The following is a 57671-nucleotide window of genomic DNA, read 5'->3' as shown; positions in this document are numbered from 1 at the left end:
CGTTAAGTTCTAACTGACCGGCTGATCGGATAAAGGGGCAAGTTGGGGAGACTTGCCCCTGTTTTCGTTTATATCGGGACTTGTCGGCGCAATAGCGTCGCCAGCCCCGAACCCAAATAAAATAAGAAGCTCTTCAGAGAAGTTTCCCCAAGGCGACGTAGATCGCCCCCGCAGAGCAAGAAAGGGGAACTGAAGGGAATACATAAAGATGGACTGTTCATGAAACACATTGCCCAAGTTTTTTTGTTGCTCACCCTAATGCCGGGTGTCGCCACCGCTGAAGACCCCGCGCAGGCGCCCGCCCCCGAAACTGAAATCTCCAATTTATCCATGCAGGTCGCCAGTCGCCTGCTTACTGAAGCGCAAGAGCTGGAGCAAAACTCGGTCAACGTTCTTCGCAACGCCAGCCACATCCGCAAACAGGTGAATGAAATGCGGGTGGTGGAAAGGTCTTTGAAAGACAAGAAACAGAAAGACTCCTTTGGCCAGTCAATCGATATGCTGAACAGCCAGTTGGAGCTTTGGCAGAAACAGGGCGCAGACCTGCGTGAAAGCAGCTCCAAATTGAAGAATTACGCCCTGGCGCTGATTGAAGAAGGCTTCATTCGGCAGTGGAGCGATTGGGTGAAACTGACCGGCCCCATGCGTTTGCAGACGTCTCACAATCAGATGCTCGCCCATAACACGCAGATTCGTAGCGTTCATCCTTCCATGTTGAATCGCATGACCGCTACGCCGGAAACCGTGAAGCCGGACTCCATGAGCCTGGAAATCCCGGCGATGACTGGACAGCAAGCCCCGGCGGACCTGGATATTCGCACTTTCCAGGCGTCCCGCGACCTCAATTTCTTTGCGCATATTGAGCCTCTAACAGAAGGCTCTCCCGAACCGCTAACGCCACTGAACGAGATTCACAAGTGGAACTTCCTGTTGTCGGACATGAACGGCGAACCCATCACCGACGCCAAGATTGAATTCTCCGGCCATATGCCAGGCCACGTTCACGGTCTGCCGACGCAACCCCGCATCACCGCGGAGTCCGCTCCCGGCGTGTATAAAGTGGACGGCGTCAAGTTCCAGATGGCGGGTTGGTGGGTCATTCAGTTTGACGTTACCGCCCAAGGCAAATCCGACACTATCGTGTTCAATCTCGTACTCTAGAGGGCTGTATGTTGAGGATCAAACATATCGCAGCAGGCGTGCTGGCGGCGATATCCAGCATTGCTGTCGCCGCCTCGGACGTCTACCAGTTTACTGATGCGGACCGGGACTTTATCGCCAGATTCTCCCTGTCCGCTCTTCCCGAGCTGCCCGCCGCGCCCAGCAATAAATACGCGGATAATGAAGAAGCCGCCGAGCTGGGCCGCATGCTTTTCTTTGACCGCAGCCTGAGCGGCAACGGACAAGTCTCCTGTGCGCAGTGCCATAACCCGCAGCTATATTTCACGGATGGCCTGCCGCAGTCTCAAGCCATCGGAACCACCCGTCGCAGCGCACCTTCTATTCCCGGCGCCATCTATGGCCCCTGGCAATTTTGGGACGGCCGCACGGACAGCCTGTGGGCGCAGGCGCTGTCGCCAATGGAGGATCAGAACGAACACGGCCTTGATCGCACCAGCGCGGCCAAAGCCATGGCGACGGACTACCGTGAGGAATACGTCAAACTGTTCGGCGACGCCAATGATCTCGACGCCGTCTCCGGCCTGACTCTCCCCGCCAGCCCTAAAGTCGCCGGTGACGCGGAGAAGAACTGGTCGCAACTCAGCGCCGCTCAACAGGAAGCGGTCAACCGGGTGTTCGCCAATATGGGCAAAGCCATCATGGCCTACGAGCGCAAGCTCAAGCTGCCCCCTGCCCGCTTCGACCAGTTTATTGATCTGTTGGAGAAAAAAGCCGGCGAGGACAAACTCAAGACCGTCATGAGCGCAGATGAAATTCAGGGCATGCGTCTGTTCATGGGCAAGGCGAACTGCGCCAGTTGCCATAACGGCCCATTGTTCACCAACTTTGAATTCCACAATATCGGCGCGCCGGAACCGGACGTAAAACAGGTCGACCTGGGTCGCTTCCAAGGCGTCAACGACCTCACCAAGAATGAGTTCACCTGCCTGTCTCCCGTCAGCGACGCTGAGCTGGAACAGTGCGAGGAAATGGCGTTTCTGAAGAAACAGGGACCAGAGCTGGTCGGCGCCTTCAAGACGCCCAGTCTGCGTAATGTGGCGGCGACCGCGCCTTACATGCAGGCGGGACAGTTCGCAACGCTGCAGGATGTGGTGCAGCACTATAACAAACCCAAACCGCCCTACTACGACCGCGAGCAACACCCCAGCCGCCCGCACTTCGACATCATTCCCTTAGGCTTGACGGAAGAAGAGCTAGCGCAATTGGTGGCGTTTCTGGGATCGTTGACGTCGCCCTTACCCAAGGACGACAAGTGGTGGCAAGACCCGTACCTGGAAGCCAACGGCGACTCCAGCGGACTGGCCTCTACGACTAAATAGCCTGACCAGAGTCAGGCCATTACGGCTCAGGCCTGAGCCGGATTCACCGAGCGCGCCATACGGTAATCCGGCTTTTTTAGGGCGTTCCTACGTCTCCATTAATGACAAATAACGCTGCCTTCCGCTCCCTACGGGCAACGACCTACAACAGTAGCTTTAATCTCCCCCGCGCAAGCGATCGCGGATCATCGCTTCCAGCTTCAACTGGTCCTGATAAAACCCACGAATGCCCTCCGCCAGCTTTTCCGTCGCCATGGCGTCTTCACTCATCAGCCAACGGAATTCTTTTTCCGTCAGAGGCTCAGGAGGCGCGGCGCGCACGCCATCGTCGCACAACGCTGGCAGCAACGTCCCTTGCGTGTCCGCCAACGCTTCCAGCAGGGATGGGCTGATCGTGAGACGATCACATCCCGCCAGCGCGATAATTTCTCCGATATTGCGAAAGCTGGCGCCCATTACAACCGTGGCGTAACCATAGCGTCGGTAATAACGATAAATGTCTTTTACCGACAACACTCCCGGCTCTTGCTCAGGGACATAATCCATGTCGGGGTTCGCTCGCTTGTACCAGTCCAGAATACGCCCTACGAAGGGAGACACCAGAAACGCCCCCGCCTCGGCACAGGCGCGCGCCTGCGCCAGATTGAAAATCAGCGTCAGGTTACAGTTGACGCCTTCGCGCTCGAGAATACGCGCGGCTTGTGCGCCTTCCCAGGTTGCGGCGATTTTTATCAGCACCCGCTCCACCGGCGCGCCCGCCTGACTCAAAAGACGCCGCAACTCCCGCGCCTTGGTGACGGTGGCGTCGATGTCGTAGGAATAGCGGGCGCTGACCTCAATGGAGACCTTGCCCGGCGTCGCGTCCAGTATGCGCTGCGCCATCGCTACAACCAGATTGTCCTGGGCGGTTTCAATAGCTCTTTCCTCATCCTGAGGATTCAATCTGCGCGCCAGCGCCACGCTTTGCCGCACTGAGGCGTCATAATCGCCGGACTGCACCGCTTTCAACACCAGTGAAGGGTTGGTGGTGGCGTCTTCCGGCGCGAAGCGACGAATCGCCTCCAGATCGCCAGTGTCGGCCACAACCTTAGTGTAATCGCGTAATTGGTTTAACAGGCTTTTCATCGCTCTATTCTTTCTCCTGGGCTACCGCTCTCAAGTCATGCATGGCGTTGCGCAGCTTTGGATAAAGCCCGCAGTATTGCTGAAACATACGCTCGTAGACCGCTGCATTGGCCGCAATAGGTTTGGCTCTGGGCGTAAGGCTGATCCAGTTGCGAATAGCCGCGACGTCCTCGACTAATCCACCCGCCAACGCCGCCAGCAGCGCTGCGCCAATCGGCGCTTCTACATCCTGCTCGATCGTGAGCACCGGATACCCAGTAACGTCGGCGATGATCTGCATCCATAAATCCGAGCGCGCCGCGCCGCCGACGACAATCAGCTCAGGGTCCAGCCGCGCCGCGCCTTGCCGGCCGCACTCAATGTTGTGTCGCAACGCAAACGCCAGGCCTTCCAGAATGGAGCGATATAAATGCGCACGGGTGTGATACAAGGTCAGCCCGACGAAGGAGCCGGAAGCGTTAGGGTCCCAGATTGGACTGCGCTCGCCCATCAGATACGGCAGAAATACCAGACCATTGGCGCCGGGAGGCGTCTTCGCCGCGTCTCTTTCCATCAACTGATGAACGTCCGCTTCCCCCTGAGCCTGGGCGGCCTGCCGGTCTTGCTCACAAAACTGCTCCCGAAACCAACTGATGGAGGCGCCCGCGGTGATGGCGCCGCCGAAGATATAGATGTCCTGCTCGCTGTTGGCCACATAAGGCATGCTGATCAAGCCGTTGCGCGCATCGGTCTCCCGATTGACGAATCCCCAGCACATGCTGGTGCCGATCATGGCGACATGGTTGCCCGGCTCCACCACTCCCGCCGCCAGGGTCGCCATGGCCGCGTCGACGCCGCCCGCCACTACCGGAATATCGGCGGGCAAGCCCAGCCGCGCTCCCGCTTCCGTCGTGAGGCGACCGACTATCTCGCCGGACGCCGCCAGTCGCTCAGGCATCTTATTCGCCTCAATGCCCAGCATATCCATCGCTTCTTGCGACCATTGGCGACGCTGCAGGTCGTACACGCCGCCAATATTGCCGGCGGAACTATGGTCCACCGCCAGCTCGCCAGTAAGATGGTAATTGACGTAGCTATTGGGCGGCAGCAGATAGCGAGATTGACGCCAGACCTCCGGCTTGTTGGCCTTCAGCCACAGTATTTTGGTGTAGCCGTAATAGCTGTCCACGCCATTGCCGGTAATCTCCTGCAACCGCGCCACATCCACATGCTCCCGAACCCATTCCGTCTCGGCGGTGGCCCGACGATCCATCCAGATCAGACAGGGGTGCAGCGGTTTAATATCCGCATCCACAGGAATGCCGGAACCGCCATAAAGACTGCTGACGCAGATGCCGCGAACGCTGGCGGGGTCGACTCCAGAGGTCGCCACGCATTCAGCTGCGGTTTTGTACACCGCCTGCAACCAGACATCCGGCCACTGCTCCGCCCACAGGGGACGCGGCGTGTCCACTTGATAGCTCTGCGAGGCTTTCGCAACGATGGCGCCGTCCGCCGCCACCAACAGCGCCTTGGCGCTTTGCGTGCCGATATCGACGCCGATGACGTAATTCATGACAGGGCTCCTCAGGGTATCAACAGCACTTTGATGGAGTCGGCGGTGGACGCCAGTTGGAAGGCGTTCTCCCAATCATCCAGCTTGCGTTGATGAGTGACGATGCCTCGGGAGGTCACCAGTCCACGTTCAAACAGATCAATGGCCACTGGATAGGTGTACGGCCCCAGGTGCGCGCCGCGGATATCCAGTTCCTTGCGGTCGCCGATGACGGACCAGTCGGTGGTGGTTTCCGCGCCGAAGACGCTGAACTCAACGAAACGCCCCAGCTTACGGATGATGCGCAAGCCCTGAGTGACCGCCGCCGGCGCGCCGGTAGCCTCGATATAGACATCGCAGCCATAGCCATCCGTCATGCCTTTGATCGCTGCGTCGATATCGTCGCGAGCAGGATTCAACACCACATCGGCGCCAAAGTCTTTCGCCAGCTCCAGACGCTCATCCACCATGTCGATGACCACCAGTTTTTTCGGCGTTTTCAATCGCGCGACCTGGATCATGCACAGCCCCAACGGACCCGCGCCCGCCAGCACTACTACGTCGTCCAGCTGAATGTCCGCCCGGTTGACGGTGTGAATGGCGCAGGCCATGGGCTCGATCAGCGCTGCATCCTCCAGAGACACAGACTCAGGAATACTGTGCACGATGGCGTTGGCGGGCACGCGCATGTATTCCGCCATGCCGCCCTCGGCGACATCTTTCTGGAAGCCGAAGATATTGTGCACTTCGCACATCCAGTACTTGCCGGAACGGCAGAAGCGGCAACGTTCACAGGGCGCGATCTGCTCGGCGATCACTTTCTCCCCGAGCTTGACGTTAAAACGCTCCGCCGCGCCCGGTCCCATCTCGACCACGCAACCGTAGAATTCATGACCGGGAATGACCGGCGCTTTTAACCAGGGGTTATCTCCGCACCAGAACATATCCGCGCCGGAGCTGGCCTTGCAGTCGCTACCGCAAATACCGCAGGCCTCGATTTTGATCACCAGCTCACCATGACCCGCTATCGGGCGGGCGCGTTGTTCCAGGCGGTAATCGTTGGGAGCGTGACAGACCACCGCGGTCATCATTTCAGGTAAAGCAGACATGCGGAATTCTCCATATTATTAATCTGGCAGAAAAATGGCTTCCTTCCATTTGTCTGAAACGACAGTCCCTGCACGTGTCAGGCCCTGTCTCCCGCGGCTTGCCGCCGCGCAGGCGCATCCATGCCCCTGATTATCAGCATGCCCCTATCATCGCCATGCTGATAATGGCTGTTGTTGGTGTTATATGATTTCGAGTTTTGAGAGCGGGCCGGGGCTACTTGTCCCGGCTTCTGCTGATAAATATGGCGAGCAGGATAATGCCGCCCTTGATGATGTTTTGAATGTACGGCGAGACGCCCATCAGATTGAGTCCGTTATTGAGCACGCCCAGCATCATGGCGCCAATCAAAGTGCCCACAATCGCTCCGCGACCGCCGGCGATGGCTGCGCCGCCAAGCACCACAGCGGCGATGGCGTCCAGTTCAAAGCCGATGCCCGCGTTGGGCTGTCCGCTCATCAGACGGGAAGTCAGCACGATGCCCGCCAGCGCCGCAGTAAAGCCGCTGATGGTGTAGACCGCCAGTTTATAGCGCTGCACTCTCACCCCGCTCAGACGCGCGGCTTCTTCATTGCCGCCTATCGCGTAAACATAGCGGCCAAAGGGCATGTGATTAAGCAGAACATAGGCGACCAGATACACCGCCGCCATCACCAGAATCGGCGCCTGAATGCCGAAGACCTCGCCGCGCCCCAGCACCGCGAAAGAATCAGGCAAGCCGGAAATCGGATATCCGCCGGTATAGATCAGCGCCAATCCGCGGGCGATGCCCATGGTGGCCAGCGTCACAATAATCGGCGGCATCTTGGCGTAGGCGACGAATGCGCCGTTGCCCGCGCCGAACAACGCGCCCACCAGCAAGCCGCCCACCATGGCGACTTCCGGCGGAAAGCCCGCCAGGATCAAACCGGCGGTAATGGTGCCGGACAGCGCCATCACCGGTCCCACAGACAGGTCGATGCCGCCGGTCAGAATCGCGCAGGTCATGCCCACGGCGATAATCGCATTGATGGATACCTGCCGCGCCACATTGCTCAGGTTGGCGGTAGTCAGAAAGTTCTCGTTCGCCAACGCCATCGCGACGAATATCACGATAAAGCCGAGCAAAGGATAAAATGCGGGGGACTTCCTCCACTTTTTCAACCAGCCTTGCATCAGGTTCACCTCTACATTCGCCGCGGCGCTACCCGTCATTTTATTCATCTTTTACGCCTCCGGTTGCATAGCGCATAATTTCATTGGAGTTCACCGCATCCCCTTCCAGAATCTTGACGATGCTTCCCTGCCGAAAAACCGCGACGCGATCGCTCACGCCCACCACTTCCGGCAGTTCGGAAGAAATCATGATGATCGACACGCCCTGGGCGGTCAGTTGCTTCATCAGACGGTAGATTTCCGCTTTCGCGCCGACATCGATGCCCCGCGTCGGCTCATCGAAGATAAGCACCTTGCAGTCGTTGTTCAGCCAGCGTGCGATCACCACTTTCTGCTGATTGCCGCCGCTCAGGTTGCCCACCGGCGTTTCGCAGTCCGGCGCCTTCACCCGCACTTTCGCGGACAATGTCTCCGCCACTTCGCTCTCCCGCTTGCGGTCGATCAAAGAGCCAGCCCCGGCGACTTTGGCGAGATTGTTCAACGTGATGTTTTCGCGAATGGAAAACGGCAGTATCAGCCCTTCTTTTTTACGGCTTTCCGGCAACAGACCAATGCCGCGACGCAGGGCCTCCGCCGGCGTTTTCATGGCGACGGATTCGCCATCCACACTTACATCTTTACGACAAGTTGGCAGTGCGCCGATCATGGCCAGCGCCGTCTCCGTGCGTCCTGAGCCTACCAGTCCGGCGAAGCCCAGAATCTCGCCCTTGCGCAATTGAAAACGGTTCACCGGCGCGCCTTTGTGTAATTGAATTGCGCGGGCGTCGATGACAATGTCGCCGTCATCCCGCAACGGCGTTTTCTCTGGAAAGCTATTGCTGATTTTGCGTCCCACCATCATTTCCAGCAGATCATCCACCGCCACTTCGCTGACATTGCGATCGCCGATCTTTTCGCCATCGCGCAGCACAGTGATGCGGTCGCAAATCTCGTAGATCTCTTCCATGTGATGGGAAATAAACACCATCCCCACCCCTTGCGCCTTCAACTCCCGCATCACCCGAAACAGATGCTCCGCCTCGTTGGGCGTCAGGGTGGCGGTGGGCTCGTCCAGCACCAGAATGCGGGCGTCCAGGGACAACGCTTTGGCGATTTCTACAAACTGTTGTTCCGCCACGCTCAAGTGATCCACTGGCGCGTCCAGATCAATGTTCACATCCAGGCGCTGACAGATTTTTTCCGCCTGCGCGCGCATCGCCTTTTTGCGCAACATGCCCAAGGGACTGCGCAATTCGCGACCAAGAAAAATATTTTCAACGGCATTGAGATAAGGAATCAGACTGAATTCCTGAAAGATAACGCCCACGCCAGCGTTCGTGGCGTCGTGGTAATGACGAAAGTCCACTGGCGCGCCGTCGATCAGGATTCGCCCGGCGTCCTGTTTATAGACGCCGCACAGGATTTTCATCAGCGTGGACTTTCCTGCGCCGTTTTCGCCCAATAAGGCGTGGATCTCCCCTGCCTGCAGCTCAAAGCTGATATCGTTGAGCGCGCGTACGCCGGGAAATCCTTTGCTGATATGTTCAAGGGAAAGAAGACTGTTCATGACTCTTACACCCAGTATTACGACCCAACTTCCAACCGCATCATCCAAAGCGTCGGCATGGCGTTACGACAATGACTGCGCTATTTCTGAGAACTTTGTGGCGACACACAAAGCCCTCAACGCCGAACGCCTGTGCAAGGAAGACGCGAAAAAGACCCTACTCCGTTCACCCTGAGCCTGTCGAAGGGCCCTACCCGCCTTTGAGTCGGCGGGAGGCCAGAGCGACGGACTCCCAGATACAGAAAACGGATTAACGCCTACCAGCTGAAATTAGCGGCGGCGGCTTTATCGATCAGCTTCACATCCACTGGCATGGAGGCGGGTATTTCCGACCCCCAATGCTTGACCAGCGCGATAGCCAGGCCCAAACGAATCTGGTCGCGAGGAAACTGCGCCGAGGTGGCGATAAATTTGGAGTTAGGTTTCAGCATGGCCTTGATGGCTTCCGGGTGACCGTCCACGCTAACCAGCTTGACGTCCATACCGCTGGCTTCGATGGCGGTCAACGCGCCCAAAGCGCCGGTGTCATTGACGCTGAATACGCCGTCCAGACCGGGATTGGCCTGCAGCATGTTCTCCGTCACATTCATGGCGACGTCGCGCTCCTGCTTGCCGTTTTGCTTGCCAACCACTTTGATGTCGGGGAATTCCAGCATGGCGTCGCTGAATCCGCGCACCCGCTCAAGAATAGGCACGACGGGAATGCCGTCGAGGATAGCCACCTCGCCCTTGCCGCCCAATTGTTCGCCAAGGTATTTGCCGGCCATGTAACCGGCGGTATAGTTCTTGGAGCCGACGAAAGAATCGATAGGACCTTCCGCTTCAGCGTCAATAGCGACAGTAATAACGCCCGCTTTCTTGGCGGACACCACGGCGGATTGCACGCCGACGGAGTCAGTGGGGTTGAGCAATAGAATGTCCACGCCTTTCTGCAGCATGTCTTCTACGTCATTGATTTGTTTGGAAACGTCGTGATGGGCGTCGGTGATGTAGACTTCTGCGCCAATATCCTTGGCCGCTTCTTCCAACGCACTCTTCATGGTGACGAAGTAAGCGTTGTTCAGTTCCTGAAAGGACATGCCGATCTTCAACTGTTCAGCTCCGGCTGGCGATGCCAGGCCCAAACTGCATGCGATACCGGCGACTAGGGTCTTAAGGGTTTTACTTATTTTCAACATGACTCAACCTTTAGTTATTTTTAGTGGTTCGAAGCGGCTTCTACGCCAATGTTAACGTTAACATTTCCACATCGAACAAACCCGTAGATAGGAGGCGGAGCCAGCCTCCGTCTACGGGAAAGCTAACGTTGACATCTATATAGAATAAATATCAACTTCTGCAACAATCCCTCGCATTGAGAGAATGTTAACGTTAACATTAAGCTATCATAGCGAATTTTCCATTGCAACAAGCAAGTCGCGACACGCATTCCGGGATCGCCGCATCCCTTACCGACACAGCGTTTGAGAGGCATCATGCCCAAAAAGAGTAAAGTAACGATTACCGATATCGCCCGCCGGGTGAACATGACCACCATCACCGTATCCCGGGCGCTGAACAAGCCGGAACTGGTGAAAAAAGAGACTCTGGACCGGATTCTGGAAGTCGCGCGGGAGCTGAACTACGTCCCCAACGCCTTCGCCCGCAACCTGAAAGGCAGTAAAAGCCGGCTGATCGGCATCATCACCGCCAGCATGGACAACCCCTTCTACAGCGAGATGATCAAGGCGATCTCCCGCGCGGCCAAAAAGCGCAACTACTCCATCATGCTGTTCGACACAGACGGATCGCCGGAGCTGGAGAACAAAGCCATGGAGACCATGCTCAGCTATCAGGTGGACGGCATCATTCTGTCTGTGGTGTCCGACTATGACGAATACCATCCGCAATACCTGGAGCAATTGATTCACGCCAATATCCCCGTGGTGCAGGTGGACCGTCGTCTACCGGCGGCGCCCTTCCCTGGCGTATATCTGGACAATCTGGCGAGCGGCTACAAAGGCGGCCGTTATGTGCTGGAGCAAGGTCATCGCCATATCCTGGCGCTGGCGGGTCCAGAGCAGTCCAACATATCCAAACTGCGTCTCGAAGGCCTGAAAAAAGCCCTGGCTGAATGTAAAGAACCTACCCGGCTGGAAGTGCTTTACGGCGACTACACCATGCAGCCGGCGTTTGAAAACGCCACCGCCTACTTTAAACAGCATAAACAGGCGCCCGATGCGGTGTTCGGCCTCAACATCCTGATTACCCTGGGCGCGCTTAAAGCGCTGCGAAGATTGGACAACAAAAATCACAATCCTGCAGTGTTCAGCATCGATGAGGCGCCTTATGCAGATATCTTCGACTTCAACATCCCCTGCGTGCATCACGACACCTATCAGATGGGCCATTCCGCTATCAATATGCTGTTGGATCGAATTGAGAATCCCGGCTGCGAGGGAAGCGATATTATTATCGAAGGTGATTTGCGAGCGCCGGTCTGAGGACGAATTCGCTCTCTACGCCAAACCGTAGAACGCGAAATGGAAGAAAAAATGAAAGAAAAAAGAGGGGACGTTACCGTCCCCAAAAGGGCTATCAACACCTAATGGTCAGTCGACGCGATAGGCGTAATAGGTCGCTCTAATGAACCTTGCACGCGCTCAGTTTATTCGGCGCATTTGATCGGCGCGTGATCGCCGCCATGGGTTCCCTGGAAGCCGATGCTGGTGGTGGCGCCCGGTTGCAATGTCCCGTTCCAACTCATGTTGGAGGCCTTCAGCACCGAACCGTTAACGCTGTATTGCGCACTCCAGCCATTGGTGTATTGATCCGTCGCCCCCAGCGGGATGTTCACGGTCCAACCGTCAATCACCGCATTGGTGTTATTGGTCAGTGTGATGTGCGCGACAAATCCGCTGTTCCAGATATCTTCACGTACAGTACAGGTCAGACCATCGCCGGAAGGCGCTTGCTTGGTCTTCACGCTAACGCTATTGGAAGTGGCGATGACGGAGCCGTCTTCATCCAGCAGTTTCGCCAACAGACTGTGCGCGCCTTCGCTGGTCGGCAAAGTCACAGGAGCGGAATCGCTGTCGCCGGCGATAGTCGCCGCGACTTCTCCGTTAAGTATGACTTGCGCCTGCAAGCCTGCTTCTTTGTTGACTTTGACCGTAACGGTCGCGCCGGTCTCGAACTCAGAACCGTCTGCGGGAGACGTCAGACTGATGCTAGCTTCCGCGATATCGATGCTGACTTTGGCTGGCGTGGACACTTCGCCGCTGTTGTCGGTCACAGTGTATTCGAATGCATCGCTGCCGCTGAAACCCGCCTCGGGCTGATAGGTCAAGTTGGCGCCCGAGCCGGACAGGGTCCCATGCTGAGGCGGCTTGCTGACGGTGTAACCGACGACAGTTCCGTCGCTATCCGTTCCTTTAAGCGTGATGGAAACCGCCTTGTTAATGCGGGTGGAGACAGACAGTGGTTGCGCCGTCGGCGCGCAGCCTTCGTCACAGGGATTGTCCGCTTCGAACAGCGACGCGTAATTGGCGTAGGCGGTCGCCGCTTCCGTTTGCGCCCAGAACCGGTGATAGGTGAACACGGGATCTTCACCGGAGTTCAAAGCGTCTTCGACCTGCTTGAACATAGGATCGTTCAGATAGAACGAGCGCATGCTCAGGAAGGTGGACTCACTGTTGATGGCGTCGCCGTTAGCCATGGAGCCGTTGAACTCGCCCGGCACGTAGACTTTGTCAAAGAAGCGCGCGTAATCGCCGCGTTTTTCCGGCGCCGCCAGCCCTTTCGAGGTCTGGAAGTGCGTCCACATGGCGTCCAGCAACTTCTTGGATGCGTCCTTGGCTTCATTCTTGGGCGAGTCATATTTCTCCGCCGCCGCGGCGTAGAACATCAGGGCCTTGGCCACGCCAGCCGCAACACCAAGATCCTGACCATGATCCACCACGTTCACGTGCAGATTAGCGTTGGCTTTCGGGTTGGCCGCATCCCATTTTTCCGGTTTACCGGTCCACTCCAACGTGGCGGGAATTTCAAAGGAGCCGTCTTCCAGCCAGTTGATGTTGTTCAGCACCCAGGGAACCCATTTATCCATCAACTGCTTGGCCTGAGCGTCGCCTTTCAGGTAGTAGTATTCCGCCACGCGCTGCATGGACCACGCCTGCCAGCCAAACCATGTGCCGCTGCCTGGATCGTGATACACCGGGTTTTCGTCGTACACCATGCCGTAGAACGTAGCGTCGGCGCGGTCCTGAGGATGGGGATTATAGGAACCATCCCAGCTGTTGGTGGCGCCGCCGGCGATGCCGCCCTCTGCGGACTGCAGCCAGGTATAGAATTCCATGGAGCGCTTCAGGCCAGTGGCCCAGTCTTCCGTGGCGCCCGGGGTTTTCGGTTTCATCGGGTCGAATTCCGACAACGCCATGGCGGCGATGGGGTTCTGATAACCAAAGTGCACATGGCTGCTGCCGATACGGAACGCCCAACCGGCGTTGGGGTCCGCCGCTCCGCCCCAGGCGTAATACCAGGACATCAGATAGTGAGCGCTCTCGTAGCCGCGACCGCCCTGGGCGTTCTTGTCCTGGGTTCCCATTTTCTTGAAGTACTTATCGAACATGGCGAGACGCAGGTAATCCCCCATTTTGGCCGCTTTCGCCACCAGACCGGGAATTTCCTGCTCTGGATCTTTGCCCTGCTCCTTGATCCACTGATACGCCCAGTACATGACCTGCACCGCGCGGGCGTCGGCGTCCGGAGCGTTGGTGTAACGCCATTGTTTAGAGTAGTTGTTGTCCTTGGTGAACAACGGCAGGAAACCGTTAGGACCGCCCCACTTGAAGCTCTCCCAGGAAGGATGGGTGACGGTTTCCCACACGGATTCCTGCTCACCACGCTGGAAGGTGTTGATGTAGGAAGGCGTGCTGACGCCATCGCCCAGGTTGCCGTAGCCGTAGATATTGTCCATATCCAACAGCCAGTGCATGCCGTAAACGTCCCAGGTGCCGTAGGTCTGCGCCAGTTTAGCCGAGATCGGGTCTTCGCCGACGGGAACGCCGAACTCTAACTGGCTCGGATAACCGGAGGGCAGCGGATGTTCCGCCGCATAGGCCGCGGGCTTGGATGGATTATAGAAATTGTTGGTCGGCTGCATGTCATGGGTGGGAATGATCTGCTCTTCCATTTTTTCCCAGGCGTTGCGCAGCTTGCTCCAGTCGCCAGTCACTTTACCGTAGTAGGCTTCCAGCAACAGAAAGTAAGAATAGGCTTCACTGGTGGACTCATGACCATGGTCCGGCGCTTCGACGATAAGCGTCTCTACAGAATGGTAGGGTCCGCCGTCGGCGCTGAAGTATCCGTTGGACGGATCGTGGATTTTGTTCCACATTTCCATAAAGCGCTCGTTATATTCTTCCGCGCTGGCCTGGGCGTGAGAACAGAAAGTGGCGAAGCTGACCGCTGCGGCGATAGGCAGCAGCATCCCCTTCAATGGTCTTTTCTTGAACGTTAAGTCCATGTTTTGACTCCATAGATTTTATTAATTCACACATCGCTCAGATGACGCCGCCCACCGACTGGAATCCAGCGCGCTGGAACCGCTTCCTGTCGGAGTTTGGCGAATTTGCTGAGTTATCTGGCGGTGCAGGTTGGCGGTGAGAAACTTCCGTCGTGAACGCCCTGCAGACCAAAGCTGGTCGCTGCGCCGGGCCCTAATGAACCGTTGTAAGGCATATTTTTCACGGTGAGGGTTTTACCGTCCGCAGACAGCGTGTAGGCCCCGTTCCACAGGTTCACGATGGAAGTGGGTTCATCAAAGGTGAGAACGACTTCCCACCCGTTGATAGAAGACGATCCGTTATTGACGACTTTGACGTCGCCCAGCACATAGCCGGTATTCCAGACATCCAGCCCGCCGACGCTACAGGAAATATCCCCGCCTGCGTCCGGCTCGGCGACCTTGATCATGATTGCGTCAGAAGCGTCGTCGATTTCCTGGCCATCGGTGGACAGCGCAATCAGCTTCAGGGTGTAATCTCCTTCCGTTGTTGGGGCTGCGACCTCAATCGCACCCGACGCGCCGCCTTCGCCAGCGACTACGTCATTGAGATACAGGCGCATGCTGGCGGCGTTATCCAGGCGATAGCGCACAGTGAAGGATTGCCCCGGACTCACTTCGAATCCGTCAGCAGGATCAGTGATTTCCAACGCCGGCAGATCCGGCGCTTCCACATTGATGTCGACCTGCGCCTGCGGCGAGCGTCCGCCATCGTTGTCCACCACGGTGTAGGAGAATGAATCCAGGCCATGGTACCCGGCATGAGGCATATAGGTGACCGCCGGGCCTGTTCCAGTCAGGGCGCCATGGGCGGGTTGCGCGTATTCATAGCTCACGATGGAGCCGTCGCTGTCTTCGCCATGCAAGACGATGTTGACCGCCTCGTCCATATTGGTAGTCACATTTAATGATTGCGCCTGGGGCAGACAATTGACGCCTGAGTCGCCGCCGCAACCTGCGCCGGGTTCTTCGCCCCAGACCAGGTCAGCGCCGTCATAAAGAGCGATTTTGCTCGCTTTTTTGTAGACGCCGTCATAACTGTCCCAGGACGGATCGCCTTCGTTACCCCACTCGCTGGCGTTGCTATTGGTCGGCAGCGAAATTCTGAATTGCACTTCCCTGCGGGACTCGGACTGTCCACCAGGATAGATATTCACTCCCTGGAAAGAAGCGTCCACATAGTAGATATGGTCATCAGGATCGCCCCAGGGCTGCAGCCCGCTCACCTCCGTCGCCTGACTGTATGCAGTAGTGACTTTGATATCCTGCAGGCCATAACCGGCGGCGAATTCGTCAGAAAGATCGACCCAGTAGCGGAAGCGCAGATGCTCGCTGCCGCGCGCCGGCCAGGCGCTGTGGTTATGCACCTGCGCTGCAATTTCCACATAACGGGGACCGCTGGAATTCAGCTTGGCTTCGACATAAAACTCTTCGTCTTTTGCTTCCGCCTGCGGGAAAGCGTTATCGGGAATCGGGTCGCCGCCAAAATCCAGATAGAGACGCGCCAGGGCGGACGTAAAGCCAGCGTTGTAGTCCGTGGCCACCTCATTCTTCACATAATCGCCACGGTCATCCGCATAGTTATCGTTACTATCAGGCCCGCCAACCAATGCTCCCACCAGCAAATGTCGCGACTGCTCCGGCGTGCGAAGGTTGTTGGTCCAGGTTCCGTGGGCCGTACGATGATGGGGGTTAGTGGGATAGTTGGCGCCATAACCGATTTGATAACTGACGCCCGCCGGATTGTTGCCAAGCAGGTATTCGATCTGACTGCGGCCGAAGTCGTAATAGGCTTGCGCTTTCTCCGCCTTGATGCCGGCGTTATTCAAAAAGTCGGCGTAAACCAGCGCAATAAAAGCGGTGTTGGCGGCGTAGCGGTTGGCGCCCCACACATCCAGGTAGGCCAGGCCGCCGGGGGTATAGTTCACCCGCTCGCCGTTATAGCCGGTCGTCCAGTAATCCAGCCAACGCTCCGCATCCGCCTGATAGCCGGCCTCCCCTGTGATCTGCGCCATCAGGACATAAGAGCCGTAGGCTTTGTTATCCCAGGCATGCCCCCATTTGTAGGCTTTGACATCTTGTTGCCCTTCTCCGCCCAGCTTCTGGTAATCCTGTTTCGCCTGCTGCAGATAGCTGGCTTCGCCGGTGGCGCGATATAGCCAGAGCGCGGACCAGACCAGTTCATCCTGATAACCACTCCAGGATTTGTAGTAACTACCCGCGTCAGTGATGCAATCGGAATATTTGCCGCGATAGGTATTGGCGAACTCGTACAACTGGCGGGCGTGGGTCAGCAGTGTATTGGCGTATGCGCTATCCACCGGTTTGAAAACCATTGCGATCGCCGCCAGCGCCGCGGCGGTTTCTCCCGCCAGATCCGAGCCCGGACAACTGGCGTCTATTTTATAAGACGGGCGCGCCATCGGCATGACTTCGGCGGAGCCCCACCAGGCGTGGTCCGCGCCGCCATTGCCAACCTGCCCCCACAACTCATTGGGCGCGGTATGGGCTTTTACGAAATAATCGGCGACAAAACGCAGATTATTGAGGATGTGTTGTAACTGCCCTGATTGCTTGTATGCATCCCGGTACTCCACCGCGCCCCAGGCCAGCAGTGTCGCCGACGCCGCCATGGGAAAGCCAAATTTGACGTGATCGCCAGCGTCATACCAACCGCCGCTGAGGTCATGCCCGACATCGGCGCCGTCCTGTAGCGCCGAATTGTCCCGCCACTCAACGCGATTCCAGTCCGGCAATACGCCAGACTGCTGGGCTTCATAGAAGTAGATGGATTTCTGCAGGGCTTCGCCATAGTTTTCCTGCGCCATCCCCTGAGCGGACATCAGTGCGCATCCGCTTAACAGGGTCCATACCGATAGTTTATTCATATTCTTTCTCCTTACTTCGCCATTCCGATTCACGTCTGTCGCATCCTCACCGTAGGCAGGACGTAGGTCGCGTTTTATTTTTATGACCCCCCTGATAGCGCCAGGGTTATTTTTTGATCATTTTTGAAAACGTTTTCAATCTTTCGTAAAATTTTTTTACGCTTTGATTCGACTCTTTCACCTGCGCCGGCAAGCTATACGTTCGCGTGGGCTTATACGATAAAAGCAGTCTAGTTTGCGAAGTCCGGTTTGTAAAAAACGATCTGAAATACGCTCTGTTTTGAGGTATTCAGAACCAGCGTCGCGGCGCAAAAATAGCGATATTTGTCTCCATTTCCGGGAATCATGATATGAAATCACTTAAAAAAGTATCGGTTTTTGGGTCTAGACCCGAATCGCCACTTTTTCTATACAAACGTCCCTATCACTGTCGCCGCCCAAGCGCATTCCGGGCCCACCCGGTGACGCCCATCGTCAAGTTATCCAAAGCATTCACATGACTTGGCGATGCTTTCGGATTTATGAAATCGTTTTCCAGTTAATTGCATTATGCAAACCTATACCGGAAAAAACATAGGCAAGTCAGACTATGCCCTTTGAGTGAAAGCCCCCGCCCGCTACACTGACGCTTATTGAGCTTTTACACTTGGGACTATATCCTCCTGCGGTTTTTCGCACTCTTACTGAACAACGAGACCCATTTCATTGACCGCCACCAAGCCGCGTATTCTTGTTATCGACGATGAACCGCAAATACTGCGCTTCCTGCGCATCAGTCTGCGCTCGGAGGGCTATGAGGTATTGCAGGCGGGCAGCGCTACGGAAGGTCTAATGCTGGCGTCCTCAGAAGCGCCGGATGCGATTGTGCTCGATCTGGGATTGCCTGACATGGACGGCCTGGAGGCGCTGAAGCAGCTGCGACGCAGCAGTCGCATACCGGTGCTGGTGCTGTCCGTACGCTCCTCGGAGGCGGAAAAAGTAGAGGCGCTGGATAACGGCGCCAACGACTACGTCACCAAGCCATTCGGCATTCGCGAGTTCGTCGCCCGCATCAGAGTGCTGCTGCGCGATCGCGAACCCGCTGCGTTGCGTCCTGCCGCCAACGTCTACCGTTCCGCCGGCCTGATCATCGACTTTGTGAAGCGTTCAGTGATTCTGGACGACGAAGACATTCATCTGTCCAAGAAGGAATACGCATTACTGGCGCGACTGGCGACCACGCCCGACCATGTGGTGACGCAACAGCAACTGCTGGCGGAAATCTGGGGGCCGACGCACAAAGAAGATACGCATTACCTGCGCATTGTGGTGGCCAAACTGAGAAATAAGCTCGGCGACGCCCCTTCCTCTCCCCGTTTTCTGGTGACGGAACAGGGCGTCGGCTATCGGCTGATCACCTACGAGGCGGAATAAGCCGCCGCAACCTCAGCGGATGATGATTGAAAGCTGAGTGATTACAGCGTGGTCCTCGCCCAACCGCCGATCTCACCTGCGCGACGTCCGGCGATCTGGCGGCGGTCCGGATTCCCTGGTTCAAAACGAACGCTGTTGCGTCGATCGGCGTTAGTGCGCCGAGGTCCAGACCGGCGATCTATGCCGTTATAGTGTAAATCTCTTGAGGTAAAGTTAGCTGGCATAAGCAGTCCTATATTTTCTAATTTATATTAACAGCTTGTTTAATCGGCAATTTCCTGATTATGCCTCAACCCCGCTTCCCAGCAATAAATTTACGATATTACTATTTATTAATAAGTTAAACCTTCCCGATAAAACAATATTTCATAAAAATCATATTTTTCATGCAGTTGAATGGAAGTAAAGCGAAATAATCAACAGATTTTTCATGAATTTATTCCGGTAATTACCTAATTAATGAGAGGATTAATCCTTACTTATATATTTCAAGTAAACTGCAATCTAAATATTACAAATAGCAAACTGATGCAGATGAAAAACCATCGCAATCAAGTCATCAATATAATCTAAAGAATTGATATCGATTTCAGGTCTCATTACCGAAAATCTAAAAATAAGCCGATTTCTCCCCAAACGACGCTCTACCCGGCCTTCTGCGCCTCCCGCATCATAAACCCTGTTTTTGTTGATTCATCTTTCAGAGAAGTATTGGGGGACGCGAAGTCATGGATTTGTCAGCCGCATTGGTGGGATTAGGTATTTATTTGCTGATATGGGAAAAACTGCCGGAATGGGGAACTTGGTTTAATCGCGTGATTGCGAGCCTGCCCGGCCCTCTGGCGAAACTCTACGAAGATTGGCGTTGCCCTTACTGTTCAGGCTTCTGGATCGCCCTGGCGCTGCATGGTTTGGTGGGAATGACGACGTTGAGCGAGACTTTCAGGCCCGCATTCGACGCAGCATGGCTGACAACGCCCATGATATGGTTTCTCGACGCCCTGGCCACGGCGACGCTCATTCTTGTTGGCAAACTGGCGTTGAGCGCGCTGTCGGGCCCTGCGCTCAAAGGGCATCAGATGGTAGCGGAGTTCAAGAAGGCGAAGACAGCCGAGGCGGAGAGCGCCTGAACGCATTGCGGCTCAGTCGTCGTACTCGGCGAGCCGCAACCCTTTCTTCACGTAATTTTCCAGGCGCACGCCAAAGGTTCCGTTAGGATGAATTTCCTTGATGCGCAGTGGTTTGCCAGCATCGGTCAGGCAGTTGATGGACAGATCGAGAATGGTTTCTTTACGCAGTTGTTTTTTCTCATCCAGCACCAGCAATATTTTGGGCTTAAGACGATATTCATTGTTGGAGCGCACGATGATTCCCACTTCGCCGCTGTTGAGCTCCGCGATATGGCCCGCCGGATACACTCCCATGGTTTTGATGAAGAATTCCGCCACTTCCAGGTCAAAGTGCTTGCCTCTAACGTCATAGATGATGCGCAGAGACTCCAGCGCCGACATGGGGTCTTTATAGACCCGGGCGGAAGTCATGGCGTCATAGGCGTCCACCACGCCGACTATTTTCGCCTTGAGTGGAATCTGATGCGCCGCCAGACCACGCGGGTAGCCAGTCCCATCCACTTTCTCATGATGACTGTAGGCGACATCCACGGCGCTCTTCGGCGCTGACGACAGCGAGATAAGAATATCCCGGCCGTACTGGGAGTGCTGCTTCATGATCTCAAACTCATCCTTGTCCAGACTGCCCGGCTTATTGAGGATCTCATCCGGCACCTTGACCTTGCCTACATCGTGCAGCATGCCGCAAACGCCAATGTCCACCATTTCTGATTCGTTGAACCCCATCTCCCGTCCGATGATGATGGATAACACGCAGACCCGCAGGCAATGCTCTGCGGTGTAATCATCCTTATCCTTGATCAGGGACAGCCATTGCAGCGCGTTAGGATTACGCATGATGCTGTCGACGATATCCGTCACGGCAACGGTCACCGCCGCCATATCGATATCCCGCCCCAGCTTCACGGCGCGGAACACATCATGAATTGTCTGCCTGGCCTGCCCCATGGAATTAGTCGCTTTGGTCAGCTCCCGATAGGCGGGCACTTTGTGCACCAAACGGGTCTTTTCTTTCTTCACCCGGGTGCGGATTTTCTTGCCGCTGGGCGCGGTGACGGTTTTCTCTTCCTCCACCACCTCCGTCTCCGATTGCACGTAGACGAATTCGCACTGCGTCTGCAGTTCCTGAATATCGCGCCAGTCGTAAATGAAGAACCCCTGATAAACGAACCGGGTTTCCTCCCAGGGACGGTCCAGTTGGGCCACATACATGCCGACCTGTAGTTCGGACACAGGAATTTTGACGAGGGATCGGCGACTTTGCGGCATCAATGACACGGTGTTCTCATAGGCTTGGTTACAGGCTGATTCGCGACGCTGTCATCTATTTTCAGTCTAGCAAAGGATGGCCTAGGGCTCCCAAACGCCAGCACGCGAAGAGCCGGCCATTTTAGCGCAGGAGCGGTGTACGGGAATAAGAAAAAGCCGCGCCTAAGCTACCCACCCTCGTTAGCAGACTTTGCAGCGCCATTAACATCTCCAGCCGCCGAGGACGCCGCTTGCGTAATAGAGCGCCCTATAGAAGTTGACTTATTTTCATTACCGCTAACAGAAGCTTCACCTTCAATAATATTGCTAAGTCTACGTACGCCGTATGCATCTTCAAAAAAGTATAGAGACTGGCCCCCTGAAACTTGTGAAACACTTGTAGAGCCGTTTTCATTGTAAGAAAAAGTGTATTTAACAGCATCCGCTTCTCTTTCTGCTGACTTGACTCTACCTAGAGAGTCATATGACCAGCTCAACTCAACTCTTCCTTTGGCGTCGCTCACACCTGTAAGGTGGTGTATGAAATCTTCATCGTTATAAAGATAGCGCTTTTTCAATATGAGCTCACTTTCACTGCTTGCTTTGTGATAAGCCCTAACTAAATTAACAGCACTATCGAATACATACCAAAATTCCTGACCATCGGGAGTGACAAGCGCCTTCAACAGGCTCCCTTCATAATAAAACTTCAGCTTTGCTCCTTTATTGTCGACCACTTCCTTCGGCAATTCGCTTCCCGGATAGTACGACAACTCTACAAATTGACCTTTACTGTTCTTTATAGACAATAACTTACCCGTAGCGCCATAACGCTCAATAACTTCTCCTTTTTCAACTTCCCACCAGCTTTCGCCTTGAGGACCTTCTACGTGACTAAGCTTGTAGGTGATATCTGGGTCCGCACGCCAATGCACTCCATCGCCCGAAACAAACGAGAACGTTACACCATCATCAGAAACTAGTTCTGCTACGCTGATACCCTCAATTCTTCGAAAGTTAATTCTCCTGGAATATGTCCACCTCCAACCTGAGACAGTATTCAGGCCTGAGTATGAACGGCTTGCATAGCGCCTGGAAAAATATAAGTAAGGGCTACCTTCCGCAATATAATCAGTTTCTTTTAAAAATGTGTTGCCAACACCCAGACTGACAGACTGTGCAACAATGGGGTGATTATCTACTGGATTTTTATCGGTGTTAACTCCATGCGCCTTGCATAGCGATCCTTCTTTCTCATATCCTGTAGGACAGGAAGGTGTTCCATATACATCAACCCCTCCATAACAACCATTGGCCAATTTTACATTGGCGACCACATCATCCTTGTCTTTCGGCCTTAATATATACGTACACCTTTTTCCATCTTTAGGCTTTAAATTATAATACTCCCTATAAATCTCCCACCATCGTTGCACGGCTTCTACAATGGTATCTCCCTTCGTTATACCTATGGAAGTCGACGTATAATAAGGAGAAGCTATCTTAGGAGGCAAGTCGATAGATTGGTTTTGCGCAGTCACTCGACCAGAAAAAAGTAAACATATAAAGCCCACCGAAAACAAAATACTTTTAAAACATGAGCAACAATCAATATTTATAACATCCCTATCACATGCACTCCTTGAACATCTCATTCTTCAACTCCTAAAAAACACCAAATAAAATCCATCTAATTTGCATAAAAATCAGACAACCAAAATCATCCTTAAGCTTAAAAAATAATAGCTATTAAAATGCGAGGAGAATCCTACCAGACATGCTGACCTATTAGCCATCTATCACTACGATTTTCAGTAATGCATAGGCTTAGAAAATAAACCTTATGGATATTTCAGCAGCAAAAGCAACCATGCCGTAGAAGTCAAGAGAAACTGTATGCCTTTCACTTAATACAACCAAAGTGGCCAAGTTATCTCCACTGCCAGCGATACAATATATACCCTCCAATATTCCTCTAGAAGGGTGCGAATTGATAAATGCAAGCTAAAATAACTATATGCTAAGTCGATAAATGACAAGACTGTGCAGCCATACTTTCTAGATTAACTACCTTCCGCTCTGTGCGAAAAGAGGTCTTAGCAGGTAATTTTTAGAGAGGCTACTTACAGCAAAAACAATCTCATGCCCCTCAATGGCCGCACCAAAATCAAGGCGCTGCCGCTGAAAGCAAGCTTGACGCTGGCTTTTGGCTTCCTGATGTTCGCGCTTACCGCCCTGCTCACTGGCGTCATAGGCAGTCTGGCGCGGGAGACTCTGGTGCGCGAACAATCTGCGGCGATTGAAGCCATCGCCTCTCAAGTGGCGGACAAGCTTGATCGCGCCTTTCTTCGGCGATGTGCACAAGGCGGTGCTGCTCGCCGATATGATGCCCGCCCGGGAAGAACCCTGGCGGTTTGTAGATGTGTCTATTCCTATCCAGTCCACTGACGGTCAGGTACAGGGCGTCCTGGGGGCCCATTTGAGTTGGGACTGGGCGGAGCAGCTCAGTTCCGAAGTATTACGACCTCAGTTAAAGCGACATCCCGTAGAAGCCTTTATTATTGATGACGAAGGCGCCGTTTTGATGGGGCCCTCCTCCCTGCCGCACGCCACGCTTCCCATAAAACCACCGATCATCGCCAGCACAGAGCCCACCTCCTTTGTCATAAAATGGCCCGATGAGGGCGAGTTTCTCTGCGCCCAGATCGTCAGCAGCGGATTTGAGCGCTTGAAAGGCTTCCAGTGGCGTATTTTGATCCGCCAGAGCGTCGGCGATGCTTTCGGTGAAATTCAGCGCCTGCAGGGGAAGATACTACTGTGGGGGCTGCTGTTCGGGTTACTGTTTATCGCCTTGGTCTGGTCCGCTTCGACATGGATCACCAAACCTCTCTCCCTGCTTTCCCATTCCGCCGTGCGGTTCACCAAAGAACGTTCCTTGACGCCGCCGCCTCAGGCGCTCTACCGAGAGGGCGTCAATCTGGCTGAATCTTTCAGCGCCATGATGGAGGACATCACGTCTCATGAGCGGGAGCTGACTCGCTTGAACCAGTCGCTGGAGCAACGGGTTCAACAACGAACGGAAGAACTCAGCGGGACACTGAAGGTTTTAGGCGCCAGCGAACGCAAGTTGAAAACGATAACCGACAGCCTGCCTGTATTAGTCGCCTATGCCGACAGTCAGGAGCGCTACCAGTTTAACAACGCCGTCTATAAAAGATGGTTCAATCTGGAGCCCCAGGATTTGCATGGGCGCACCATCGCTGAAATCCTGGGTGAAGACAAATACGCAGAAGCCCGGCCTCACATTCAAAAAGCTCTCGCCGGCCAGCAGGTGTGTTTCGAGAACTATCAGACCCTGGGCGATCATCAACAGTATTACGAAATCAACTACATCCCGGACAGGAACAGTCATGGCGAGGTCTGCGGCTTCTTCATCATGATTTCCGATATCACAGAACGTAAAGAACACGAAAAAGGACTGCGCTGGCAACTGCAGCATGATCACCTGACCGGCGCCCTCAATCGACAGGGGCTCAAGACCTTGCTGGAGCTGGCGGTGGAGCGCGCAGGTCGCAGTCACACCGGCATTGCGATCATGTTTCTGGATCTGGACCATTTTAAAGCAATCAACGACACCTATGGCCACGAAGCGGGAGACATCCTGCTCCGGGTCACAGCCGACCGGCTCATGATGGCGGTGCGCAAGACTGACAGCATCGCCCGAATTGCCGGCGATGAGTTTGTGATAGTGCGGGAAGCGGTGGCGCATCCGATGCAGGACGCCGCCTACATCGCTGGCAAAATTCACACCGCCCTGCAAGAGCCTGTCGCCTTGGGAGACGGCCGACGCATCAAGATCACCGCCAGCATTGGCGTCGCAGTGGCGATGGGTGAGCGCAACCTGACGCCGGACACACTGGTCGCACGCGCGGACGAGGCGATGTATCAGGCCAAACGTCAGGGCCGTAATGCATTTGTGGTACTGGAGATGGACTCCCTCAAGGCAACTTGAAAACCTGAATCTTATCCTGCAGGCCATGGGTCATCTGACTTAAGGACTCCGCTTTTTTCTCCAATGCACGCAGATCCTCGGAGGTTTCTTCCGCCAGATCCCTCACTGCGCCGACGCTTTGGTCAATGGAGCCGATGGTTGCTGACTGTTCTTCCGTCGCAGAAGCGATTTGCAGACTCAGGTTGCTGATGGCCTCAATGCTGGAGGCAATCTGCTCCAGCGACGTCATAGTCTGCGCTACAGATTCACTACTGCGGGCCACTTCGCCAATCCCCGCGTCCATAGAGTTGACTGTATTGTCCATGCCCTCCCTGAGTTTGGCGATATTGGATTCTATTTCTCCCGTTGATTCCTGCGTGCGCTTGGCGAGCGTCCTCACCTCGTCCGCCACCACTGCAAAGCCCCGGCCTTGTTCGCCAGCACGCGCCGCCTCTATTGCCGCGTTGAGCGCCAGCAGGTTGGTCTGTTCCGCGATACTTTTTATGACTTGCAGTACGTTTTCGATCTGGGAGAACTCCTGCGATAACTCATTGACCTGTCCTGAAGCGTCGTCAAAGCACGCCTTTAAACGCGTCATGTTGTTGATGGACTGCCGCCCCACCCCGTTTGCGGTTGATGTGTATTCCGTCGCTTCCGCTACGGAAGTCTTGGCTTCATTAGTCGACGCCGCTATTTCCTCCATCGCGGCGGTCATTTCCGTGATCGCCGTGGCCACCATATCCGTCTCGCTCGCCTGCCTCTCCGTCCTGGCGTTGGAGTCCGCAGTGAGACGGGCCACCGTTGAGGAGTCATCCGCCACGTGACGAATGAGAGTCCGAGCGTCACCGAGAATGTCCCTGAAGCGCCCAACCAGACTGTTGAACCCTTTCGCCATCATGCCAATTTCATCCTGGCTGCCATAATCTGAACGCAGCGTTAAATCAGCGTTCTTTTCTACATCACCAATCAGCCGGTAAAGGTTCAGCACCGGTCTTTCGATCTTCCTGAGCACGACCAGATAACCCGCCGCCGCCGCGAGCGTCAGCAGTATCAGGAAGCAAATCAACGCCAGGATAATGTTCGACACCGCATTCTGAATCCCGGAGAGTTGTTGACTGGTGCGCGCTTCCAGCGCTTTGAAGAACTCATCGATGGGCTGCATGATCTTGGCTTTTTCACGATGATAGTCCTGGCCATGCATCAATTCTCTGGCGCGCTCCAAACTACCGTCTTCCACCGCTTTCATCGCTTCAACTTCCAGGTTCACCAGGCCGTCCGAGTTTTTCTGCGCCTGTTTGAGCAGGTCAAATTCCTTTTGCGAAAAACCAAGATTCTCCATCATCTTTTGCAGAGAAATTGTTTCGCCATCTGGCTTGGGCTTATCCCCCGCATTTAATACCAGATCCCAATATATGCGGTGATAATCCTGAGGGCGGGGTTTGACGCCATTACGAATATCCAGAACAGACTGATACATCTGCTTATATTTTGGATCGCCGGTCACCACATAGGTGCGGGCCAGCCGGGTCAGATCATCCGAACTCTGCCGCAACTCATCCGCCCGCTGGTAGGACGCGTACCGGGTTTCCGTCGTCTGCTTCAACGAAGTCACTTCCGAACGCAAATAGAACGCCAGTAAAAAGTTGGCCAGGGTGCTGGCGATAATCACACCAAAAATGGTTAGGAATAGCGGACGAATCTTCACAATGTGTTCTCCCTCTCTTTTAAAGGCCTCGCCCCGGGGAACACATACAGTTCGTATGACCAACGCACTGCGATACCACGCATACCGCAGGAGAGAGTGATTGCCCCCTTTGGGGCTGCTTCATGTTGAAGAAGTATAGAACAGTTAAGAGAGAGGCGAAGGCGGGAGTGCGTCCGACCGCCCTGTCGGAACGGCGGCGCCCGCATTGCGAGCGCCTTGAGATAAGCGGAGGAATGACGCCTTACAGGTCGTCTTCGTCCGCTTTATTGTTTTTGCGTTGGGCCTTGAGCTGATTGAAGTAGAACTCGTAGCTGTTGGCGAAGTCTTCGGAGAATTTACCTTGAAACGCCTGTTCTTCGTCTTTGCGCAGCTTGTTATAGGCTTTCAGGTATTCATCCCAGTATTTGCGATGATTACCGCCAATCCAGGGCTGCCCATGCTTGTTGTCAATATGCTTGACGATCTGCTCCGGATCGAGAGATTTGATGATCCGGGTGTACAGCCCGCGCACGGATTTGTACAACGCGCGCTGGTGATCGCGAATATCGGCGAACGCTTCTTTCATCGCTTCGTCGGCGGAAAGGTATGTCGTCCCCTGCTTCAGCAAGAGATTTTCCAACGCCACCTCAGGAGTCGGTGAAAACTTCAGGGGATTGTTTTCCGCCACGCGAATCTGGGTCTGGTTGATGCGCAACTCATTCTTCAACGACTGCTTTTCGCGCAAAGTGGAAAGCACTCCTTCCACCGCTTCTCTCAGCAGGTCCATGGATTTATCCACTACCTGCTTATGGGCTTCCTCCGTCAGCGTCATCATGCCCAGGGCCTGAGTCAGCCAGTCCGGGGTCATATCCTTTTTGCTGAATTGCGTGGTTTGCTCATCCTGTTCGGGAGCAGTGGCCGCTTCTTCAGCAGCTGGCTCCGCAGCGGGTTCAAATTCATCTTCAAGCGCCGCCTCCGCATCTCGCGGCGCAGCGTGATTCACCAGCGTCGGCGCTTCCACATCTTCGATGATTTCCGCGTCCAGGATGCCGTCATCCATGTCCGCCCCGCTCTGCGGCTCCAGATCATCCTGCATCTCCGCCTCCACCTGTTCTGGCGGCACGGCGGTGGTGTTCGCCGCATGCTGGTAGACCGGCCAGGGTTCCTCGCCGGAACCGATCCAGTCATCCAAATCTGACATAGCGGTTTGAGAAGCAATATCGGATGAAATTCGGGTCGCCTCGATATCCGAGTCAGGCGCAAACATTTGCGTTCGATCGTCACTGGGTTCAGCCAGCTCCACCTTCAGCTCATACTGCCCCAGCATCAGGCGGTCGCCGTTCTTAAGAGGCTCCGGGTGGCCTTTGATAAGCGGATGCCCCAGATGATTCAGATAGCTGCCGTTAGTGCTGATATCGATAAAGCTGTATCGACTTCCGTCGAACTCGATCCGTCCGTGGTCCGAGGATACATACCGATTGGTGTCCGGCAGCACCAGGGAGTTTGTGGTCGCCCTCCCGATGGTTGCGCCGTCTTTGCCGACGGTAACAGTCACCCCAGACATGTCGCTTCCGGGGGGACATTTAGTCACTTTGAGGATGAGTTCCATTTACTTTTTCACTGTTCTTAAATTTTAGACAAAACATCAGGCGTATAAGCGCCAAACGAAGGTGAAATCAGTCATTCTTTTTTCACAAAGTTTACGGCGTCGTCAAAGGGTCATGCAATGTTTATCCTCCCCGCTATGCCGCGCCGCCGCTTACATGACAGTTGATCGCATCACCGTTATATAGAATACTATATAACGCTTTTTTGAGAGCAGGATCGCCTGCTTTCCACCAACGCCAGCAGTTATGACCAGGCACCAGAAAGCATCTGCTCTGTGGCGGGCGACGAGAGGAAGTCTCAGCGCCTGTTGCGATCGATAACAGGATAAAGTTTGTCCAACGGATGAAAAACCATGAGCGAAAGATGAAAAATCATGAGTGAAAACAGCGACAGCGCCAAAGTTCTGGAGCTGGCCGGCGAGTTCTGGCTCAACCAGAATGTGCGCGGCGTACAAGGGGGCTCCCGCATCGCCTTGCTGGAACACATCGACAGCGCTGGCTCCATCACCAAAGCAGCCAAGCTGACCGGAATCAGCTACAAAACCGCCTGGGACGCCGTGGACGCCATGAATAATCTGTCGCCGCACCCCGTGGTGGAGCGCGCCACCGGCGGCAAGCAAGGCGGCGGAGCGCGCCTGACACACCAGGGCCGCAAACTGGTCTCCGCCTATCGGGCGATGGAGGCGCACTACTCCGCTTTATTAAGCCGATTACAGCGGGACATTGACGATTTTGACGATATTCACGGGGTGCTTCAGGCCATGGCGATAAAAACCAGCGCACGCAATCTGTTTCGGGGAGTGGTCAGTCGCGTGCAATCCGGCGCGGTGAATGCGGAAGTCGCCCTGGACCTGGGAGACGGCCTGGAACTGGTGGCGGTGGTGACCCAGGATTCGGTTCAGGATCTGGGACTGACGCCGGGACGCACGGCAAGCGCAATCATCAAGTCCAGCTTTGTCATTCTGGCGACGGACGAGACCCTGAGGCTCAGCGCACGCAATCGTCTATGTGGCGTCGTCAGCGACATTCGGCACGGTCAGGTGAACGCGGAGGTGCGCGTGCGCTTGAGCGGTGACCGTACGCTGACCGCCGTCATCACGGAACAAAGTCTGGAGGAACTGGGTCTTACTGAAGGCGCGCCCTGTCAGGCTTACGTTAAAGCGTCCCATATCATTCTGGCGGTCAATCAATGACCCACGGCATCGTAAAGCGTAACTAACGTTCTACGACGCCGCCATAAACGCCGCCCTGTAATGCAGGGCTTATCAACACGAAAAGGATCTGTACATGTTGACACGCTTTACTCTCGCTCGCGCAATCGCGGCGACGTTCATCGCCTTGTTTCTGGCGCCGCTGGCCAATGCAGGCGAGGTTTTGGCGGCGGTATCCGCCAATTTCACGTCCACCATTCAGGCGCTGGCCCCAGACTTCGAGGCGCAGACCGGACACCGTCTCAAACCCAGCTTCGGCTCCACCGGTAAGCTTTACGCACAAATTACTAATGGCGCGCCCTTTGAAGTATTTCTGGCGGCGGACGACGTACGCAGCAAAAAAGCCATAGACGCCGGCGTAGCTGTTGAAGGGAGCGCCTTCGTCTACGCCAGCGGACGTCTGGCGTTATGGAGCAAAGATCCCGTTCCAGGCGAAGACGGCCGCCAGTGGCTGGAAATCAACAAAGGCAAACTGGCTGTCGCCAATCCCAAGACCGCTCCTTACGGCGCCGCAGCCGTCAAAACCATGCAATCGCTAAAGCTATATGATCAGCTGCGCCCTCAGTTGGTTTTTGGAGAAAACATTTCGCAGACCTATCAGTTCGTTTACAGCGGCGCAGCGACGCTGGGATTCGTCGCGCTATCGCAGGTGATCGCCATGGATGAAGCCGAACGCGGCGCCTACTGGCTGGTTCCTCAATCGCTGTATGCGCCGATCCGGCAGGAAGGCGTCCTGTTGATTAAAGGTCAGGATAACCCGGCTGCGGGGGCGTTTATCGACTATCTGAAGTCCCCCCGCGCCCGCTCGATCATCGAATCCTTTGGTTACAATGTTGAAGAATAAGGAGAAATGCCGATAATGACGCCCTATTTCATCCCGATATCCGGCATAAGGAACTTGATTAGATGAATGCAGTGGGCGTCCAGGGGCTAGTCGACTGGCAGGCGGTGTGGATCACGCTGAAACTGGCGGGGCTGACCACCCTGATTCTGATGGCGCTGGGCACGGCTATCGCCTGGGGACTGGCGCAGAGCCGGCACTGGAGCAAACGTCCGCTGGAGGCGATTATCTCGCTGCCTTTGGTGCTGCCGCCCACTGTGCTGGGCTTCTATCTGTTGCTGCTGTTAGGTCCTAAAGGTCCCATTGGCGAGATCACCCAGGCTCTGGGATTGGGCGTGCTGCCCTTCACTTTTCCCGGCTTGGTGGTCGCTTCCGTCATTTATTCGCTGCCCTTCGCCGTACAGCCTATTCAGAACGCCTTCGAGACCCTCGGCGCCCGCCCGCTGGAGGTCGCCGCCACCTTGCGCGCCTCCCCCTGGGATCGCTTCATGACCGTCGCATTGCCGCTTTCCCGCTCAGGCCTGATCACCGCCGCCGTGCTGGTGTTCGCCCACACGATTGGCGAATTTGGCATCGTGCTCATGATCGGCGGCGCTATCGCTGGAGAAACCAAAGTTCTGTCAGTGGCCATTTATGATCATGTGGAGGCCATCGAGTACACCCAGGCCAACATTCTCTCCGCCGGCATGCTGATTTTTTCCTTCACGGTGTTGCTGGCGTTGCAGATTATCCGCAAGCCAGCGAAGGTGATCGCATGAACGACGACATCTCCGCCTCCTTTTTCTCGCACAAAGGCGACTTTACTCTGGACATCGCGTTCACTACGCCGGGCCAGGGAGTCACCGCCCTGTTCGGTCGCTCCGGCTCAGGCAAAACCACGCTGCTACGCTTTATCGCCGGTCTGGAGCGAGCGGAGAAAGGCGCCCTGCAAATCAAAGACGAAGTCTGGCAAAGCGCAGACCTGTTCGTACCGCCGCATCGCCGCGCCCTGGGTTATGTGTTTCAGGAACCCAGCCTGTTTGCGCACCTCTCGGTCATGGACAATTTGCTTTACGGCTATCACCGCATTCCACAATGGGAGCGCAGAGTGGCGCCGGAAGAGGTCATTCGCTGGCTTGAACTGGAGCCCCTGATCGGACGCAACACCCATTCCCTGTCTGGAGGGCAAAGACAACGAGTGGCCATTGGCCGCGCCCTGCTCACCAGCCCCAAACTGCTGTTGATGGACGAGCCTCTGGCCAGCCTGGATTTGCAGAGTAAGGAAGAAATCCTGCCCTACCTGGATGAGCTGTTTCAGCAGTTGGACATTCCCGTTTTCTACGTGAGTCATTCGCCTGATGAAGTCATGCGCCTGGCTTCGCATCTGGTGCTGCTGGACCATGGCGGTGTCCGCGCCGGCGGCCCCATCAACGATCTGCTCACCCGCCCCGACCTGCCTCTGGCGCACCTGGAGGAGGCCAGCGCCGTCGTGCACGCCAACATTCAGGCCCATGACCTGGAGTACCATCAAACCCTTCTGGGCGTTCCTGGAGGCGTTTTGGCGGTACATCACAAACAGGGACCGATTGGCCAGCAAGTCAGACTGCGCATCCACGCCAAGGACGTCAGCCTGGCGCTGAAACCACCCGAATTGAGCAGTATCTCCAACTGCATTCCGGTGAAGGTGATCGATATCAACGTAGACAGGGAGCCGTCACAGGTAGTGGTGCGTCTGGCTCTTGGGGAAGAAACCATTCTCGCCCGCGTCACCCGCCGCTCCATCGATCAATTGCATATAGAGAGAGGCATGCAGCTGTTCGCCCAAGTAAAAAGCGTAGCCTTAATTGACTGATTCCCTTGGAGAGAGAAAGTCTAATGGAAACCAGTGAACTGGAGCGTTTCATGCGGCTGGCCATCATCGAAGGCCGTAAAGCCATCTCGTATTGCCGCCCCAACCCGCCTGTCGGCTGCGTACTGGCGCGCAACGGCCAGGTTGTCGCATCAGGCCATACCAACGCGCCTGGACAACCTCACGCCGAAGCTATGGCGCTGCAGAATCTGCATGGCCCAACCGCCGACGTCATCGCGTTCGTCACCCTGGAGCCCTGCTCGTTCCACGGCCGCACGCCGTCCTGCGCTCAGGCGCTGGTCAAGCGAGGCATACGCACTCTGTATGTAGGCATGATCGACCCTCATCCGAAAAATTGCGGGGCTGGCATTGATATCCTCAAGCAAGCAGGGGCTGAAGTGGTGGTAGGTTTACTGGAAGATGAGTTACGAAAGGAGCTTGAGGCGTATTTATGGCGCCCGGATAACAGGGAAAGCCTCTGAGCGCTTACATTAGCATTGGAACTAACAAGAGTTGTATTGGCCCCGCCCATGAGAGCGAAGCCTGATCGACGTCTTTAATCCATCCAGCGCAAACGGTCACGCAAGGTTACGACATCCCCGATAATAATGATGGTTGGACCAGGAATCTGTTGCTCCTCGACCTTCCTAGCGATATTGCCAAGCTCTCCCACCAGAACCTGCTGATCCGGCAGCGTACCGCGGGATACCAGAGCAATTGGCGTTGACGGTTTCATGCCATGCGCGATCAGCTCGCGACTGATCACAGGCAGCCCCACCAACCCCATGTAGAACACCAGGGTCTGATTGTCCTGCACGAACTCGTACCATGGCAGGTCGCAGGTATCGGATTTCAGATGGCCAGTCACAAAACGCACCGACTGCGAGTGATCTCTGTGGGTCAATGGAATGCCGGAATAGGCCGCGCACCCTGAAGCGGCGGTAATGCCAGGCACAACCTGAAACGGGATGCCCGCATCCGCCAGCTGATCGATCTCTTCACCACCGCGGCCAAAGATAAAGGGGTCGCCGCCTTTAAGGCGCAACACCCGTTTTCCTTCCTTGGCCAACTCCACCAACATAGCGTTGATTTCCTGCTGCGGCAACGTATGGTTGGAGCGGGCTTTGCCCACGTTGATGCGCTTGGCGTCGCGACGCACCAGATCCAGGATCTGCGGCGACACCAGACGGTCGTACAACACCACATCGGCCTGACGCATCAAGCGCAGCGCGCGGAACGTCAATAAGTCAGGATCGCCGGGCCCAGCGCCGACCAGATACACTTCACCCGCACCGGTGATCGCATCCGCCTGCTCGCCGATTAACATGTCATCCAGCATCGCCCTGGCTTTGTCCGTGCGCCCGCAAAACACCAGATCGGAAACGACGCCTTCCAGTACGGACTCCCAAAAGCGACGCCGCTGGTTGATATGGCCAAAACGGGCCCGGACTTTATCCCGGAACTCCATCGCCAAATCCGCCAGCCTGCCAAAACCATGAGGGATCAACGACTCCAGACGGTTACGTAGCAGACGGGTCAATACAGGCGCGCCGCCGGAACTGGTGACGGACACCAATACCGGGTGACGATCAATAATAGAGGGAAAGATAAAACTGCTTAGCTCCGGCTGTTCTACAACATTCACCGGAACGCCGCGCGCCTGAGCGGCTTGCGCAACTTGTTGATTAAGGTCCGTGGAATTGGATGCCGCGACGACCATCGCGCAGGATTGCAATAGCTCAGGATGAAAGGATTCAGAAGTAAGGGTAATGGCGTTGAGCACGTCAGCGCTCTCAACGAGCGCCTTCGCATTCGCATCGCCCAGGAGCCTCACTTTGGCCCCTGCGCGTAGTAGCAGGTCAGTTTTGCGCACCGCCTGCTCGGTGTCCCCAACTACAAGACACTCCCTGCCCTGTAGATTCATGGATATGGGCAGGAAATCCCAGGTCTGTAGTTGTGTGGACATCAATTACCTCAGTTAGCTGGTTTGATCACCTTCACGCCGCCCATGTATGGCTCCAGCACATCCGGCACCAAAATGGAGCCGTCCGCCTGCTGGTAGTTTTCCAGCACGGCGATCAAAGTACGTCCTATCGCCAGACCAGAACCATTCAACGTATGCACCAGCTCCGGCTTACCGGTTTCCGGGTTACGCCAGCGCGCCTGCATGCGGCGCGCCTGGAAGTCGCGACAGTTGCTGCAAGAAGAAATCTCACGGTACTTCTTCTGCGCTGGCAACCAGACTTCGATGTCATAGGTTTTCGCCGCAGAAAAGCCCAGATCGCCTCCGCACAGCGCCACAACACGATACGGCAGGTTTAACAGCTGCAGGATTCGTTCCGCATTGCCGGTGAGTTCTTCCAGCGCCGCATCAGATTGCTCCGGCGCGACCACATGAATCAGCTCCACCTTCTCAAACTGGTGCTGGCGGATCATTCCGCGTACGTCACGGCCATAGCTGCCCGCTTCGCTGCGGAAACAGGGAGTATGGCTGGTCATTTTCAGAGGCAGTTCTTTGGCGTCCAGAATTTCTTCACGCACCAAATTGGTGACCGGGACTTCCGCCGTTGGGATCAGATAAAAGTCATGCTCGCCCGGCACTTTAAACAGGTCCGCCTCAAATTTGGGCAACTGTCCCGTGCCCTGCAAGGCATGCGCGTGCACCAAAAACGGCGTCATGGTTTCCTGGTAACCGTGTTCAGTGGTGTGAATATCCAACATGAACTGCGCCAGGGCACGGTGCAGTCTGGCCAGTTCGCGGCGCATCACCACAAAACGGGAGCCGGCCAGCTTGGCGCCGCTGTTGAAGTCCAACAGGCCCAGGCTCTCGCCCAGATCAACATGATCCTTGGGTTCGAAATCAAATTCGCGGATGCTTCCCCATTTGCGCACTTCCACGTTGTCGTCTTCACTTGCTCCTTCAGGAACACCGGCGTCAGGCAGGTTGGGAATGCCTTGCAGCAGATCGTCCAGTTTGTCCTGGATGTCCTGCAGCTCCGCTTTTGCGGACTCCAGTTCTTCGCCGATTTTAGCCACTTCGTCTTTCAATGGCTGAGGGTCCTGACCCTGCTTCATCATCATGCCGATATTCTTCGACTTACTGTTGCGCTCGCTCTGCAGTTCCTCAGTACGGACCTGAACGGACTTGCGCCGCTCTTCTAATTGACTGAACGCGTCCACGTCCAGGTCATAGCGTTTGGTCTTTAGTCTGGCAGCCACTTCATCCAGGCTGTTGCGAAGCAATTTTGGATCTAACATGAATTCGTCCAGTAATTTTTTAAATCAAAGAATAAGCCGAGTCAGAGCGATACCTGCGCCCACGGCGAAGAGGCATAGTATAACGCTCATAAAAATATAGGCGAGACCTTGCAACAGCTGATCGCTTTGCATCAGGCTCCAGGCTTCCAGTGAAAAGGTGGAAAACGTGGTCAGCGCGCCTAAAAAGCCCACCATTATCAAAGATCGCAGCTCAGGTTGTCCATGCAGTTTCTCCACCACATACACAAAAGCCGTCCCCAGCAGAAAAGAGCCAAGCAGATTCACAGCCAGCGTGCCCCAGGGAAATTTAGCGCCCGCCACATTACTCACCCAGGCGACAATTAAATACCGGCTGACAGCGCCGAACGCACCGCCAAGAGCAACATACACAAGATGGGGAATGCTCATAATGATCACGAACAGATTTCAGGTGGTTCAGGAGCGGCTCTGATACTCTTCGTCCAGACTCCGCAGGTATTCCAGCTTTTCCTTAACTTTGCTTTCCAGGCCCCGCTCCACAGGATGATACAGACGCAGGCCATCCAGCTCGTCAGGCAAATACGTCTCGCCAGCGGCGTAGGCCCCAGGCTCGTCATGAGCGTAACGGTATTCTTTGCCGTAGCCCATTTCCTTCATCAACTTGGTCGGCGCATTGCGTAAGTGCACGGGAACCGGATAATCCGGCGACTCCGCCGCCAGCTTCATCGCCGCGTTAAACGCGTTATAAACCGCATTGCTCTTGGGCGCACACGCCAGATAAACAATCGCCTGAGCAATCGCCAGCTCGCCTTCCGGGGAGCCCAGCCGCTCTTGCACATCCCAGGCTGAAAGCGCGAGATCCAGCCCACGCGGATCGGCGTTGCCAATATCCTCACTGGCCATACGCACCACGCGACGAGCAACGTACAAAGGATCGCAGCCGCCATTCAACATACGGGCGAACCAATACAAAGCGCCATCAGGATTGGAGCCGCGCACGGATTTGTGCAATGCGGAGATCTGATCGTAGAACGCATCTCCGCCTTTGTCGAAGCGTTTTAGTGAAACCTGCATTACCGACGCCAGCAGCTCACGGGAGAGAATCCCACCCTGCTCGCCCGGGTCCGCCAGATCAGACATGGTTTCAAGTATGTTCAGCGCCTGTCTCGCATCGCCGTTGGCGGCTTCAGCGATCATCCGCAACAGATCGTCGTCGTAGCTCCAGGGCGTTTGCCCCAGACCATTTTCAGCGTCCGTCAGAGCCCGTTGTAATAGCGCCGTCAGGTCATCGATGGCGAGCGGTTTTAATGGATACACCCGCGCCCGCGATAACAGTGCGTTATTCAGCTCAAAAGAGGGGTTTTCCGTAGTGGCGCCGATAAAAACAAAAGCGCCCTCTTCTACGTAAGGGAGAAAGGCGTCCTGCTGGGACTTGTTGAAACGGTGGACTTCATCCACGAACACAATGGTCTTGCGCCCGCTTTGTGAGTTTGCGCGAGCGCGCTGGCTGACTTCGCGGATTTCCTTAACCCCGCTCTGAACAGCGGACAAGGTAATAAATTCTGCGCCCGTGTATCCCGCCACCAGTCGGGCCAACGAGGTTTTGCCTACGCCAGGGGGCCCCCAGAAAATAACTGAGTGCAGCTGATCACGCTCCAGCGCCTTGCGTAACGGTTTATCTGCATCCAGCAGATGCGTCTGCCCTATATATTCATCAATGACGCGGGGACGCATCCGCGCCGCCAGAGGCGCGTACTGTGCGCTCCGGCGACGTTCTTCCGATTCAAAAAGGTTCAGCGTCAAGGCGCCTCCCGGATGACGTCTACGCCATCAGGGATCTCAAAGTGAAAGGCTTTTTCGCTAATGGTTTGATTTACCGATACGCCAGTGAAGAAAAGGCTGGTTTGCTGACCAAGAGAGTCCTTCAGCTTCATACTCACCAGCTGATCGTTAACAAAACTCAGTTGCAACGTGTCGAACAGGGAATCAACGCCTTTCGGACGCAGCAGGAAATCCACCTGACCAGGCTGTGATTCCGGTTGCTCTTCCACCTGATACTGTTCATCAATCTTGCCAACTTCTCCACTCAGCAGCAGCGCTGGCGTGTTGGAAAGTTGCTGCGACAGGTGCTGAATCGTCACCTGTTCCAGATCCGGATCGTAAATCCAAACCTGCTGGCCGTCTGTCACGATGGTCTGTTCCAAAGGCGCTTTGGTTTTCCAATAGAACAAACCCGGGCGTTTGGCTTTTAATGTGCCAGTCACTTCCTGCATCACCTGTCCGCTCTGGGAACGCATGGTTTGCGTGAAGTTGGCGGTAAAGGTTTCTACATTTTTCAAAAGGCCGGAGAGCGTATCCACGCCCGCCGCATTCGCCATCATACTGGCGGCGCTCAACGCCGCCACGGAGAGTAGTTTCAATAATTTCATGGATATCAGTCTCTAGGAGGAGGTGGAGCCAGAACTTCCCGGGAGCCGTTATGGCCTGCGGACGAGACCACGCCCGCCGCCTCCATCGCGTCAACCAGGTTGGCCGCCCTGTTGTAGCCAATTTTCAGACGACGCTGCACGGCGGATATGGACGCCTTGCGACTTTCGGTCACAAAGGCCACAGCCTGATCAAACAGGTCGTCTTTTTCGGTGCCGTTGTTATTGTCGCCGCCGCCATCGAAACTAGCGACAAACTCGCTGTCGGTGGCGCCGTCGAGAATTTCGTCCAGATAATCAGGCTCGCCCCGTTGTTTCCAATCATCCACCACACGGTGCACTTCATCATCGTCGACAAAAGCGCCATGCACACGGATTGGCAAGCCAGTACCGGGAGGCAAATACAGCATGTCGCCGTGCCCCAGCAACTGCTCTGCGCCGCCCTGATCCAAAATAGTACGGGAGTCGATCTTAGAGGACACCTGAAACGCCATACGGGTCGGCACGTTGGCTTTGATCAAACCAGTAATAACGTCCACCGACGGCCGCTGGGTCGCCAAGATCAAGTGAATACCCGCCGCCCGCGCCTTCTGGGCGATACGGGCGATTAATTCTTCCACTTTCTTGCCGACGATCATCATCATGTCAGCGAATTCGTCAACGACCACCACAACAAATGGCAGTGGGGTCAGCATCGGCGGCTCTTCTTCAAGCGCATTATCGCCCGGTTTCCATATCGGGTCGCGAATCGGCTCACCAGCAGTGATGGCGTCTTTCACGACTTTGTTGAAGCCTGCGATATTTCTGACGCCCATGGCGGCCATCAACCGATAGCGGCGCTCCATCTCCCCTACACACCAGCGCAGCGCATTGGCGGCCTCCTTCATATCCGTCACTACCGGCGTGAGCAGATGAGGAATACCGTCGTAGATGGACAACTCCAACATTTTGGGGTCAATCATGATAAGGCGCAGTTCTTCCGGGGTTGCCTTGTAAAGCATACTGATCAACATGGCGTTCACGCCCACGGACTTACCGGAACCCGTGGTGCCCGCCACCAGTAAGTGCGGCATTTTCGCCAGATTGGCGACAACCGGATTACCCGCAATATCGTTACCCAGTCCCAGTGACAATGGCGAGCTGGAATCGTCATAGGCTTTAGAGGACAACACTTCCCGCAAACGCACGATGTCGCGGTTTTCGTTAGGAATTTCAATACCTACCACGGACTTGCCGGGGATAACCTCCACCACACGCACGCTGATCACCGCCAACGAACGCGCAAGGTCCTTGGCCAGATTGCTGATGCGACTGACTTTAACGCCAGGCGCAGGCTGGATTTCAAAACGGGTGATCACCGGTCCCGGGTTCACCTCCACCACTTCGGCGACAACGCCAAAGTCGTTCAATTTCACCTCCAGGAGGCGCGACAAGTTTTCCAGCACCTCGGGAGAATAGCCGCCTTTTTTCGAGGTTTCAGGCGGGTCCAGCAGATTCAAGGATGGCAATGGGCCTTCCGCAAAGTTAAACAGTGACGGCTGTGATGCGCGCTTGGCTCGCTTGCTCTCCCCTCCCGCTTCTTTCTGGAACGGCAGAATCCTGACCTTTTTGTCCGCGGGGTCCGCGGGCGTTTCGCTATCCACGTCCATGGTGTCGCCCAAACTGGGCTCAACTTTGGTCTCGGCTTTCTTTTTGCCGAAACTCAGCAAGGAACGCTTTTTAGTCTCTTGCTCTTCAGGGACATTAACCCGAGAGTCCAACAGCGGAATACGATCGTCCTCGTCATCAAAGTCTTTCACTTCCCGTTTCGCCTTTTTAGGCTTGGGAGGCGGCGCTTCGGCTTCTAGTCTGGCTTTTTCTTCGCGACGGGCTTCCGCACGCTCTCCCATCTTCTCTTTTGCGGACGAAAACTCTTCGCCGATGCGACGGAACAACGCCAGTGTCTTGGCGCCGACCCAATCCATGATCTTCAGCCAGGACAAACCGGTGGCGATGCTGAAACCGAACAAAGAAAGCGCCACCCATACCAGCGTACTGCCGATAATGTTAAAGGTGTCGACCGCCATCCCGGCGACTTCCGCGCCGACAATGCCGCCGGAGCTGGAGTTCAGGCCACTGACCGAATACATGGTCAACAACGAACAGGTGGACAACACCAGCACAATCAGACCGACTACGCGAATAACCACCATCCACCAGTTGATGGGGTGGCGCATATGGCGCTGACGGAACAGTTGCACCGATCGTAAGACGAACAAAAAGGGAAATAAGTAGGCGACGTAGCCGAAAAAGTACAGCAGTACGTCGGAAATCCAGGCTCCGACGCGCCCAGCGTAGTTAACGACCTGGGAATGATGCCCTGTGCTGGTCCAGCCAGGGTCTGAAGGATTATACGAGACCAGGGCCAACACCAGATAAACGGCGATGGTAACACAAGCGATCAACACCCCTTCACGGAGCCCCTGCTCCAGGTAGCGCTTCGCTCTGTTGTCTTCTATATCTGCTGGCATAAGGATTTTAGCTGGCTAAATATTCAGTAGTGTACACAAGCCGGGAGTCTAGGTGAACCCAGCTTAACCGCGCATTAATAGAATTTAACGCCTAAAATTAAAATTGCGCTCTATCTATTTGTTTATATTGACTTTATTCTAGCTCAAGTTGGCGGGAGATGCATTTTTCGGCAGTCTGGCGGTCATATCAGGCGGGATCAGACGAAAAACGCCGGGGCTTTCGGCCGCCCCGGCGTCTAAAATCAAGCGCCCAACGCCGCTGCGCCAGCCAGTAGATCTTCACGAATATCCTCAAAATCCTCCAGTCCCACGCAGAGACGAATCAGATTCTCGGAAATACCCGCCAGCGCCTTGTCGTCATCGGAAAGGCGACCATGAGTGGTGGTCGCCGGATGCGTCATAGTGGACTTCACATCCCCCAAATTGGCGGTGATGGAGATCCACTTGGTGTTGTCGATAAATGACCAAGCCTCTTCTCTGCCGCCCTTTACCTTGAATGACAGCACTCCGCCATAGCCTTTCTGCTGACGTGTGGCCAGTTCATGGCCAGGATGGTCAGGCAATCCGCAATAGTGGACTTTCTCCACCCAGCTTTGCTCATTCAGCCATTGGGCGACCTTCATGCCGTTCTCACAATGCGCTTTCATGCGAATAGGCAGCGTCTCCAGGCCCTTCAGGAACACCCAGGCGTTAAAGGGGCTCATGGTAAAGCCGCCGGAGCGCAGGAACGCCAATACTTCCGACGTTAACGCAGTGTTACCCACTACCGCGCCGCCCAGGCAACGCCCCTGGCCGTCCAGATACTTGGTCGCCGAGTGAATCACTAAATCCGCCCCCAGACTCAGCGGCTTTTGCAGAACCGGCGTACAAAAACAATTATCCACCGCCAGCAAAGCGCCATTGGCGTGCGCCAACTGCGCCAGAGTCGCAATGTCGGCCACTTCGTTCAAAGGATTGGATGGCGTTTCGATAAACAATAATCGGGTATTGGGTTTGATCGCCGCGCGCCAGCCGTCCATGTCCGTCAGCGGTACAAAAGTCGTTTCTACGCCGAACTTCTTCATGTACTTGTCAAATACGGCGTGAGTCGTACCGAACACGTTACGGGAACAGACCACATGGTCGCCGCTTTTCAGTAGCGCCATGCAGGCGGACACAATCGCCGCCATGCCGGAAGCGGTCGCCACACAGTTTTCCGCTCCTTCCAACGCCGCCAGTCGCTCTTCAAACATGCGTACGGTGGGGTTGGTGTAGCGTGAATAGACATTGCCGGGATTATCGCCAGCAAATGTCGCAGCAGCTTCCGCCGCCGACTTAAAAACGTAGCTGGAAGTGGGATAAATCACTTCCGCATGCTCTTGCTCCTGAGTGCGGATCTGGCCCGCGCGAATCGCCTGCGTAGCGTCGCGCCAGTCTACTTCCGGGGGCAGCAGAAGCTCACGGGTTTCAGTTTTTCTGCCTGACATCGTCTGTTCCTGGATATGAAGTGGAGCCGCCTGAGGAGAGCAAGAGAGCGCCCTCCCCTATCTGGCGCTATAGCGTTGTTCCGTGCAGTCTATTGAATTGACCGCTGAATGGGTAGTCGTGCGACTGAATAGATCCTAGTGCAGCTGACTAGACAGTAGCGCATGACGCCGACATAGCGACCGGCGTCATGCGCAAAAGACGCTGCCGACGATCAGTCGTCGTTGTGCAGGTCCAGAGGCACTTGCGCCATCATCAGTTCCTGCTCGCGCTTGGACTTGCTGCTGTCGTTACGGACAGCCTCCAGTCGCTGGAGATATTCATCGTTCACATCGCCAGTCACATAATCGCCATCGAACACGGAGCAATCGAATTTTTCTATATTCGGATTGCCTTCCAGAGCGCAAGATACCAAGTCTTCCAGGTCCTGATACACCAGCCAGTCAGCGCCGATCAGTTCCTGCACTTCTTCCGGCGTGCGGCCGTGAGCGATCAGCTCGTTGGCGGAAGGCATGTCGATGCCGTACACGTTGGGATAGCGCACAGCCGGGGCCGCCGAGGCGAAATAGACTTTCTTGGCGCCGGCGTCCCGCGCCATCTGCACGATCTCGCGGCAGGTGGTGCCGCGTACGATGGAGTCATCCACCAGCAGCACGTTTTTGCCGCGGAATTCCAGCGCAATCGGATTCAGCTTTTGACGCACGGATTTCTTACGCTGGTTTTGGCCCGGCATGATAAAGGTGCGGCCAATGTAGCGGTTCTTGATAAAGCCTTCCCGGTATTTCACACCCAGACTCAGCGCCATTTGCATGGCGGAAGTGCGGCTGGTGTCAGGAATCGGCATCACCACATCGATATCGTGATCAGGGCGCAGACGATGAATCTTCTCCGCCAGATAATCCCCCATGCGTAAACGCGCCTTGTAGACGGAAATGCCGTCCATGATGGAGTCGGGTCTAGCGAAGTACACGTACTCGAAAATACAGGGGTTTAGTTTTGGGTTTTCCACACACTGCTGCGTGTGCAGACTGCCGTCAGTCTCAATGTAAACTGCTTCGCCCGGAGCGATGTCGCGTTGCAGCTCGAAGCCCAGCGCGCTGAGCGCCACGCTTTCGGAGGCGATCATGTACTCAGGCCCTTTCGCCGTTTCCCGTTTGCCGAAGCAGGCCGGGCGAATCCCGTTGGGATCACGGAAGGCGACGATGCCATAGCCAGTAATCATGGCGATGACGGCGTATGCGCCTTTCACACGCTTATGAACCGCTTTAACCGCCGCAAATACGTCGTCCTTTTCCGGCACCAGTTTGCCCAGCTTCTGCAGCTCGTGAGCGAAGATATTCAGGAGCACTTCAGAGTCGGAACTGGTGTTGACGTGACGCAGGTCGGTGCGAAAGATATCGCGAGCCAACTCTTCCGCATTGGTGAGGTTGCCGTTGTGGGCCAGCGTGATGCCGTAAGGAGAGTTCACATAAAAAGGCTGGGCTTCCGCAGAACTGGAAGAGCCCGCTGTGGGGTAGCGAACATGGCCAATGCCCACACTGCCGACCAGACGCATCATATGGCGAGTGCGGAACACGTCGCGCACAAGACCGTTGTCCTTTCTCAGGAAAAAACGGTCGTCCTGGAAGGTAACGATTCCCGCGGCGTCCTGGCCACGATGTTGTAACACGGTGAGTGCGTCGTAAAGGTCCTGATTAACATTCGCTTTACCCACAATACCAACAATACCGCACATGTATGGTTACCTCGTCTTTGAATCTCGCGCAAAATTTAAGCGGTTTATGTAAGCATAGACGCTATGGGGTCGCCGAAGACCGACCGCGACCAAGCTTCCAATTTTTCAAAATGGGGAATTAACGTCGATTCCGACCACCAGGGGTCCTGTACGACGGGAGTCAGTCGCAACAGCGCCACGACAACGACAACCAACACCACGCCCCGGATCATTCCAAACGCCATGCCCAGGGTACGATCGGTACCGGACAGGCCTGTGGACTTCACCAATGCGGAAATCAAATGGTTCAGCAACGCGCCGATAATGAGCGTTACAATGAAAAGTATGACAAAGGCTGCGATCAGCCTGACGGAAGGTACAGAGATAAGCCCTTCCAGCAGCGTGGCCAAATGCACATAAAACATGCGCGCCACTATAAATGCGAGAACCCAGGTAACCAGAGAAAGCGCCTCTTTGACGAAGCCTCTGACCAGGCTGACTACCGTGGATAAACCAATAATTCCAATAATGACCCAATCGGCCCAAATCATCATAGCATCCTGGAAATAGCGTAATTAGCCCCCGTATTTCGGGGGCGCATCATTCTAGCAAAAAGGAGGGGGCAGAAAAACTAATGCTTTGTCGCGGCGGGCTATTGCCCTGGGCGATATTGCACGACGAGGGAGTTGACTTTGTAGCGCTTATCCACCTGAGTCTTGAGCTTGTCCGCCTGACTGCGCTCCATTACCGGCCCGGCGAAGACCCGAACCAGGTTTTCGCCTTCTGAGCTGCGATATTCCTGAGTAAATGCAGGATGGCCGTCGCCATGCAGTTCATTACGAATTTTCAAAGCGCTTTCGCGATTCTTGAACGTACCGATTTGAATTGACCATGCGGCGGGAGACTTGTCTTTATCCAGACTGTAATCCTTAGGCGCCTCTTTGGTCTCGTTCTTGACGCTGGCGGCTGATGGGGTCGCCACGGCTACCGTCGTCGCAGGCTTTTCCTCCGCCTTCACCACAGGTTTGGGTTCAGGCTTGGATTGCGGTTCAGGTTTAGGCTCCGGCTTCGCTTCCACAACCTTTTGCGGAGCTGGCTCTGGCGTCGTTGCGGCCGGCTTGGATTCACTCATGTTGTGCATCTCCGCCATGGCCGCTTCTTGGGCGATTTCCTCTGCGGAGCCTGAGATCCGGGAAGTTTCGTCCGCGACCGCATCGCCAGTTTGCGTATCAACCGGCTGCGCTGGCATTGCAGCATTGGCGTCGCCTGCGCTCAGTTGCGGCGCTTTGGCTTCTTCGATAGTGAAATTGGGCGTTTCCGGCTTGTCAGGAATGATAATGATCTGGGATGTCTTTTCCTGCTGGGCGTTATCGAACAACATGGGCAGAAATATGACCGCCAGAGACACCAGCACAATAGCGCCGACAATACGCTGCTTTAATCCATCCATAGAAAAACCCTGAGACTGTAAATAGAAATCATGATGGAAAAAACCAAATGGATTAAAAGACTGTGGAGACGATCCGTTTAGCGACCGTCTCCCTCATCGGTTCCCATCATACCGTTTTGAAAAATTTCCGCCACGGTGAAAAAAGAACCGAAGGCGACGATACGCCCGCCTGAGCCCACTTCGGATGACGCCTGAGCCAGACACTCCGACAAGGAATCGCAGGTTTGCAGCGGCGCGGGTTGATTCTGCTCGACCAATTCCGCCAGTTGCGCCAGCGGCATGGCCCGACCCACATTGAGAGGAAAGACAAACCAGCGGTCGAATACGCCAGCGAGTTCTTTGACGATGCCCGCCACATCCTTATCTTTCAGCGCTGAAAATACCGCCACCTGCGTTTTTTTAACCGGCAATCCGCCCAGCCATTGTTTGAGATAGCGCGCAGCGTGGGGATTATGCCCCACATCGGCGTACACTTCCGGGTCACGGCGCAGCAACTGGAAACGTCCCTGCACCTTGACGCCGGCGATTGCAGCGGCAATTTGAGATTCCGACAACGCAAAGTCCAGCAGCATGGCGGCCTGCATCGCCGCAGCCATATTGGCCATAGGCAGACCGTTATCGCTCAGTCCGTCAATGACCATGTCCGCATGCTTGCGACGACCGCGCCATTGCAGAGTTTGCGACGCATCGCCAGTGCGTTCGAGAGTAAAGTCCTGACGCCAAATGAAGGTTGCGCACCCCAGCTTTCCTGCTACGTCCACCACACTGGTTGGCGGAGCGTCTTCGGCGATGACGAGAGGAATGCCCGGCCTCAGAATACCCGCCTTTTCGCGGCCGATATCTTCACGTGAGTCGCCCAGCCATTCCTGATGATCCAGGTCCACACTGGTGATCACCGCCAGATCAGGATCGACAATGTTAACCGCATCCAGGCGCCCGCCCAGACCGACTTCCAGCAGAACCACGTCCAGTTTGGCCTGTTGAAACAAGTAGAACCCCACCAACGTGGTGAACTCGAAATAGGTCAGCGCCGTTTGGCCGCGAGCCGTTTCTACAGCGGCGAACGCCTCTTCAAGCGCCTCGTCGCTGACATCAACGCCATTAATGCGCACACGCTCATTAAAACGCAGGATGTGAGGCGATGTGTAAGCGCCTACCGTTTTGCCCGCGGCGAGAGCAAGCGCCTCTACCGCCGCGAGCGTAGAGCCTTTACCGTTGGTTCCTGCAAGGGTCACCACGGTTTTCGCCAGCCTGGCGTTGCGGCAAAGTCGGCGAAATACGTCATTGACGCGATCCAGTCCCATTTCTATGACCTGAGTATGCAGTTGCGACACATAATCAAGCCAGTCAGACAGTCTTCGAGGTTCCATATTCCTATCTACGCTATGAGATCCGATATCAGGCTAAGGCCGGCTTATTCCAAGTTTTCTGGCGGCTCCGGTATTTCCATTTCCTCATCATCGAGATCGTCTTCGTTTTCAAATTCAGGCTCTGGCAGCTTCATCATTTTGGAGATGAGCATCGACAGTCTGCGACGCAATTGATTGCGGGCAAGAATCATATCCAGCGCGCCATGCTCCAGCAGGAATTCACTGCGCTGGAAGCCTTCAGGCAGTTTTTCACGCACAGTCTGCTCAATAACGCGAGGACCTGCGAAGCCAATCAGCGCATTGGGCTCCGCCACATTCAGGTCGCCCAGCATGGCGAGACTGGCGGATACGCCGCCGAACACGGGGTCGGTCATCACAGAGATGTAAGGAAGGCCTCGCTGCTTCATTACTTCCAGCGCCGCAGCGGTTTTCGCCATCTGCATCAGGGAGATCAGCGCTTCTTGCATACGCGCGCCACCACTGGCGGAGAAACAGATCAGTGCGCGGTTTTCTTCCAGACAGACATTTACGGCGCGAACGAACTTCTCGCCCACCACTGCGCCCATGGAGCCGCCCAGGAAAGTGAATTCAAACGCCACCACAGCAACCGGTACGCCAGCGACAGTTCCCTTGAAGGCCACCAGGGCGTCTTTTTCACCCGTCGCTTTTTGATTGCTGACCAGACGGTCTTTGTAGCGCTTGGTGTCTTTAAACTTCAGACGATCCGCTGGCTCCAGCTCAGGAGCGAGCTCCACTCTGTCGGCGCCGTCCAGGAAAATGTCGATACGTCTGCGTGCGGAGATGCGCATGTGGTGCTGACACTTGGGGCACACATCCAGGTTTTTTTCCAGTTCAGGGCGATAGAGTACGGCGCTGCACTTAGGGCACTTTTTCCACAAGCCTTCGGGAACGTTACTCTTGTGCTTGGACTGAGCTCCCCCCATTCCCGGAATAATTTTTTCTAACCAGTTACTCATATTAAACCCTACTCACTTGTTTATTCGTCCATCGCGGCGCGCATGGAGCTAAGCAGCTCTTTTACTTTGGCGCGCATCTGCTCCGGATTTTCAGCATTAGTCGCTATTGTATTCACAAGTGCGCTACCGACAATTACACCATCGGATACTGCCGACACTGCTTTCGCTGTTGCCGCGTCTTTGATGCCGAAGCCAACCCCGACAGGCATATCAGTCAGAGACTTGATGGCGCTGACATGTTTTTCCACATCGTCGATATCCAGGGCATTGGAGCCAGTCACCCCTTTCAGCGACACATAGTATAGATATCCGCTGCCGAACTTCGCTGCGGCGGCGATACGGTCCTCGGTAGTGGTTGGCGCAATCAGAAAGATGACATCCAGCCCCGCCCCTTTCAGATGCGGCGCCGCCAAATCCGCTTCTTCCGGCGGCAAGTCCACGATCAATACGCCATCGACTCCCGCCGCCTTGGCTGCCTCGGTAAATGGATGCACGCCCATGGCTTCCACGGGATTCAAATATCCCATCAATACGACAGGGGTCTCCGTGTTGGTCTTGCGGAACTCATCCACCATGCCCAGCACCATTCTCAGAGAAGTCCCGTGCTCCAGCGCGCGTTCACAGGCCAGCTGAATCACGGGACCGTCCGCCATGGGATCGGAAAACGGTACGCCCAACTCAATAATGTCAGCGCCCGATTCAACCAGGGCGTGCATGATATCTACCGTGTGCTGCGGCGCAGGGTCGCCCGCGGTCACATAGGGAATCAACGCGGTTTTGTTGTTCGCCTTCAACGTCTCCAGGCATTGCTTAATTCGACTCATGTCACACCCTTTTTAAAATTCAATTCCGTCAAGCTTGGCCACAGTATGGATGTCTTTATCGCCGCGCCCGGACAGGTTGACGATGATGATCTGGTCTTTATCCATGGTCTTGGCCAGCTTCATGGCGTACGCCACCGCATGGCTGGACTCCAGCGCCGGCATGATGCCTTCCACCCGAGTCAGAGTATGGAAGGCGCGCAGCGCTTCTTCGTCTGTCGCAGAAACGTAATCCGCGCGTTTGATGTCTTTGAGCCAGGCATGCTCAGGACCAACGCCCGGATAATCGAGACCTGCGGATATAGAGTGCGTTGCGGAAATCTGGCCGTTTTCATCTTCCATCAAATAGGTGCGGTTGCCATGCAATACGCCGGGACGACCCGCGCAAAGCGGCGCCGCGTGCTGGCCAGTCTCCAAGCCAAGCCCGCCGGCTTCGACGCCGTACATTTTGATCTGCTCATCCGCGATAAAGGGGTAAAACAGGCCTATGGCGTTGGAGCCGCCGCCCACGCAGGCCACCAATGCATCCGGGAGACGCCCTTCTTTTTCCATGCACTGCAGGCGCGCTTCACGGCCAATAATGGACTGGAATTCCCGCACCAGCTTGGGATATGGGTGCGGGCCCGCCACCGTACCGATGATGTAGAAAGTGTCGTCGACGTAGGTCACCCAATCCCGCAAGGCTTCGTTCATCGCATCCTTAAGGGTTTTGGTGCCGCTGGTGACCGGGCGCACTTCAGCGCCCAATAGTTTCATGCGGTAGACATTCAAAGACTGTCTATGCACATCCTCTTCACCCATATAGACCACGCATTTCAGCCCCAGACGGGCGGCGACGGTGGCCGTGGCGACGCCGTGCTGGCCTGCGCCGGTTTCGGCGATGATGCGCGGCTTGCCTAGGTATTTCGCCAACAACGCCTGACCGATGGTGTTGTTTACCTTATGGGCGCCGGTATGATTGAGATCTTCCCGTTTTAGATAAATTTTGGCGCCGCCAACCTGCCTGGTCAGACGCTCAGCAAAATACAACGGAGAAGGACGACCTACGTAGTCGGCCAGATCCGCGTCGAACTCTTCCTGGAACTTGGGATCGATACGCAATTTTTCGTAATGCTGCTCCAGCTCCAACAGCGAAGACATGAGCGTCTCGGATACGAATCGACCGCCGTAATGGCCGAAGTGGCCGCGATGGTCTGGAATATTGGCCAGCGTTTCAGCGTCAAACCTCGTACTCACGATATACCTCACCTATAAATTCCTGGATTAATTCAATGCTCTTCACGCCCTTGCTCACTTCGACGCCACCGCTGACATCAACGGCGTAGGGCCTGACAGTGCGAATAGCTTCCGCCACATTGGCCGGATTCAGGCCACCGGCGAGAATCACCGGTTTGCCCAGCTCATGACGAATGCGGGACCAGTCGAAAACTCTTCCAGTGCCGCCGCGTAATTGCGGGTCATGGGTATCAAACAATAAGGCCGCTGCATCCGGATACTTAGCCGCCTCCGCAACCACGTCCGTCTCATCGCCCACGCCAATGGCTTTGTAGAAAGGGCGGGAAAAGCTGCGGCAAAAATCGTTATCTTCATCGCCGTGAAACTGCAGCACATCGAGAGGGACGACATTCAAAATCTCCCTCACCTGCTCCGCGCTATGATTGACGAAGAGACCAACAGTAGAAAGAAAGGGAGGCAGTTGGGCGATAATGCGGCTGGCTGCGGCGGGGTCAATGTATCGGGGACTGGGCGGATAAAAAACAAATCCAATGGCGTCGCCGCCGGCGTCGGAGACCGCCAGCGCATGCTCCAGCTCAAGGATGCCGCAGATTTTGCAGCGAACGCGCTTGTTGCGGGCATTCATTTTATCTCTTCCTTTTTTATGCTGTTTTTCGTTTTTCCGGAAAAGTTCAAGTCAGCGATTCGGCGGCGCATAACAGGCTTGGGATTATAGCGAGTTAAAGCGGCTTCGGGAAATCGAGGAAATCAGGCGCCGAGAAAAAACGGCCCTTTCTGCAACGAAGGAATCGCAAACTCTTCCGGATAGGTAACAGATGTCAGGTACAACCCAAAGGGCGGCGCCGTCACCCCGGCTTTTGAGCGCTTTTTGGAAGCCAGCACGTCCGCGACCCAGTCCGGCGGCTTCTTGCCTGTCCCCACCGCCATTAAGGTGCCTGAAATGTTGCGCACCATGTGGTGTAAAAACGCGTTCGCCTCCACCTCTATCACAACCATGTCGCCGACCTTGCTCACTTCAAGACGGGTCAGATTGCGAAAAGGCGTCTTGGATTGACAGTCGGAACCGCGGAATGCACTGAAGTCATTCTCGCCAATCAGATGCGCGCCAGCGGCGGCCATGCTTTCCACATCAAGAGGACGGTAGTTCCAGGTAACGTTGCTATTGAGCCACGCGGGGCGAATCGGATGGTTGTAGATAATGTAACGATAGCTGCGTGAGGTCGCGGTGTAGCGGGCATGAAAATCCTCTGACACCGCGCCCGCCCAGCTCACGGATACATCCGCGGGCAAAAAGTGATTGACGCCCATCGCCCAGGAATACGGGCTGCGCTGCGCCTTCGTCTCGAAGTGAACCACCTGGTTCACCGCATGAACGCCGGCGTCGGTGCGCCCCGCGCATACGACGCTAACGGGATGGTCTGCGACTTTTGATAAAGCAGCCTCTACTTCCGCCTGCACGGACGGTACGCCGGAGTTCTGCGCCTGCCAGCCGTGATAACGGGAGCCGTCATAGCCCAACACCAGCGCAACGCGCCCGGTATCCGGCAAGAGATCGTTGGAAAGTGGGTACAATGACTGGTTCGAACTGGTTGGATTCATAAGCCGCCCTCAAAACATGAGGGCAGCATTATTGAAAAGTAGCGGAATTATGCAAGTCTCTTCAGCAAGGAAGCGGCTTCCTGCTTCTGGTCGTTGTTGCCTTCTTCGACAACCTCTTCCAGGATGTCGCGGGCCCCTTCACGGTCGCCCATGTCGATGTAGGCTCTGGCCAGATCCAGTTTAGTGGCGGCTTCGTCGGTGTCGGACAGGAAGTTGAAGTCTTCTTCCAGCTCTTCCACGAACTCGTCCTGCATACCTTCTTTGGCTGCGGGTTTCGATTCCGCCGCAACGCTTGGCGCAGGCTCTTGCGGCTGCACGATGGTTTTGTCGCCAAAGTCATCGTCCAGATTAAAGTCGAGATCCGTATCCAGCTCCGCAGCGACGTCCGCTTTCGGCTCTTCGTCGAAGGACGCGCTCAAATCCGGCAGTTCGTCTTCCAGATCATCAACCTGTTGCACGAATTCTTCCGCCACATCACTGGACAGCTCAGCGCCGGTGAAGTCTTTGCTTTCTGCAGGCTGTTCGTCGAGTGACAAATCCAGATCGCTGTCATCCAGATCCAGAGAGGGTTCTTCCTCTTCCAGATTCATATCCAGATCAAGGGTTTCGTCCAGCTCATCGCTTTCAGCGGGAGCATCCATATCCAGCATCTCGTCGCTGAGGTCGCTCTCCAGATCCAGCGTTTCCAGATCATCGTCCAAGCCGACGGTGTCCAGCTCGAAATCTGACTCCAGCTCATCAGCGTCCGCCAGCTCAAAGCCGTCTTCTTCTAAAGACTCAAGAGAAACATCCGCCGTCTCGAAAGCGTCCTCCAGGGATTCTTCCTCAGCAGGCGCTTTGCTGGAAACGTAATCAATGCCTTTGTCATAACCGGAGGAAGATTTCGATTCTTCAACCTCTTCCTTGTCAGTTTCGCCCAGATCGATTTCGCTCAGGTCAAAGTCGATATCCAGGTTATCTTCGGCTTCTTCGACGGACTCCAGTTCTTCAGGTTCGCTCAGTGCAGTAGGCTGACTGGGAATCGTCGCATCCAGGTTGGCGTCCAGATCCAAATCCAATTCGTCTTCATCCACTGTTGAAGAGGCGAAATCATCACCGCCCAGCAGCTGGCTTTCCAGATCGTCCAAGGACAAACCTGGCTCGTCATCCAGGTCGGAGAAACGGGATTTGATTTCATCCGCGCGGTTCACGACGCCAGTGTTGCCAGCTTCGCGCAGATGGTTATAAGTTTCGTTGAAGCGCGCACCTTCTTTGGCTTCGCCCAGCACTTCCAACAACTTCAGGCGATATTCCTGATTGTTGGGATTCTCTTCCAGTGCGGCGTCAAGCACTTGCACCGCCTGATCGAAACGCTGATACGCGATGTACACGTCCGCTTCCGCAATGGGATCATCGCCGCCGACTTTGGTTTCGCCCTCGCCTTCTTCAGCGTCGATATCCAAATCCAGCGCCAGATTATCGTGGTCTGCGATATCCAAAGCGTCGTCATCCGCTTCCGCTTCTTTTTTGCCGCCGCGACGGGCCAGCAACCAGAGAATCAGTAACAACAGGACCGCGCCGCCGCCAATAGCGGCCTGGTAAATCACATTATTCTTGATGATGTCGATCCAGCTTTCCGGCTCAGGCTGTGGAGTCGGCTCGGTAACTGCTGGCGTTGGCGGCTTTTTGTCTACTACGACAGGAGGCTGTTCAGGCTCCGTCGGCGTTACGGGCGCAACAGGCTCTGGCGTCTCCGGCGTATTCATGCCAGTTTGATCTTCTGGAGTCTCCATGCCGGGAGACATCGGCGTCTCTTCTCCCATCGTGGATGGCTCATCGCCCAAGCCCATGGAGGGCTCGCTTGGCGTCATGGGTTCTTCCCCTGGAGTCATGCCTTCATCGCCGGGCATAACAGGCTCTTCAGGAAGCGTCGGCGCAGTAGTATCGCCGCCAGTTTCGCCTACTTTCGATTGCATGGCCGCCAATTGGTCATCTTTCAGCGACACCAGACGCTGCATTGTCTCCAACTGACTCTGCAGGTCTTCCATGCGGCTCTTCAAGTCTTCGTTTTCGCGAGAGACCTGATCCAGTTTCTCTTGCGCCAGACTCAGTTCTTCAGCAGTCTTCGAAGTGCCGCCGCGAGAGCCTGTGGAGTCACCCGCTTTTTCAGGCGTCGTAGAGGCATTCTCGCCGGTTTTGGCGACGATAATTCTCAACTTGTCTTCGTCAGTTTGCGACGCGGCGGAACCAGTCTGATTACGACCGGTTCCCGACGCATCCACCTGACGGGTAGATGGCGCGCGCCCTTCCGCAAACTCGCGGTTTTGCAGGCTGACCTGACGCACCGCGTCGCGGTTGCTGCGCTGCTGGGCCTGCTCTTTGTCAGGAATACGCAATACCTGACCGGATTTCAGCTTGTTGATGTTGCCGTCGAAGAAAGCGTCCGGGTTCAAATCCTGAATCGCCAGCATCATCTGCTGGGGCGACACGCTGCTGTCCGGACGGGTTTTCAGCGCTATCTCCCACAAAGTGTCGTCACCGCCTGTTGGTCCATAAGACCCTGAAGTAGAAGGCGCATCGTAGGTGGACGAGGAGGAAGGAGCGGTAGTTCTGGTAGTGGTCGTTGAAGTGGAAGGACGCGTTGTCGTAGCAGGCGCACTGGCGGTGGTGGTTCTGGCCGGCGCAACCTGCGCAGGCTTCACGCTCTCGCTGCTAAACGTAGGCGGATCGATCAGCAGCGCGTACTCTCGCAACAATCGTCCACTAGGCCAAGTCACTTCCATCAGGAAATTCAGATAAGGCTCGCGCACCGGCTTGGAGCTGGTGACTCGCACATAAGCCTTGCCGTCTTTGAATAAAACTTTGAAGCGCAAATCCGAAAGGAAATACACCCGGTCCAGGTTGGCGCGCTGGAACGCTTCCCGGGAGGCCAGATTCGTCAAAATTTCGCTCTCGGTGAGATCACGAACGCTGACCAGCTCGATTTCCGCGTTCAGCGGTTGATTGAGCGATGAATAAACTTTTGCTTCGCCTAACCCTAGCGCCTTAGCCACCCCCGATGAAAGCGCGGACATTGTTAATACTGCAATCGCGAGTTTGCGAACCATAGCGTCTTTCCTTTCTATTAATTCTTCACCTCTTCAGGTGGCGCGCCGAGCTTTCCGGCGCCGCCCGAGGTTATCTGACGGCGTCAAATGTCGTTAAAAATCTCAGTTGATTGAGAATGTTTAGAATAAACTTTCAATATTGCTACTAAGTATTAATTAGGTCCTGCATTTTTACAAGAAATTAGGCCTATTCAAAACGGCCAAACGGATGATTTTTAATACAAGCCTGTCTGGTTGATCAATTTACATGCAGATCAACCACTTCCCCAACTCCAGAAGCGGATAATGCGTCATAAGCGCTTGCGTAAAAAAGCCATATCGGCCATCACACACTTAAATTTAGTCCAGAGATGGAAATGAGCAACAAAGGCGGAGGTAGTTATTCGGAAACTGATAACTCCGTCCGAGTCAGGCGGGATTACCGCTCAAGCGAATCGGAATAAGCCTTTCACTTGAGCGGTATTGTAACGACGAATGCAAATTTTTCCAGATTTAACGGCGCCGATTGCGTCAAAAAACCGGCGCCGTCGCAAAACCCAGAGGTCAGATATTACCCAGCAAAATCGCCAGCGTGCGGCGTAACGGCTCGGCTGCACCCCATAACAACTGGTCGCCGACAGTGAATGCGCCCAGATACTCTGGCCCCATACTCAGCTTGCGCAAGCGGCCAACCGGAATATCCAGACCACCGTTCACTCGCGCCGGCGTCAGCTCGCGCATAGAGATGTCGCGGTCGTTGGGAATCACTTTCGCCCAGTCGTTGGACGTGGCCAGCATCTGCTCGATTTCCGGCAGAGGAACATCCTTGCGCAGTTTGATCGTCATCGCCTGGCTATGGCAGCGCATGGCGCCGATACGTACGCAAAGGCCATCGATAGGAATCGGCGCCCCTTCTCTGCCCAGAATTTTGTTGGCTTCCGCCTGCGCCTTCCACTCTTCTTTGCTCTGGCCGGAAGGCATGGGCTTGTCGATCCAGGGAATCAGGCTGCCGGCCAACGGCACGCCAAACTGATCCACAGGGAATTCGCCGCCGCGCATTCTTTCCGCCACCAGACGATCGATTTCCAGAATGGAGCTGGCGGGGTCGGCCAGTTCAGCAGAAACGCTGTCGTAAACGGAGCCCATCTGCCTGATCAGTTCGCGCATGTTCTGCGCGCCTGCGCCAGAAGCCGCCTGATAGGTCATCGGGCTGACCCACTCAACCAGATCCTGCTCAAACAAACCGCCCAGGGCCAGCAACATCAGGCTGACGGTGCAGTTACCGCCGATGAAGTCTTTGCGTCCCTGATCGATGGCGCGGTCAATAACTTTACGGTTAACCGGATCCAGCACGATGACCGCATCGTCTTTCATACGCAATGCGGAGGCGGCGTCGATCCAGTAGCCATTCCAGCCAGCGGCGCGCAATTGCGGATACACGTCATTGGTGTAATCCCCGCCCTGGCAGGAAATAATAATGTCCATTTCACTCAGGTCTTGAATGGAGGTAGCGTCTTTCAACGCTGGCGCGGGTTTGCCAAAGTCAGGCGCCGCCTGACCAACCTGGGATGTGGTGAAGAATATCGGATCGATGTGCGCGAAATCGTTCTCTTCTTGCATGCGCTGCATCAAAACGGAGCCTACCATGCCCCGCCATCCTACCAAACCCACTTTCTTCATTTGCTTCAAGACCTCTATGCGTTCAATGAATGATGCTGACGGACAGGGAAAGCCCCGAGAATTGGCGACTCTCCCTGATTCAGATGTATGAGTGCGACTTGGCGGGTCAGCGATCCGCCAGGACCCTCGCCACGGCTTCGCCCATTGCCTGAGTTGAAACGGACTCTCCGCTGGAGCCGGCGATGTCGCGGGTTCTTAATCCCTGGTCCAGCACGTCGCTGACCGCTTGCTCAATCGCCGCCGCCGCGTCTTCCGCAGCGAGAGAATAGCGTAGCATCATAGCTGCTGAAAGAATAGTCGCCAGGGGGTTGGCCATGTTCTGTCCCGCGATATCCGGAGCCGAGCCGTGACAAGGCTCGTACATGCCCTTGCCCGCCGCATTAAGCGACGCGGATGGCAGCATGCCGATGGAGCCAGTCAGCATGGCGGCTTCGTCAGACAGGATGTCTCCGAACATGTTTCCGGTGACGATCACGTCAAACTGCTTCGGCGCGCGCACCAGCTGCATAGCCGCGTTGTCCACGTACATATGGCTCAATTCCACATCCGGATATTCCTTCGCCAGCTCGTCCATCACTTCGCGCCAAAGCACGGTGACTTCCAGTACGTTGGCCTTGTCCACGGAACACAGACGCTTATTGCGCTTCTGCGCCGCTTCAAACGCCACACGACCAATGCGGCGAATCTCACTCTCGCTGTAAACGTAAGTGTTGTAGCCTTCGCGCTCACCGTTTTCCAGCGTGCGAACGCCACGGGGCTTACCGAAATAGATGCCGCCGGTCAGCTCGCGCACGATCAGAATATCCAGACCGGAGACCACTTCTGGACGCAGTGAGGACGCTTCCGCCAGCTGCGGATACAGAATGGCCGGTCGCAGGTTAGCGAACAACTCCAATCCGCTGCGCAGACCAAGCAATCCTTTCTCCGGACGAATCGCCATGTCCAGCTTGTCCCATTTGGGTCCGCCCACTGCGCCCAGCAGAATTGCATCCGCCGCCTTTGCAGCGGCCAGCGTCTCTTCTGGCAAAGGAACGCCGGTGGCGTCAATGGCCGCGCCCCCCACCAGACCTTCAGTGAAAGTCAGGCCCAGGGAAAACTTGTTGTTCACCACATCCAATACATTGCGCGCCTGCGCCACAATCTCTGGCCCAATGCCATCGCCAGGTAAAATCAGTACTTGTTTCGCCATGTTCAATCTCTGGAGTTTGTTTTAATGTCTTTCCGTATATATGGACCGGTCGTTGACTAGGATTGCACGCCTAAAAACATCCAAGGCGCCTCGGCCTTGCGGCGCGCTTCATACGCAGCAATCGCTTCTCTGTCTTCCAGAGTGACGCCGATTTCGTCCAGCCCTTTCAATAAACAGTGCTGCCTGAACTCATCCACTTCGAATGACAATTCAGTCCCGTCTGGCTTGATAACTTTCTTACGCTCCAAATCCACGGTCAGCTGATAGCCTTCCTCAGCGAAAGTTTCCTCAAACAGCTTATCCACTTCTTTTTCATCTAAAACAATAGGCAACAAGCCATTTTTAAAACAATTGTTGAAGAAGATATCCGCAAAGCTGGGCGCAATCACCGCGCGGAATCCGTAGTCGTCCAACGCCCAAGGGGCATGCTCGCGACTGGACCCGCAGCCGAAGTTGCGTCGGGCCAGCATGATGCTCGCGCCCTTGTAACGGGGCTGATTCAACACGAAGTCCGGGTTGATCGGACGCTTGCTGCAATCCGCATCAGGCTGCCCTTCATCCAGATAACGCAACTCATCA

At 55.4% G+C, this 57671-nt stretch carries 45 protein-coding genes (2 of these 45 running past the window's edge); 12 read left to right on the top strand and 33 right to left on the bottom strand.

Annotation, left to right across the window (positions count from 1 at the left end):
* From KP814_RS05685 to KP814_RS05675, 3 genes are all read left to right on the top strand, one after another.
* Nucleotides 1–13, top strand: the final stretch of a protein-coding gene (locus KP814_RS05685) for a choice-of-anchor B family protein (RefSeq protein WP_216735846.1). Its footprint begins 2132 nt before the window's first position; the window shows 13 of its 2145 coding nt (coding positions 2133–2145); its start codon lies off the left edge, out of view; the stop codon is at nt 11–13.
* 206 nt (nt 14–219) lie between these two features.
* On the top strand, nt 220–1161 hold the full coding sequence (locus tag KP814_RS05680) for a FixH family protein (RefSeq protein ID WP_216735845.1): 942 nt from the start codon (nt 220–222) through the stop codon (nt 1159–1161).
* A gap of 8 nt (nt 1162–1169) precedes the next feature.
* Nucleotides 1170–2501 (top strand): cytochrome-c peroxidase, encoded by a 1332-nt coding sequence (locus KP814_RS05675; RefSeq protein WP_216735844.1) that lies wholly within the window; start codon nt 1170–1172, stop codon nt 2499–2501.
* Between the two features lie 156 nt (nt 2502–2657).
* On the opposite strand, the gene tal is transcribed toward KP814_RS05675, so the two are convergent.
* From tal to KP814_RS05645, 6 genes are all read right to left on the bottom strand, one after another.
* Nucleotides 2658–3626 carry a transaldolase gene (gene tal / locus KP814_RS05670; RefSeq protein ID WP_216735843.1) on the bottom strand — a complete coding sequence of 323 codons (969 nt, stop codon included), beginning with the start codon at nt 3624–3626 and terminating at the stop codon, nt 2658–2660.
* 4 nt (nt 3627–3630) lie between these two features.
* The gene (locus KP814_RS05665) at nt 3631–5181 is read right to left on the bottom strand and encodes an FGGY-family carbohydrate kinase (protein WP_216735842.1); all 1551 of its coding nucleotides are present in this window, start codon (nt 5179–5181) and stop codon (nt 3631–3633) included.
* Nucleotides 5182–5192: 11 nt separating this feature from the next.
* A complete protein-coding gene (locus KP814_RS05660) occupies nt 5193–6269 on the bottom strand; it encodes a zinc-binding dehydrogenase (RefSeq protein ID WP_216735841.1) in 1077 nt (358 codons plus the stop codon).
* A gap of 214 nt (nt 6270–6483) precedes the next feature.
* Nucleotides 6484–7422: a ribose ABC transporter permease gene (locus tag KP814_RS05655; protein WP_279502452.1), complete on the bottom strand. Its 939-nt coding sequence runs from the start codon at nt 7420–7422 to the stop codon at nt 6484–6486.
* A 40-nt stretch (nt 7423–7462) separates the two neighbouring features.
* Complete coding sequence (locus KP814_RS05650; protein WP_216735839.1) at nt 7463–8968, bottom strand: sugar ABC transporter ATP-binding protein; 1506 nt, start codon at nt 8966–8968, stop codon at nt 7463–7465.
* 257 nt (nt 8969–9225) lie between these two features.
* Complete coding sequence (locus KP814_RS05645; RefSeq protein WP_216735838.1) at nt 9226–10146, bottom strand: ABC transporter substrate-binding protein; 921 nt, start codon at nt 10144–10146, stop codon at nt 9226–9228.
* A gap of 297 nt (nt 10147–10443) precedes the next feature.
* On the opposite strand from KP814_RS05645, the gene KP814_RS05640 reads away from it, so the two are divergent.
* Nucleotides 10444–11451, top strand: coding sequence for a LacI family DNA-binding transcriptional regulator (locus tag KP814_RS05640; RefSeq protein ID WP_216735837.1), 1008 nt, complete (start codon nt 10444–10446; stop codon nt 11449–11451).
* A 164-nt stretch (nt 11452–11615) separates the two neighbouring features.
* Here the strand turns inward: KP814_RS05640 and KP814_RS05635 are convergent, their stop codons facing one another.
* Both KP814_RS05635 and KP814_RS05630 read right to left on the bottom strand, forming a co-directional pair.
* On the bottom strand, nt 11616–14474 hold the full coding sequence (locus KP814_RS05635; RefSeq protein WP_216735836.1) for a glycoside hydrolase family 48 protein: 2859 nt from the start codon (nt 14472–14474) through the stop codon (nt 11616–11618).
* A gap of 113 nt (nt 14475–14587) precedes the next feature.
* Nucleotides 14588–17401, bottom strand: a complete 2814-nt coding sequence (locus tag KP814_RS05630) for a glycoside hydrolase family 9 protein (RefSeq protein WP_216735835.1) — start codon at nt 17399–17401, stop codon at nt 14588–14590.
* A gap of 699 nt (nt 17402–18100) precedes the next feature.
* On the opposite strand from KP814_RS05630, the gene KP814_RS05625 reads away from it, so the two are divergent.
* Nucleotides 18101–18814: a response regulator gene (locus KP814_RS05625; RefSeq protein ID WP_371824039.1), complete on the top strand. Its 714-nt coding sequence runs from the start codon at nt 18101–18103 to the stop codon at nt 18812–18814.
* Nucleotides 18815–18855: 41 nt separating this feature from the next.
* Here KP814_RS05625 and KP814_RS05620 read toward each other — a convergent pair whose 3' ends face one another.
* Nucleotides 18856–19038, bottom strand: coding sequence for a hypothetical protein (locus tag KP814_RS05620; RefSeq protein ID WP_127969832.1), 183 nt, complete (start codon nt 19036–19038; stop codon nt 18856–18858).
* Nucleotides 19039–19542: 504 nt separating this feature from the next.
* On the opposite strand from KP814_RS05620, the gene KP814_RS05615 reads away from it, so the two are divergent.
* A complete protein-coding gene (locus KP814_RS05615; RefSeq protein ID WP_216735833.1) occupies nt 19543–19944 on the top strand; it encodes a hypothetical protein in 402 nt (133 codons plus the stop codon).
* Between the two features lie 12 nt (nt 19945–19956).
* On the opposite strand, the gene KP814_RS05610 is transcribed toward KP814_RS05615, so the two are convergent.
* Together KP814_RS05610 and KP814_RS05605 are read right to left on the bottom strand one after the other, a co-directional pair.
* Nucleotides 19957–21213, bottom strand: coding sequence for an HD-GYP domain-containing protein (locus tag KP814_RS05610; RefSeq protein ID WP_253938203.1), 1257 nt, complete (start codon nt 21211–21213; stop codon nt 19957–19959).
* Between the two features lie 167 nt (nt 21214–21380).
* Nucleotides 21381–22628, bottom strand: a complete 1248-nt coding sequence (locus KP814_RS05605; RefSeq protein WP_216735831.1) for a DUF6531 domain-containing protein — start codon at nt 22626–22628, stop codon at nt 21381–21383.
* A gap of 896 nt (nt 22629–23524) precedes the next feature.
* On the opposite strand from KP814_RS05605, the gene KP814_RS05600 reads away from it, so the two are divergent.
* Nucleotides 23525–25204, top strand: coding sequence for a diguanylate cyclase domain-containing protein (locus KP814_RS05600; RefSeq protein ID WP_216735830.1), 1680 nt, complete (start codon nt 23525–23527; stop codon nt 25202–25204).
* Here the strand turns inward: KP814_RS05600 and KP814_RS33335 are convergent.
* Both KP814_RS33335 and tagH read right to left on the bottom strand, forming a co-directional pair.
* On the bottom strand, nt 25191–26888 hold the full coding sequence (locus tag KP814_RS33335) for a methyl-accepting chemotaxis protein (protein WP_216735829.1): 1698 nt from the start codon (nt 26886–26888) through the stop codon (nt 25191–25193). The genes KP814_RS05600 and KP814_RS33335 overlap by 14 nt on opposite strands.
* 241 nt (nt 26889–27129) lie before the next feature.
* Nucleotides 27130–28476 (bottom strand): type VI secretion system-associated FHA domain protein TagH, encoded by a 1347-nt coding sequence (gene tagH, locus KP814_RS05590; protein ID WP_256445967.1) that lies wholly within the window; start codon nt 28474–28476, stop codon nt 27130–27132.
* Nucleotides 28477–28848: 372 nt separating this feature from the next.
* Between tagH and KP814_RS05585 the strand changes: the two genes are divergently transcribed.
* The 5 genes from KP814_RS05585 (at nt 28849) to KP814_RS05565 (ending at nt 32836) form a co-directional block, all read left to right on the top strand.
* The gene (locus KP814_RS05585) at nt 28849–29667 is read left to right on the top strand and encodes a TOBE domain-containing protein (protein WP_216735827.1); all 819 of its coding nucleotides are present in this window, start codon (nt 28849–28851) and stop codon (nt 29665–29667) included.
* A 94-nt stretch (nt 29668–29761) separates the two neighbouring features.
* The gene (gene modA / locus KP814_RS05580; protein WP_216735826.1) at nt 29762–30529 is read left to right on the top strand and encodes a molybdate ABC transporter substrate-binding protein; all 768 of its coding nucleotides are present in this window, start codon (nt 29762–29764) and stop codon (nt 30527–30529) included.
* A gap of 62 nt (nt 30530–30591) precedes the next feature.
* Nucleotides 30592–31284, top strand: coding sequence for a molybdate ABC transporter permease subunit (modB, locus tag KP814_RS05575; protein WP_127969824.1), 693 nt, complete (start codon nt 30592–30594; stop codon nt 31282–31284).
* Nucleotides 31281–32357: a molybdenum ABC transporter ATP-binding protein gene (modC, locus tag KP814_RS05570; protein WP_216735825.1), complete on the top strand. Its 1077-nt coding sequence runs from the start codon at nt 31281–31283 to the stop codon at nt 32355–32357. Before modB ends, modC begins: the two co-directional genes overlap by 4 nt.
* A gap of 23 nt (nt 32358–32380) precedes the next feature.
* Nucleotides 32381–32836: a bifunctional diaminohydroxyphosphoribosylaminopyrimidine deaminase/5-amino-6-(5-phosphoribosylamino)uracil reductase RibD gene (locus KP814_RS05565; RefSeq protein ID WP_216735824.1), complete on the top strand. Its 456-nt coding sequence runs from the start codon at nt 32381–32383 to the stop codon at nt 32834–32836.
* 74 nt (nt 32837–32910) lie between these two features.
* Here the strand turns inward: KP814_RS05565 and cysG are convergent, their stop codons facing one another.
* The 20 genes from cysG to leuD all read right to left on the bottom strand — a co-directional run.
* Nucleotides 32911–34320: a siroheme synthase CysG gene (cysG, locus tag KP814_RS05560; protein ID WP_216735823.1), complete on the bottom strand. Its 1410-nt coding sequence runs from the start codon at nt 34318–34320 to the stop codon at nt 32911–32913.
* Nucleotides 34321–34328: 8 nt separating this feature from the next.
* Entirely contained in the window at nt 34329–35612 is a 1284-nt protein-coding gene (gene serS, locus KP814_RS05555) for a serine--tRNA ligase (RefSeq protein ID WP_216735822.1), read from the bottom strand.
* Nucleotides 35613–35636: 24 nt separating this feature from the next.
* Nucleotides 35637–36020, bottom strand: a complete 384-nt coding sequence (gene crcB, locus KP814_RS05550) for a fluoride efflux transporter CrcB (RefSeq protein ID WP_216735821.1) — start codon at nt 36018–36020, stop codon at nt 35637–35639.
* A gap of 27 nt (nt 36021–36047) precedes the next feature.
* Nucleotides 36048–37394 (bottom strand): replication-associated recombination protein A, encoded by a 1347-nt coding sequence (locus KP814_RS05545; protein ID WP_371824034.1) that lies wholly within the window; start codon nt 37392–37394, stop codon nt 36048–36050.
* Nucleotides 37391–38020, bottom strand: coding sequence for an outer membrane lipoprotein chaperone LolA (lolA, locus tag KP814_RS05540; RefSeq protein WP_216735820.1), 630 nt, complete (start codon nt 38018–38020; stop codon nt 37391–37393). Before lolA ends, KP814_RS05545 begins: the two co-directional genes overlap by 4 nt.
* 5 nt (nt 38021–38025) lie before the next feature.
* A complete protein-coding gene (locus KP814_RS05535; RefSeq protein ID WP_216735819.1) occupies nt 38026–40527 on the bottom strand; it encodes a DNA translocase FtsK in 2502 nt (833 codons plus the stop codon).
* 242 nt (nt 40528–40769) lie between these two features.
* Complete coding sequence (locus KP814_RS05530) at nt 40770–41993, bottom strand: O-succinylhomoserine sulfhydrylase (RefSeq protein WP_216735818.1); 1224 nt, start codon at nt 41991–41993, stop codon at nt 40770–40772.
* A gap of 212 nt (nt 41994–42205) precedes the next feature.
* Nucleotides 42206–43726 carry an amidophosphoribosyltransferase gene (purF, locus tag KP814_RS05525; protein WP_216735817.1) on the bottom strand — a complete coding sequence of 507 codons (1521 nt, stop codon included), beginning with the start codon at nt 43724–43726 and terminating at the stop codon, nt 42206–42208.
* 44 nt (nt 43727–43770) lie between these two features.
* A complete protein-coding gene (locus tag KP814_RS05520) occupies nt 43771–44259 on the bottom strand; it encodes a CvpA family protein (protein ID WP_011396317.1) in 489 nt (162 codons plus the stop codon).
* Nucleotides 44260–44357: 98 nt separating this feature from the next.
* The gene (locus KP814_RS33235; RefSeq protein ID WP_216735816.1) at nt 44358–45155 is read right to left on the bottom strand and encodes an SPOR domain-containing protein; all 798 of its coding nucleotides are present in this window, start codon (nt 45153–45155) and stop codon (nt 44358–44360) included.
* 77 nt (nt 45156–45232) lie between these two features.
* The gene (gene folC / locus KP814_RS05510; protein ID WP_216735815.1) at nt 45233–46525 is read right to left on the bottom strand and encodes a bifunctional tetrahydrofolate synthase/dihydrofolate synthase; all 1293 of its coding nucleotides are present in this window, start codon (nt 46523–46525) and stop codon (nt 45233–45235) included.
* A gap of 44 nt (nt 46526–46569) precedes the next feature.
* Nucleotides 46570–47502: an acetyl-CoA carboxylase, carboxyltransferase subunit beta gene (accD, locus tag KP814_RS05505; RefSeq protein WP_216735814.1), complete on the bottom strand. Its 933-nt coding sequence runs from the start codon at nt 47500–47502 to the stop codon at nt 46570–46572.
* Between the two features lie 20 nt (nt 47503–47522).
* Nucleotides 47523–48326: a tryptophan synthase subunit alpha gene (gene trpA, locus KP814_RS05500; RefSeq protein ID WP_216735813.1), complete on the bottom strand. Its 804-nt coding sequence runs from the start codon at nt 48324–48326 to the stop codon at nt 47523–47525.
* A 12-nt stretch (nt 48327–48338) separates the two neighbouring features.
* Nucleotides 48339–49559: a tryptophan synthase subunit beta gene (gene trpB / locus KP814_RS05495; RefSeq protein WP_216735812.1), complete on the bottom strand. Its 1221-nt coding sequence runs from the start codon at nt 49557–49559 to the stop codon at nt 48339–48341.
* The gene (locus tag KP814_RS05490) at nt 49543–50184 is read right to left on the bottom strand and encodes a phosphoribosylanthranilate isomerase (RefSeq protein WP_216735811.1); all 642 of its coding nucleotides are present in this window, start codon (nt 50182–50184) and stop codon (nt 49543–49545) included. Before KP814_RS05490 ends, trpB begins: the two co-directional genes overlap by 17 nt.
* Before the next feature lie 122 nt (nt 50185–50306).
* Nucleotides 50307–51158, bottom strand: a complete 852-nt coding sequence (truA, locus tag KP814_RS05485) for a tRNA pseudouridine(38-40) synthase TruA (protein ID WP_216735810.1) — start codon at nt 51156–51158, stop codon at nt 50307–50309.
* A 47-nt stretch (nt 51159–51205) separates the two neighbouring features.
* On the bottom strand, nt 51206–54244 hold the full coding sequence (locus KP814_RS05480; RefSeq protein WP_216735809.1) for a FimV/HubP family polar landmark protein: 3039 nt from the start codon (nt 54242–54244) through the stop codon (nt 51206–51208).
* A gap of 543 nt (nt 54245–54787) precedes the next feature.
* Entirely contained in the window at nt 54788–55903 is a 1116-nt protein-coding gene (asd, locus tag KP814_RS05475; RefSeq protein ID WP_216735808.1) for an aspartate-semialdehyde dehydrogenase, read from the bottom strand.
* Nucleotides 55904–56009: 106 nt separating this feature from the next.
* Entirely contained in the window at nt 56010–57092 is a 1083-nt protein-coding gene (leuB, locus tag KP814_RS05470; protein WP_216735807.1) for a 3-isopropylmalate dehydrogenase, read from the bottom strand.
* Between the two features lie 56 nt (nt 57093–57148).
* A protein-coding gene (leuD, locus tag KP814_RS05465; RefSeq protein WP_216735806.1) for a 3-isopropylmalate dehydratase small subunit crosses the window boundary here: on the bottom strand, nt 57149–57671 show its 3' portion. The gene runs 128 nt beyond the window's last position; the window shows 523 of its 651 coding nt (coding positions 129–651); the start codon falls outside the window, past its right edge; its stop codon occupies nt 57149–57151.

The sequence above is a fragment of the Hahella sp. HN01 genome (genome assembly GCF_018986435.1).
In the GTDB taxonomy this organism is placed as follows: Bacteria; Pseudomonadota; Gammaproteobacteria; order Pseudomonadales; family Oleiphilaceae; genus Hahella.
The sequence above is the reverse complement of the archived record's forward strand: the minus strand, read 5'-3'. Positions and strand labels throughout refer to the sequence as shown.

Excerpts from the sequence above, each read along its gene's own strand:
- KP814_RS05680 (WP_216735845.1), top strand. The coding sequence starts at position 220 with ATGAAACACATTGCCCAAGTTTTTTTGTTGCTCACCCTAATGCCGGGT.
- KP814_RS05675 (WP_216735844.1), top strand. The coding sequence starts at position 1,170 with ATGTTGAGGATCAAACATATCGCAGCAGGCGTGCTGGCGGCGATATCC.
- tal (WP_216735843.1), bottom strand. The coding sequence starts at position 3,626 with ATGAAAAGCCTGTTAAACCAATTACGCGATTACACTAAGGTTGTGGCC.
- KP814_RS05665 (WP_216735842.1), bottom strand. The coding sequence starts at position 5,181 with ATGAATTACGTCATCGGCGTCGATATCGGCACGCAAAGCGCCAAGGCG.
- KP814_RS05660 (WP_216735841.1), bottom strand. The coding sequence starts at position 6,269 with ATGTCTGCTTTACCTGAAATGATGACCGCGGTGGTCTGTCACGCTCCC.
- KP814_RS05655 (WP_279502452.1), bottom strand. The coding sequence starts at position 7,422 with ATGCAAGGCTGGTTGAAAAAGTGGAGGAAGTCCCCCGCATTTTATCCT.
- KP814_RS05650 (WP_216735839.1), bottom strand. The coding sequence starts at position 8,968 with ATGAACAGTCTTCTTTCCCTTGAACATATCAGCAAAGGATTTCCCGGC.
- KP814_RS05645 (WP_216735838.1), bottom strand. The coding sequence starts at position 10,146 with ATGTTGAAAATAAGTAAAACCCTTAAGACCCTAGTCGCCGGTATCGCA.
- KP814_RS05640 (WP_216735837.1), top strand. The coding sequence starts at position 10,444 with ATGCCCAAAAAGAGTAAAGTAACGATTACCGATATCGCCCGCCGGGTG.
- KP814_RS05635 (WP_216735836.1), bottom strand. The coding sequence starts at position 14,474 with ATGGACTTAACGTTCAAGAAAAGACCATTGAAGGGGATGCTGCTGCCT.
- KP814_RS05630 (WP_216735835.1), bottom strand. The coding sequence starts at position 17,401 with ATGAATAAACTATCGGTATGGACCCTGTTAAGCGGATGCGCACTGATG.
- KP814_RS05620 (WP_127969832.1), bottom strand. The coding sequence starts at position 19,038 with ATGCCAGCTAACTTTACCTCAAGAGATTTACACTATAACGGCATAGAT.
- KP814_RS05615 (WP_216735833.1), top strand. The coding sequence starts at position 19,543 with ATGGATTTGTCAGCCGCATTGGTGGGATTAGGTATTTATTTGCTGATA.
- KP814_RS05610 (WP_253938203.1), bottom strand. The coding sequence starts at position 21,213 with ATGCCGCAAAGTCGCCGATCCCTCGTCAAAATTCCTGTGTCCGAACTA.
- tagH (WP_256445967.1), bottom strand. The coding sequence starts at position 28,476 with ATGGAACTCATCCTCAAAGTGACTAAATGTCCCCCCGGAAGCGACATG.
- KP814_RS05585 (WP_216735827.1), top strand. The coding sequence starts at position 28,849 with ATGAGTGAAAACAGCGACAGCGCCAAAGTTCTGGAGCTGGCCGGCGAG.
- modA (WP_216735826.1), top strand. The coding sequence starts at position 29,762 with ATGTTGACACGCTTTACTCTCGCTCGCGCAATCGCGGCGACGTTCATC.
- modB (WP_127969824.1), top strand. The coding sequence starts at position 30,592 with ATGAATGCAGTGGGCGTCCAGGGGCTAGTCGACTGGCAGGCGGTGTGG.
- modC (WP_216735825.1), top strand. The coding sequence starts at position 31,281 with ATGAACGACGACATCTCCGCCTCCTTTTTCTCGCACAAAGGCGACTTT.
- KP814_RS05565 (WP_216735824.1), top strand. The coding sequence starts at position 32,381 with ATGGAAACCAGTGAACTGGAGCGTTTCATGCGGCTGGCCATCATCGAA.
- cysG (WP_216735823.1), bottom strand. The coding sequence starts at position 34,320 with ATGTCCACACAACTACAGACCTGGGATTTCCTGCCCATATCCATGAAT.
- serS (WP_216735822.1), bottom strand. The coding sequence starts at position 35,612 with ATGTTAGATCCAAAATTGCTTCGCAACAGCCTGGATGAAGTGGCTGCC.
- crcB (WP_216735821.1), bottom strand. The coding sequence starts at position 36,020 with ATGAGCATTCCCCATCTTGTGTATGTTGCTCTTGGCGGTGCGTTCGGC.
- lolA (WP_216735820.1), bottom strand. The coding sequence starts at position 38,020 with ATGAAATTATTGAAACTACTCTCCGTGGCGGCGTTGAGCGCCGCCAGT.
- KP814_RS05535 (WP_216735819.1), bottom strand. The coding sequence starts at position 40,527 with ATGCCAGCAGATATAGAAGACAACAGAGCGAAGCGCTACCTGGAGCAG.
- KP814_RS05530 (WP_216735818.1), bottom strand. The coding sequence starts at position 41,993 with ATGTCAGGCAGAAAAACTGAAACCCGTGAGCTTCTGCTGCCCCCGGAA.
- purF (WP_216735817.1), bottom strand. The coding sequence starts at position 43,726 with ATGTGCGGTATTGTTGGTATTGTGGGTAAAGCGAATGTTAATCAGGAC.
- KP814_RS05520 (WP_011396317.1), bottom strand. The coding sequence starts at position 44,259 with ATGATGATTTGGGCCGATTGGGTCATTATTGGAATTATTGGTTTATCC.
- KP814_RS33235 (WP_216735816.1), bottom strand. The coding sequence starts at position 45,155 with ATGGATGGATTAAAGCAGCGTATTGTCGGCGCTATTGTGCTGGTGTCT.
- folC (WP_216735815.1), bottom strand. The coding sequence starts at position 46,525 with ATGGAACCTCGAAGACTGTCTGACTGGCTTGATTATGTGTCGCAACTG.
- accD (WP_216735814.1), bottom strand. The coding sequence starts at position 47,502 with ATGAGTAACTGGTTAGAAAAAATTATTCCGGGAATGGGGGGAGCTCAG.
- trpA (WP_216735813.1), bottom strand. The coding sequence starts at position 48,326 with ATGAGTCGAATTAAGCAATGCCTGGAGACGTTGAAGGCGAACAACAAA.
- KP814_RS05490 (WP_216735811.1), bottom strand. The coding sequence starts at position 50,184 with ATGAATGCCCGCAACAAGCGCGTTCGCTGCAAAATCTGCGGCATCCTT.
- truA (WP_216735810.1), bottom strand. The coding sequence starts at position 51,158 with ATGAATCCAACCAGTTCGAACCAGTCATTGTACCCACTTTCCAACGAT.
- KP814_RS05480 (WP_216735809.1), bottom strand. The coding sequence starts at position 54,244 with ATGGTTCGCAAACTCGCGATTGCAGTATTAACAATGTCCGCGCTTTCA.
- asd (WP_216735808.1), bottom strand. The coding sequence starts at position 55,903 with ATGAAGAAAGTGGGTTTGGTAGGATGGCGGGGCATGGTAGGCTCCGTT.
- leuB (WP_216735807.1), bottom strand. The coding sequence starts at position 57,092 with ATGGCGAAACAAGTACTGATTTTACCTGGCGATGGCATTGGGCCAGAG.